This window comes from Bdellovibrio bacteriovorus, assembly GCF_001592745.1.
Taxonomy (GTDB): Bacteria; Bdellovibrionota; Bdellovibrionia; order Bdellovibrionales; family Bdellovibrionaceae; genus Bdellovibrio; species Bdellovibrio bacteriovorus_B.
On the sequence record NZ_LUKD01000001.1, the window covers coordinates 174,853 to 232,523 of the forward strand.

Here is a 57,671-nt window from a genome sequence, read left to right on the forward strand (position 1 = left end):
ACGCTACCATGGGCACAAACGATGCTTACAATCTTTCCTTTGAAACTGGCGGCACCACTCGCATGACAATTCAGAACTCAAATGGTTCTGTCGGTGTCGGAACAGCTACTCCAACACGGGTAATTGAAGCCAGTTTCAACTCAACCACCTCGAACGGTATAATGGCCACTAATACCAATGCTGAAGGAGCGGCCTCTTTGACTTCGGCTGTAGGCACGAATTCAGTTTACTTGGGCACATGGGGTACGTCCGCTCCAGCGGGCTCGGTGACTTATCTTGAAGCGAAGTCAGCAAATCCTTTTAGCATTAGCACCTTTAACGCTCAACCCATGGTCTTTTACACAAACAAAAGTTCCGGCGCGACGGCATCTGAAAGAATGCGAATCACTTCCACGGGTCTTATTGGTGTTGGTACCAACAACCCGACAGGGACCTTCCACATAGCTGGCAACCTGCTTACAGGTAATGCCACTACTCATAAAGTCATCGGTACGAATACGACATCCACTGCAACTACCAATATCAATAGCGCTGGATTTTTCCAATACATCGATTCTAGTACAGCGAATTCTAACTCGAACCAGGTTCTTCGTGTCGAGTACGTTAGAAATCCCGCAGCTACGGGCGTGCCGACTTCGTTTGACGCTTTGATCACGGCTGCAAACGCTAATATCAATGCGAACGCACCTTACAATCTACGCGGCGTGAATGTCGAGGGCCCCGTCGTTGGCACCGGTGTGACATTAAACACATGGCGAGGTATTTCTATCGGCGCGCCATCAGGTGCCGGAACTGTCACCAATAGATACGCTTTAGTCACAGATCCTGCAGCGGGCTTTGTAGGTTTAGGTACGGTCAATCCCCTTGCTCATCTTCATATTACCAGTGCAAATAGTTATGCCGCGATTATGTTAGGTAACGATGGCGGCTCTAATAACATTCACATGACCCATGAAGTGGATGGTACCTTTGCATTATTCAATGGCACAGTAGGAGCGGGCACCACTCTTCTCTCGATCACTTCCGCAGGAAATGGATGGCTCAAAGGAACTTTAACTCAAGCTTCCGATGTCAGATTGAAAAAAGACATCCAAACAATGCCCGAAGAATTGAATAAAATTCTTCAGATCCGTCCGGTGACCTATCACTGGAAAGAAGAAAGTCGCAGCAAAGACAAACAAATTGGTTTTATCGCTCAGGAAGTTGAAAAGATTTACCCCGAGCTTGTCCAAAACAACCGCGATGGCAATAAATCTGTCGCTTACTCAAATTTTGTCGCACCTATTATCAAGGCCCTGCAAGAGTTCTATGCTGAGTGGTCTAACCACAGCCAAAAAGTGGATCGCGAAATTGCTTCGATCAAAGAAGAAAATTTCCATCTAAGAACACAAGCCCAGCAAACACAGCACGAGCTTGAGCAAATGAAAAAAGAAAATTTGCAAAAAGAAAAAGAATTGCAGGAAATGAAAGCCCGCTTAGAAAGAATCGAAAAAAGTCTTTCTAAGTAGGCCCTTGGAAAAAATTAAATCTTGTAAACACGTGTTTCGTACGGGCGAAGATCGATCTGCTCAAAGTGGGCATGTTCTGCCACTTCGTAATTGGCAAGCAGCATATCTTTCGAATTCACAGCGATCCCCGGCTCTTTAAACTTCGCCGGTTTATCTGAAATATTACTGATCACAAGCATCTTTGCGCCCTCCAAAGTTCGTACGTAAGCGTACACTTGCGGATCTTTCTCCATAACCAGCTTATAGCTTCCATAGATAAAGACCTGGTGCTCGCGGCGAAGCTGGATCAATTTTTTATAGAAGTTAAAGATAGAATTAGAATCTTTGCGTTGATTTTCTACGTTGATTTCTTTGTAGTTTGGATTGACCTTCAACCAAGGCTTGCCCGTGGTAAAGCCCGCATTGGCTTCAGCACTCCACTGCATGGGCGTGCGTGCATTGTCGCGTGAAGCATTCGCGAGTTCAAGAGTGATCTCGGCATCCGAAGCCCCTTGTTTTCTGCGAATAGTGAAGTGATTTTTTGCAGAGACGTCGTTAAAATCCTCAGGTCCATTAAAAATCGTATTCGTCATACCGATTTCTTGCCCTTGATAGATAAGCGGGGTTCCTTGCATCAAAAAGTACATGGAAGCAATCGACGTCGCACTTTCGCGCCAGTAGTTCTTAGCATCCCCCCACTTTGAAATAATGCGAGGCACGTCGTGGTTTTCTACAAAAAGTGCATTCCAACCTTTATTATCAAGCTCGCGCTGCCAACGCCCGAAAACTTCTTTTACTTTTAGAAGATCAATGCGCTTTTCTGGATTCGGATCCCACAAACCGACATGTTCAAACTGAATAACCATGTTGAACTTCTTTTGAGATTCCCCGACCCACTCATCTGCGTTTTCAGCAGAAACACCGTTTGCCTCAGCAATCGTCATAATGTCGTAGTGAGAGAACGTATTCTTACAAAGATCCGTCAGGTATTCTTGGATGCCCTTCACATTCATGTGCTTATCGTAAGAAGGCACATACTCTAGACCTTGAGGATTTGGCATATCTGCCAAGCCCTCCTCTTTTTTGGCATGGCTGATGGCATCCACGCGAAAACCGTCAATGCCTTTATCAAGCCACCAACGAATCATCTTGTAGACTTCTTGGCGCATCCCTAGATTTTCCCAATTTAAATCCGGTTGTTTCGCAGAGAAAATATGCATGAAGTATTGATTCGTTAGTTCGTCATACTTCCATGCAGATCCACCAAAGATACTTTCCCAATTGTTGGGTTCTTTGCCGTTTTTACCGTCTCTCCAGATGTACCAGTCTCTTTTAGGATTGTCTTTAGAAGAACGAGATTCGATGAACCAGGGATGTTCATCGCTGGTGTGATTGATAACAAGATCAATCAGTAGCTTCATTCCACGATTATGAACTTCTTTAAGAAGTGTGTCGAAGTCCTGCATCGTGCCGAATTCAAAATGAATGTCTTGATAGTCGCTGATGTCATAACCGTTATCGTCTTGCGGGGACTTATACATCGGGCTCATCCAGATAACGTCGATACCAAGTTCTTTAAGATAATCTAGTTTAGAAATGACACCCTTGAGGTCTCCCATACCGTCGCCATTTGAATCCATGAAACTGCGCGGATAAACTTGATAGACGACAGATTCTTTCCACCACTTTTTAGAAGGAGCCATGTTCCCACCTTTATGAAGACTGATGGGGTGATCAAAACAAAAAAGCAGCAAGGTGTCACTTGCTGCCATGTCTTGTCAGAGCTTTTGTTGGCTATCTTAAGAAGAACTTAAAGGTGCAGGACCCTTTTCCACTATAGCAGACCTCGGTGGCTTTATAGGCAGGGACAATCCCTTCGTTGCCAGAAAAGAAGGCAATATTAAAGGCATCCGACGAGTTGTAATTGTCATTGGCATTTTGCCCCGCACACCCTGCTGTTCGACTGGTGTGACGTAGGTTTCCGGCACATTTTGTACTGTTGTAATTCCAGTTTCCACCAGCGAGGTCAATGATCGCGGCGCCACTGTTATATTGAGGCGAAATAAACATGGCATCCGTTGTATTCACTAGTGTCGAAAACTGTTCCGGATTCAAGGAGGCTTGAGTATTTGCAGCCGCGGGTTTTGCCACGCTGGCAAGGCTGTAAGTGTTGACCATAAAATCATTCGGAGTGGAAGCTGTCACGGTCCCATTAGAATGAGCCACCAACGTCCATCCTCCACCACTTGTCGTCATATCACAGTAAGCTTCGTAAGGCGCACCGGCACCTGCACCGTCTGGATCGATAGTATAAATTCCGTCACCTTTTGAGGCTCCGGCATTTAAGATTGCTTTGCATGATGCATACACTGGATGGGTGTCAGTTTCTTTCATCCAAAGATTCACTTCCGCAACCCCATGCGAGGCACCCAAATCATCAGACGCCGGAATGCCCGGGGGAGTTGTTCCCCACACGGCGAAAGCCCCGATAGCGTAGTACCAGTTCCCGTGATTGATCGAACCGTCTATATAAGATGAGGTGCTAGCCACGCCATGGGTTCCTCCAGAAAGCTCAAGACCGCCCCAGTAGTTGGAGTAGGCCTGAACAAACTCGGTCGTGTATCCTGCGACGTCCACATCGGCACGCGGACTTGTAGTCTGCCACCATAAGTTTTTAAAACTTTCTCCCGGCCAAGTCAGACGGAAGTGATAGCGATTTGTCGGAGTTTTGAAATAATCAATCTGATTTAAAATAGAATACATTCCGTTGTTGGGGTCGGATGTATTCTTAGAATCTGCGTCGGCATTGCTGGCAAAAAATCCGGAGGCGTGTTGATGCTTAAAAACGCGCGTCCATCCACCACCATCCGTCGTCATGTCACAGTAAACTGGATAGGGAGAGCTTCCCGAAGGATCGATGTGATAAATTCCATCGCCAGTCGAACCACCGTAACTTAAGATGTCCCAACAGGATTTACAGCTTTGAATAGTGACACTGGGAATAGTTGCTGATCGAAAGGAGGTCCACTCCGCTGCCGTTTTTGTAGCTACGAAATAATCGCTTGTGGCATGCGCATTCACGACCTTTTTGCAAACGCCATGAGCGTAAATGGCTTTTGTAGTTCCATGCACGACTTTGAAACCACTATCGACCGTGTCAATCCCCATCAGGGAAAGACCTAGAACCAAAAATAAAGATGATTTTAAAAAAAGACTGCTTTTACTTGCCATTGAGAAGTGCCTTTTCAAGTCTTTCAAGGCGCGCCTTCAATTCCTGATTCTCTTTTTCAAGCTGTTCGAATCTTTCTTCAGACTGCGCACTCACCGATGCAATACCTCTTTGACATTGAGCTTGGGCTTGAACACGTTGCTTGTGCTCTTCTTTCAATGCTTCTACCAACACGGCGACAATATTTCCGTACTGTACGGCTTTATATCCAGAATTTTTATCCGTTTTCACGAGCTCGGGATAAACCGCTTCAACTTCTTGAGCAATGAAACCCACTGTTTTTTCATTCGTATTTTTCCAAACGAAATTCACACCGCGAAGCTTTAACACTTTTTCTAAAGCTTCAGGCAAGGTGACCACATCTTTTTTCAAACGCGCATCAGATGTATATAGATAAGCCGTGGCTTTGACGTTGCCATTCACTTCTAAAGCTTCGCTGGGCGCTGTGGTATTCACACCCACATTACCTGAATTGAGAATTGTGATCTTCGCCGTATTACTTGCTCCGATTTGAAGAGAGCTTGCAACCGAGTTGGTAATACCGGAACCAATTGTCACCGAGTTCGAAGCGCTCACCGTGTTGTTTCGTCCGGCAATATAAGCATTGCCGGCATTGGACACCGTATTGCTTCTTCCAAACAAATCTAATCCATAAGAGAAATTGGACAGTGTGGTAGATATCGCATTGCTAGACCCTACGATATTCATACCGCTGGCATTTCCTCCGCCCGAATTTGTAATCGAGTTTGAGGCACCAAAGATCCAGTTTGAAGCGTTCGTAAAAGTGGAGTTGTTATTCCCTATGATAGCCGCTCCATTCACATGAAAGTTCGCTACAGGAGTGATCCCGATGCCGACTTCACCTGAAGATAAGATTGCAATGCGAGAGACGTTGTTGGTCTCAATATCCAAATTCGTCAATGTCGTAGTTCCCAAGGACGCCGCTACGCCAAAGTTATTTCCACCATTAACAAAAACGCCATCAGCACCTGTTTTCGGCAAATCTGCCGACGCTAACGTTCGGAAAGACGGAGCACCCGTTCCTGAAGTGGGTCCCGCAAATACCGTGTTCTGAGCTTGGTTGGCAAAGTTAGAAGCTCCCACGGAAATAGCCTGACAGATAAACGTGTCGGTCGCGGATTGATATGTGAGAGTCTGCGAAGATGTACACGCTGAGTTTGCAAAGACTCCACCAAAAGGAGTGATCGTGGCTTTAATATCATTCAAATTGACAGTACTTAAACGCGTCACCCAAGAAAGATTTCCAGAAGCATCCGTTCCTAAAACTTGATTGGCTGTTCCCACGGCTGTTGGCCACTTTAATACATAGGATGCAGTGACTGCCGTCGGCGCTTGAACCGTGACGGTGTTACTTCCAGAATCACGATACACGGAAGCGCCCACACTGACACTGCCGGCACTGAAATTTCCGGAGCCGTCGCGTTTAACTATTGTCGATGCTGTATTTAAGTTCGTCGCGGCATTTGCAGCGACTGTCGCCGTATTGATATTGGCCGCTGTAGATCCCCCGACTGAATTGACTGTCGCGGCGACAGATCCAGAACCGCTGGCACTGACATCTCCCGTCAGAGCGGTGATAGTTCCACCCGCGTTATTATCAGAGGAAGGAACCCACTTAGCGCCATCATACTTTAAGAATTGACCATTCGTGGGGGCCACTGAAAAGTCAACGGGCAAGCCTTTGATTTTATCAACGCTCGTAGCACCTTGAGTTCCTGACACGTCTCCAGCTAAACTTCCCGTGAAATTCGTCGCCGTTGTGGCTGTCGTTGCACTCGTTGCGGTTGTTGCCGTGGCGGCACTTCCGACCGTGAGACTTGAAGCATTCGTACATTGCCAACCCGTCGTCACATTCCAAGTTAACAACTGACCGGCAGCACAAGATAAAGGAGCCAACGTGTCGCCTGTCGAAGAGTCCGTCATCACAAGACGACTTACTCCCGGATTAGCGAATAATTTTGCCGTACTGATCGCCGCATCAGCAATATGGGCCGTTTGCACAGCTCCGTTAGCAATACCCGGATTAGGATAAGTTCCAGAAAGCGCGCCACCCGCGGCTCCATTGGGAGGACGAGAGTTAGTGAAACGTGCATCATTCCCCGCAGCCACCGTTCCGGCCACGGTTCCCACATTCAGCGTAATTTCAGGATTTACCGTATCTGCTGATACCGACAAATAAGGTGAGCTTCCGGCGGACGCTGTGACGGTTTGAACCGTGCCTCCGCTAGCACCAGAAACTCCAGCACAACCGAATTTTTTAGTTGTTGCGTCCCAAGTTAGGAAGTTCCCTGCAGAACAGTTAAGATTGTCGTTCACTTCTGTTTTTAAAACGAAATCAGTCGACACATGTGAACCCAGTGTTGCTGCCGAAGCAGCAAAACCAGAAAACGGAACGGAACGGATTTCATTGTCTGGCGAAATCGTCTGCCATTGAGCGCCGTCATGAAATTTCACTCTTAAAAAGCGACCGTCTGTCAAACCGGGATTGTACGGCGAGCCGCCATCACAAGTTAACGCAGCCCCATTGCTGAAAGCATCCAGGATTGTGAATGTCGGAGCCAAAGGATAGCTGTGAGAGGCGCCGATTTTCACATCGAACACACCGTTTGAGTTTGTCATATCGACGTGATTCAGTTGTTCTCGATAAAGGACACAAACTTTATTCGGAGCAAGAATCTCAAATTGAAACGCCACCGCGTTGTATTCTAAGGGAACTCCAGAACTCTTTACGATGCGTCCTTGATATGTGAGGGCCGCTGGAGCCGCGAATACGGATCCACCGTAAAAGAACAGAGCTAATACCAATAACGTTCCTGCCTGTTTCATACTTATCTTGTCGGAATCTTGATAAGGAAACCTTAGTTACAATATGGGAATACTTGGGTTCTTCGCTTTATAAATTGAATGTGAGATGGAAACTGCTGGAACCGGACTTCCCCTCTAAAAATTACCATTTTCAGAGGGGAAATCATACTAATGAATGGATTCCCTTTGCGAGGACGACCACTTTAAAAAAACAATATTGGCTAGCAGAACAGCTCCCAAAGAAGCATAGACGAGAAACTTGAAATCCTCCGAGCTAGGAAGCAAACTTCCTGCACCAAAAAGTATCAGGGTTGCCATCGTCGTTGTAAGATGACTGAAGGAGTTCAACTCTCCCCGTTTTCCCTCGGGAATCATTCTTTGTCGAAGTTCAAATTCTCCATTGGAAAAACCGTAAAGGCCAATACGCGAAAGAAGGATACAGGCCAAGAAGATGTAAATGCTCCACGAGGTCCCCAGGGAAAATGCAAAGATCCCGCAAATTAAAGTCAGCCCTTGAAATCCTAAATGAATTTTCGAACTTTCAATGAGTCCCGTTTTCCTAACGAGCCAAGGAAACGTCAAAGTCGAGATCAGACCGAAAATGGCGCCCAAACCTCTAAACAAACCAATCTCTGCTTCGGGTAATGACATTCGGTCTTTCAAGTATCCGGCAAGAAGAACGCCGTGAGGACTCAATACCGACAACCATAGCAACGCATAACTGAAGATCAGCCAGAAAATGGGGTTCGCTATAGATTCCTTGATGTTGAACTGAAAAAGTTCCTTCCAAGACTTTACTGAACTCACTTCCTTTAATTTCAGTCTTGATTTTTGAACAACCCCAATAAGAAGAATATACTCTGGAACGAAAGAAATAAGATTCCACAAAGCGATTAGCAAGAGTCCATAGTGATGGCTGTAAATGGAACTCAAAGTAAAAATAGCCCCCGCCAGAATAGGAGCCCCCACTTCCGTTCCCAAGTCAATTCGACGAAGCCAGCTATTGAAATCCGTCAGTTTTTCCGGAGGAACGATAGAAGGAGCCAAATCATTACCGACGGAAATATCTGTAATGACAGAACCTAGTGAAGCCATGATTCCAAAAGCCGAAAGCAGCGCGAAAAGAGGAATGGTAAGAGGGCTGTGAATTTGAATTGCAACCGCGCCGTGCACGACCTCGTCTAATACGAAAAAGGTCATCACTCCCCCCAAGACGGCGAAGAACTGAATCCACACTCCAGTCTTGATAATGCGCACTCTTTGATTGGCGTCGATCCATCGTCCTATCCAGGGAGTCAAAAGGAAGCTTCCGATTTTAATGATCAAATAATAAAGAGCGGCGATTTGAATCTTGCCCGGGAATACATGAAGAAGCGCAAAAGGCATTACAAAGTCCCACGCTTGATCACCAGATCTGGTTAATAAACGCCCTAACAAAAGTTGATTTTCAGTTTTTAAGATTTTTTTCATCAGTCTTGACATCCTATCCCCGGGGAGGGGATATTTAGCACATGTCACACAAAAAGCAACATACAAGTCACGAAGAAGTCTCTAAAAGATTGAAGCGAGCCAAAGGACATCTTGAAACCGTGATCAATATGATTGAAGACGAACGCGAGTGCATTGATGTCGCACGTCAGCTTCATGCCGTTGCTAAAGCCATTGCCGCCGCAAAAAGTGTTTACATCCATGATCACATCGAACACTGCTTAGATGGCAATCACAAAGACATAGACCTCGACGAAATCAAAGAAATCACGAAATACATCTAAGTGAATCATGGTCTTGAGCATTTTTGAGTGGTTGGCTCATACTCCAAAGAAATATCTATCCGCCCTCAACCCAATTTATTGGGCGAGCTTTGAAAAAAGCTTTATTCTTCAACTGAATCTTCTTCAATTTATCTGGGAATTCTGTACGAATTAACTCCTGATACTCCTGTATGGAGGTTGCCTCTGCTCCATCAAGGCTGACAGCCCCGGAGTAGATTAAAACAAGCTCAATGGCGGTCTCATTTCCCGCCCTTAACAAAGGCCGAAGTTTTTCATCAGTTGCGCTTCCGGTAGTGTAAGAGCAGTTCTCAAAACGTGTTTTTCTTCCGCAGAAATCCGCAGCGCCTTCGAACAAACTTATATTGCTCGTACTGATTGGGCGTTTCCGCTTTACGCTCAATTTTTTAATTCTTTCCGTAACAAGCTTTCCGTCCTTTGCTAAGCCCGACTTAAGATATTTCAGATAAAGACTTATTATTTCACGTTCTTCTTTATCATCTATGACTTCTAAATGATTTTGAACGTCGTCATAAAGTAGCATGAATTTTGATTCAGCCATTGCAACCTGGGAAGCAAACGATAGCGCCGTAAAAATAGTTATCTTTATAAAACTCATTTACCTACTGCCTTTGACAAGTATGTTTACCCGCGTTAGATCTTCACCATTGCGCGTTTTCCAAAACAAAATATCTCCGTCATCTTGTTCAAATGAAATCAACAATTGATACTGATCATCCGACACGAAAGGAAAATCCTCTTCTGCAACCTGTTGTCGCAGCTGTGATGGAAGCTCATCTGCACTTAAATAAAATACTGAGCGAAGTTTACCTTCTGGTTTAAATCCTAACTGCTCTCTGTCATTTGTGTACTTGGAATAGATGTTACGATACGCCTCTAAGGAGTAAGTCAAACTTTTAAGATTCGCCTGCATTTCTGAATAGCGGGCCTGCTGTATCTTTTCCTTTACAACGAACAAACCACCAACAATCAACGCTACCACAGAACATTTCAAAAAATAGTTTAAGATTTTATGAAAGACTGACATTCCTTTATTGTACGGACTCACATAGACTAAACAATGTTTATATTTAAATTTCTCATTAAATGAAAGCAGTGGCTTCTCGTGCACTTTTCGCCGATGTTTATCTCATTCTGATGTACGATTCTTATCTTTTTGATTCGGATTTGGCTTATCGGAAATCTTACTTGTTGAGCGAGGACCAGGACCGCTGTTCACGTGAACCTCTGGATGTCTTGCTGCTTCTTCTTGTTTTACGTCATCGGCGTCGCGAGATCTTTCTTTTGAGCTCATAAATCCTCCATGATGAATGCAATTCTCGCACAATGAATGACGACAAAAAACTTTTGATTCAGGGTCTTGTGACGTTGCACTGTTAGAAGGGCTCAAGAAAGCAAATCGTTTTTGATTATGACGAAGAACAAACGCATTAAGGTCGTTCCCGACCTTTTGTTAGTTACTCGAACTTCACGACTATATTTCTCTGCAGTCTACTATCCTCTGCTTTTACACCTGGAAGAAGTACCACGGCACCTTCTGACCACGAATGCACTCGAACGGTTTCAGCAACATAGTATTCTGTAGAAAGTGTGTTAATAGCACCTGTGCCTTTGATCGATCCTGCTTCAGTGATTTGCGCATATCCTACTTGCAGATCAGTCACTCCAACAGTTAAGTCCGAATTCATAAGATAGGTAAAAAAGCGAAGATTGTCGTTTTCATCAAAACTGATATCAGAATAGGTCGGAGATTTTCCTGGGAAAAGTGTTGTAGGAAGTTCGAGACCGCCGACGGAATTAAAGCTTGTATCTAGGACACCACTGTCATTAATTCTTGTAATATAAGTTCCTAGCGACGTCGGTGAAGTCAATATAAGGATCGGCATCACAACACGGTCCTTACTATCCATCTGGAAAGAGGTGGTCCCCATCAACGCCATAAAGTTCGGATCTAAAATTGAACTATTCCACTCCCCGTTCGTTCCGTATGTGGAATCCAAAACTCCAGCGGTTGTTAGTCGGAGCAACGTTATTGGAGGCAAAGATGACGTGAAGGGTCTCAATGGAAAAACACCGGCTACAACAGCTCTCCCTTTAGAATCGATAAAGAGATTGAATGGCAAGTACGATTGGTTGACCATGGCATCTAGTTGAACTGAAATAAATTTTCCATCCGTTCCATACGTCGTATCCAGAACTCCGGAGGAATTTAAACGAGCAACAGCGACACGTGGATACTCGACGTTAGAGATAATCTCTGCAATATAAAGTCCCACATAGATACTGCCGCTTCCATCTACTTTGACGTCAATGCTTTTAGTAATTTCAGCAGACTTCGTGGCTAGATACATGCGAGGCTGGTAAGTGTCAAAATCGACGTTGTTTGATCCGGCAAAAGAAGCGTCGGCAGATCCGCTAGATAAATAACGACGAACGATCAGTCGAGAAACGGCTCCCGTATCATAGACAGCCCCCACAACGACTATTCTTCCCTGTGAATCGATGTCAAAAGAACCATACACGACGTCTTGAATAGCCAAATGACCTTGATCCGCAAAGCTCGTATCTAATGAACCCGTTGTTTTGAAGCGGCTGATATAAGCAATGTTACCGTCCTCTAAGGCAGAGATCGTCTGCATCACGTAGATGCGGCCTTCTTTATCAATAGAGGTTTTTTGTATTAAACCAGGCAAAGGAGTTAACACGCGGAAATCAAAAACTTTGGTCCCCGTGGTGTTGAACGATGCATCCCACGATCCGTTAAGATTGAGCTTCTTCATCCAGGCTTCTGATCTGGGCAGCGTGGTTGTCGCGTCGTCGTAACTAAGCTCCGCATAGTCGATCACATAAATCGCACTAGCGTCTGCCACCGTGCTTGAACTGTATAAGTAATTGAGATTGAAGACGCCATCCCAAGAGAAAATCCCGGCTGTGCCAAAAGTCGCATCAAATGCGCCGCCTGAGGTAAGACGCCACAGAAGGCCTTTTTTAACTGAAGTTCCATAATTGCGACCGATTCCAGAGACATAAATATTATTGCTGGCATCGATCCACATTGTATCTGGAGTTTCATAAAAGTTTGCACCGAGCGACGCCGCTGTTCTAGAGCCCGAAGCTCCGAAAGTGGTATCCGCAGATCCTGCGGAGGTTCGTTTCCAAACGATAAAGTCGCCACTGCTGGAGGTGCCTGTATGTCCCGCGACTAGAATACTTCCATCTGCAAGAACCAAAACACTGCGTGCGTGCGATTCGGATCCTGAAAGAATGCTGATTCCATTTGTTCCGAAGGTGGCATCCAGGTTTCCGTTTAATTCAATTTTCCAAAGCTGGGCTTGATCGTTGGCACTCATCCCTGCAGCCGTTCCCCGGTAGCCCGCGATGAGCGCTCGCGTCCCCCCATCACTGAAGGCAAGATCATAGCCACCTGAAAATCCGGAGGTGACTCCACCACTCACTGTTCCCCCAAGGACCAGCTCTCCACTTCCCGCCAAAGAGGTATCTAGATCACCATCATCATTAAAACGCCACACCATCGCGCGAGTACTGCTTGTGCTTGTATCGACAATGCGCGAGCCGACGACCCAAATACGCTCTGACAAGTCCACGTGTATTTTTCGCGGCAGAACTTGGCCATCGTATTCGATAGAAGCCTTCCCTTGATCTGCGAAAGAGGTATCAAGAGCTCCGGTACTTAGAAAGCGATAGAGGTTTAAGTTTGTAACGTCTTGGGGACCCAATCCCGAACTGTTCGAAGCAAAAAGAATACGCCCCATTGAATCAAGAGCAAAAATATAACGAGCTCCCGGATAGAGGCTGTTACGCAGTCTTTCAATAGCAGGTACAACAACTCCACCGCTACCAAAGCTCGTAACCAAAGACCCGTCTTTATTAAATTTAGAAAAACTAAGAGAATCCCCGGAACGCGACACAAATAGAATTTTGCCATTACCGTCTTCGAAAGCAGCCAAGGGCTCTTCTTGCGCATTGAGGTTGTAAGCAATCTGTCCCGAAAGTTTTTCGTCGGGAGCATAGCTACTGTCTAAAACACCTTTGAATTCGTAAGGAGCTAGCGAATTTGCAGGAGAAAGTTGCACATCAAGACTGCAACCCAAAAGAATTGTCGAAAAAACCAATCCGAATACTCGCAAAAAAACGTGCCACTGGTACTTCATATAAAGTACTTATCGGCTTAAACCGTAAGATTCTCGATAATTAGACCTTGGTTTGTGCTCCAGAATGTTCGGTAAATCTCAATATGAGACACTCTAGAGAAATAACCTCGAGAGCGCCTAAATGCACCCCAAGAATGAGGGTGTTATGGGCGACTATTTATTTTTAAATCCCAAAATATCAACGTAAGTAACACCTTTGGCTACGGAAGAAGAAGGTGTGGCACGTTGTCCTTTGATAAGAATCTTTCCATCTTTGAAAAGTTCTTTGTACTGAGTGCGCGTGATTTCGCGAAGATTCAAATCTTCACTTTGCGCCTTGATGGCAGCAAGAAGAACAGCATCCAAACGCTTTTCAGATCTATTAAGCTCCAAAACAATGCGGAAGGATTTCGGTGGCTTTGGAGGAATAAAATCTTGCATGACAGTTCTTCTTTCTTTTAACGGTCCGAAGGTTGTAACGATTCCAGGGTAAAAAGGCAACCCCTGGGGGACCTAGACCTCCCCTTTTGAAGATTTTGCGAAGCCCGATCTTATGAGACGCTATCAGAGTCACCTGGGAGCAAGCTCATGAACGTGGAAGCCTATTTAGAACAACGAAAACGCCACACCGAAGCCCTGCCAAACTATCGTGAGCTTTGCACATCTTGCATCCAACCCAAATTTTCCTGCTACTGCCGTCACATTGAACGCTTCCATCCCAACATCGACTTCGTGATCCTAATCCACCCGATCGAAGTCCGCCGCCGCATCGCAACCGGTCGCATGTCCCATTTATGTTTAGAAGGCTCATTCTTAATTCGAGGCCAAGACTACACGAACGTAGATGAGGTGAACCAGATTCTGGCAGATGGAAGTCGCCAGTGTATGATCCTCTATCCAGGCAAAACATCGACGAATCTAACACCATTGAATGCTGAAGAAAGAAAAAATCTGTTCGATCCATCAAAGAAGTTAACCTTGTTCGTCATCGACGGCACATGGTTAACCGCAAAAAAGATGATGCGACAAAGTCAGAATTTACTGAACCTACCCCGCATCTGTTTCTCACCAGAAAAACCATCCAACTTCCGCGTGCGCAAGCAACCACATAGCGCCTGCTATTCGACCTTAGAAGCGATTCATCACACGATTGAGTTACTTGGCGACAGTCAGGGCTTTGATGTTTCTTCGCGAGTCCATGATAGACTACTGCATGTTTTCAATTCGATGGTGGAATTGCAGTTGAGTTTTATCAAGAAGGCGGATGAAATTGACAGTCCGAAGCGGTATCGAAAACCGCAACATCTGAAAAGAAACTCAGCTTAACACTTTAAAAACTAGCCTTTACCATACATAGATATCTGTTTACAGTTGCACATATGAGATCGTTTTTTTCATTTACAACAATTGTATTGTCGGCAACTCTAATTTCTTGCGCCAAAGACAGTTCGTCTAGCTCTGAAGCCAGCGTTTGTAGAACTCAAAGAAGCTCGCACACAGGATGCTGCTCATCTCATGGAGGGTACGGTGGCGGATGTGCTTCCGGCGAAGCGAGATACGGAGAAGACAGTGGTCGTCTCATCTGCAACGACGGCTCGTTCAGTCCATCCTGCGTTTACTCTTTAAAGCCAATAGAGATATTAAAAAGGGACTACGAAGCATCTTACAGTGAGTCCCCGTAGTCATAACTAGCGACGCTTTACAAACTGCTCAAAATTCTTTTTGTTTTCAAAATACAAAACATTACCAGCAGGATTCGCGGCAATGACAGCATTTGCTTTATCCACTGTTTTTCCCGTCAAAGCGTCTTTAGCTGTCCTTGCACTTTGGTTTTCACTTAAAGTCTTTTTACAGTTTTCGCAGCAGCCGTAATAAGTTTTGCCGCCAACAGGTACTGCGATTTGTGGCCTTGCGAAATGGGTTTCGTTGACCATGCAGACTTCTTTATTTGGAACGATCTTCCAGCTTGAAGCAAAACCTATTACCGAAAAAAGGAAGGTCATTGCAAAGGCGATAAGAAATTTCATTTCGATACTCCATTTTGTAGTGAGCAAACAGCTCCTACCCTAACATAGGAGCCTTCAGGAGCTTTTGTGACAAGATAATACTTTAACCTACGGGCTAGGAGCTTCCTCTTCGGAAGGACTTTGCTGTTCCGTTTCTTCTTCTTCCTCGTCATCTGGAGGAAGTTCAGCTTTATTCTTCTTTAGATTCTCATCAACAATAGCCGAAGGCGTTTTAGCCAAGACGGAATTACAAACCTCTTTGGATCGGAAGAAATGCTTCCACATCTCGTCATCTGTTTTTCCTTTTAGCTCTGGATCCTGCAACTCAGAACCCATATAGGAACTGTACTTTGAAAACTCTTTTTGGCGTTTTAGACGAGGCAGCTTGCGTTCGCCATCACACTCCCCTTGAGAAGCTTTTCCGCCCTCAGCAATAAAGCTATAAGCTTTGGGAGGAGTTCTTCTTTTCGCCAAAGCATAAGAGCCCGGGCTTAAGATAGGTTGAAGAAGCAAGACGCACGCAACAGTCATTATTTTTTTAAATCGAATATTCAACATATTCAAAAATGCTAGCAAGAAAATACCCCTAAGAGAAGTTTTCTTACTCATTCTTTATGCTCTAAAAGACTCACGCACCCAACCGCGTCGAAGCAAATTACATATTATTGCCCCTGATCATAGCGCGCGCATGCGCCTAGGTATATAATCCATGAATCGATAGGAGTTTTTGTGAAAGTATACGTCTTCAAATCTCTGCCACCGTTTCTATGGGGATACACACGCGACATCAGAGCAATGTGGGCCTTAGAAGAATGCGGAATCAAATACGAGACGGTCGGCTTAGATTGCGGACCCAACGGCCTTCAAGACGAAACATGGTTTGAAGAAGTCTCCCCTTTCAAACAAGTCCCAGCAATTGACGATAATGGCTACTTACTAACAGAGTCTGGCGCGATCTTACTGTATATCGCAGAAAAATCAGGAAAGTTGATTCCCTCAGATCTTCAAGGAAGAGCTCAAGTCTATCGTTGGTTAATCACTTCATTAAACAACATCGAACCCTTCGCACTCCCCATTTTCTTCGCAGATCTACAAGGTGATTCAAATCCTCATTTAAAAGCGTTACGTCCGTGGTACGTCGAAATCCTAGAAAGATTCTTCCCTACCATCGATGCCATGTTAAAAAATCAACCCTACATAACAGGATCTGATTTCACCGTAGCCGACATCGCGTTCACCTGCGTTTTAAGAGAACTCAGAAAAAATGAAGTTCTAAAAAAATATCCACAAATAGAAGCCTACCGCCAAAATTGCGAGTCCCGCCCCGCATTTAAGAAAGTACTAAGCAACTACGAAGAACGCCTCAATATCCCAAAGGAAAGCGCAAAGTAATCGCATGCTCAAAGCGTCTCATTTTCGGCCTCTACAGCCCAATAATCAGTGAGATATTGACAAAATATCTATCTCGGACAATAATTATCCGAGATAGATAGGAGTTAACATGCAAAGACTTAATTATTTCGCTCTTGCCATGCCCGCATTTCAGCACTTAGGAGCTATCGACCAATATTGCAAAAGGAGCTCGGTCGACCAGTCCATCATGCGACTCGTTCAAATTTATGCGTCCCAGTTAAATGGTTGCGCGTTTTGCGTAGACATTCACTGCAAGGAAGCTAAGATTGCAGGAGAACGCGAGCTTAGAATTTACCATGTGCCCGTCTGGGAGGAATCCCCACTTTTTACGGAAAAGGAAAAGGTTGCTTTCGCGTGGACGAAAGCCGTCACTTTGATAAACCAGGGGCCTGTATCTGATGAGTTATTTCAAAAGATGCAACAACACTTTAGCGATCAAGAGATTGTAGATCTTAATATGCAAATCGCATTTATTAATTTGTTCAATCGCTTCGCGGCAACATTTAAATCAGTCCCAGGCGATCGAGATAAAGTGTTAGGCCTGGAGAAAGCGAATCTCTCGTGATTTTAGGCAACCAGGTTGAGTGGGCACTTCACTGCGTGATGATCTTGGCTTTTGCTCCAGAGGGAAAGCTATTAAACTCAAGAGCATTAGCAGAGTTCCATGGCGTACCAAAGGAGTATCTTTCTAAGTGCCTTCAACTGCTGTCACAAGCTGGACTGGTAAAAACAACCTCAGGTCCTTATGGTGGCTACAGTTTAGCAAAAGCACCAGATAAGATCTCTTTTCTGGAGGTCGTGGAAGCTGTGGAAGGCACAACTAAGACATTTAAATGCAACGAAATCCGCAGAAACAACCCGTGTCTTGCAAAGTCAGATCGAAAGTTTTCTGGTCTGTGCGATATCGCGGCTGTCATGCATGAAGCAGACGAAGCATGGAGACAGTCTCTTCGCAGAAGAAAAATTTCCGATATCACAAATTATCTTACCGATGGAGTAAGCAAGGAAACTGTTAAAAACTTCGAAGGGTGGCTGAACGAAAACTAATAGCAACATTGAAGGCGGCAGAAGTACTTTGGAAGCCCCAATTTTGTCCAATAGCCATCAAAGAAACTCGGTAGTGAGAGGCACTGCGAGCGCGTTGGACGCCAGAGGCGTCTAACGTGACGCAGGCGGGAGTCCGCCGAAGCGCCTTGCGCGTAGAAGGACGGACCGCATAGGTTTTGCCGGCTCGAAGCCGGCAAAACCGCGTCCGCCTCTAAGACGAACAGGGTTTGAAACAAAAAAAAAGGCAGCACAACGGCCGCCTTTTCAAAAAATTGGTAGTGGGAGGCGGGTTCACCACTACCTGCAGTAAGTATCTAATAACATTGCGAAACACATAAAATCAATAACTAGAAACTCCGTGACCTCACATCATAACCTACCTACGCACATGGTCACCCACGTCACCTGATGGCATTCTGATGGCAAGATCACGTGACACCCTGATTCAATATTGTGGTTGTTGACCTGCATATCGCCATTTTAGATAAACTACTGATGGAGGGAACATGCCATTCTCGAGTTTAATGAACAATACTGTCACTTTAATTAAAAACGACTCCTCTCGTATTCCTAATATAAAAGCGAGCGTCCAAAAGAATAAAATTTTTATAGATGGCGATCACATATTAATTGAATCCGGCGACCATATTGAGCACAAAATGTCCAATGGTGCCACGGATGTTTACAGGGTGATTGACCCTGGTTTCCATGAGAAATTTTCAGGAATGGCTGCGCATTATCAGATAGACGTCGAGAAACTTGGCGTGGCAGAACGCTCTCGATTTGTTCAGCACATAACGAATTATAATCTTTCGGACAACGCACGGATTAATAATTCCTCAATAGATAATTCGACGAATATTATTGGGTCTAAAGATCTTCAGAAGCAAATTCTGATGTTGCGAGATGCTCTTGAAACAGCAAATTTAAATCCCGAACAGAAAAGATCCTCTCTGGAAGTAGTTGAAGCAATTCAACAGCAAGCCATATCGCCGAAGCCAAGCAAGGCTGTAGTTAAGGTATTGCTAGATGCACTTCCTAAAATTGAATCCATCGCTGTCATTGCAACTTCAATTGCAGGTTTATTAAGTTAAAAATTTTACGGTCTAAAAATTGCGGCACTTTTTGGACCGTATTGGATACTAATCTTAAGGTCACTTATTCTCGGGCTTTGAAATCGTCAACAGGAAGTCTGCTTAAGGAATCTAAGATAAGAATGCACCTTGTAGACGCATATGGATCGGTAAAGTAGTTCAAATCTTGCCCGTGAACCACCGCGTGCCGATTGGGAAAGTCGCCTTCAGGGTCCATATCTATTTGGCTCAAAATTTCATCAATTACTATCTGCAAAACATGTCCAGTAAATGCGAATGGTAAATCTGCGGCAAGGCCGACATTTTTCTTTGCGATAATTTGCCTGGCAATCTTCTTTTTATCTTCGTATCTCTTCTTTGCATTTTTTCCTGAAAAAAGCCCCGCAAAGATCGCCTCAATGTGAATTAAAAAAATTGGTATCGATAGTTCAAAATGAGAGTCAATATGTGCCTTTAATGCTTTAGTTAAGATTAACATTCTATCTGAAAGGACTTTCGATTTACCCCACCTATCAATCATCTTTGGAATTTGAGCTTGTTCTCGGATCAAAACATCGACACACGAAATCAATGACCCATTTTTCAAGTATTCCGAGTGAATCTTAGATATATCGCCGCACAAATTTTGAAGAGAAAGGTAATCAATTTTTTCATTTAAGGCAGCCGCTAAGACAGTACATTGCATTTGAAAAATCTCGACCGATTCTTTCATTCCTGGTGAATCTTCTGATATGGGAATGGCTCTAAAAAATTCGGCGGTCTTTAAAAGATTTACCTTCATTGGTTCCGTAAGGTCTTCGTCCGAAGACTTACATACCTCTTCCAGGCATATAGCCACAAAATTTAGCATTCCTCCAAAAAAATCTGGAAGGTTTTCCTTTTGCAATAATACTTCGTACTCTCCATTGGCATCATGTTTTACAACGCGAAAAGCCTTCTTTAAAATCTTAGTAAATGTTTCTTCTGCAACTTTTTCTAAATCCGCCATAAAACCTATCCTTTGAGAACACTTGTCCAGGCGGCGACATTTTTCTGATCGGGTACGGCAATAACTAATAGTCGCTTTGGACGTGTAATCGCAACGTAGACATTCCGAAGCTCTTCATTTTGGTATACTGTAGTTTTCTCGGCAATTAGTTTTATGTACGACTTTCCGACGCCTTTGCCTTTCAAAAGAACTAACGCAGCATCAAAAGTCTCGCCTTTAACTTTGTGTATGGTGCTGACGCGACACCCTTTGTAATCCGATGGTGCCTCATCATCTTTAAGTAAATTACCTAATGCCAAATCTTTAAATTTTCTTTTGCAAGAGACATCAATATCCAGCTCTTTTTTTACCGTGCTCTCAATTCCTTTACACCAATCACCGACAGAAATTTCTTTTATGCCTGGTATTTCTCTTAGTAAGGTCAGTATCTTTTTATATAACGCTGCCTTGCCAAAATCATCTATAGCTTCGTGAAGTTGTTCCTTAGAAAGATTATCTTCTTTTGTAATTCTTCGAGCGTACAAAAATGCCAGCTTTAGAACAGCTTTCTGAATTTGGCCATTATCAAATAGATACTTAGCCTTTGCAATGTCCATTAGATCTCTGTTTTCGGTCCATTCTACTTGTTCTGAGTCGGAATAGTCACTGTCCAACTCTGCATAAAAACTTTTACTGCGAAAAAGTATTCCTATTTTATGGGTATCAGGCTGAATCCCATTTTGACGGCATTTTTCAATAAACTGATCCGAGATTTGTACGGCGGTCATGCCGTCTAAAGAAATTATTTCTGGCTCAATATCGCAGTCTTTTACTTCCTCACTAACAGCATTAGGGATTGTCTCGAGAGAAGATAATTTAAAAACAAAGTTGCAGATGGCTTGAGAACTCCTCCTGGACTCATCTAGAATATAGGAGGCCTCACGCCATTCATTAAATTTTGCCACAAAAAGCTCAGGCTTGGAGTTTCGCCACTCGTAAATAGCCTGATCAGGATCGCCCACTAACATCAATTGTTTTAAACCCGCAGCAATTAGGAGGTCGATGATTTCCATCTGTATATCAGAAGTATCTTGAGCTTCGTCCATGATAAAATAGGGAAATCTCGTAACAATAGACTTAGCAAGCCAAGGATACTTTCTTAATAGTATCAGACTGAAATAATTTGCATCAGATTGGGTCGCGAACCCTGCCTTAATTAATGATTTCTTTTGACTCAAGGTCGCTGCGACCATGCTTTTATTTGGCCTTAGCTGTTGACTAGTAAAATATAATTCTCCGCCTTTACTATAGGTAATCTTGTCGAAAAATGAGTCTTTATAATAACGCCCGCGCCATGGTCCGTGGGGCTCACCAACAAGCTTAGGCCGCCCTTGGCAATTCATAACCTTGTTACCAAAAGGAAGAAATATAAACTTATTGATGAAACTATCTATTGTTCCTAGGAAATGTGGGTAACCTAGATCAGAAATTCCAAAATCACTCTTTAACGTGGATGCAATTTCCAACCACGCGGTGTTTGTGAATGAAATTATCGCAATGCCTTTTCCTTTTTCTTTCCAAGAATCCAATATATGAGAAATCTTAGCCGCGACGGTATATGTTTTTCCACTTCCTGCAGCAGCACGTACTACAAATAATCCAGCACCATTAAGTACAATTTCTCTTTGCTTATCAGATAGCTTTTCAAGGCTAACCATTGCAAACCCATTTAATAGCATTTTCAATGTAGGTTGGCACCGTGAAGGAAGACAAGTTTTCAGGCTTCTCTTCGAGTCTCTTTAAAAGAGCATACGCTAGTTCAGATTTAGCTTTATTAGACTCGACCTTCTTAAGAAAATTATCTGCATAAACATGGACGTCATCGTTAGCATCAACTTTCGATTTCGGATGAAGCTTTTTCCAAATATCCAGGAATATATCCTTATTTGATCCGGCAGCGAATAGTGCAACCTCAAAGGTCTTTTCGGCAAGGTTAACCGAAAGATTTCCTGATTCAAGCTCTTTAGCTATTTTTGCACGAGACGAAATTTCTTCGCTTTCGGAGGACCGATCGTCATCTGTCAAAATGCTACATTTTGCATTCATTCTTAATTTTTCGTCGGTGGACCTATATAGGTTGGCAAAATGATCAAAGGCAACTCCATTTATATTAACCACTTCGATGCCCATTTTATTAAGATCAAATCCAAGCCTCTTCGCAAAGATTGGAATAAGTAGCGCCTCAGATATGCCCTCAACTAAAATAGTACCATTGGAAAAAAATAGTTGAGACTTTGTGGTGTCCAAAAACTTATGTAAAAACTCTTGATTTTCTGGAGATAATACACCTGCTGGAGTGAAGCATTTTACCTTTTCATCTCTCTTTTTTATACATCTTAAGGCAGCGAGTGGTGACTTCGCGGTAATTGTAGGAGAGTGCGATGTAATGAAGATCTGGAACTTCGATTTTTCGCTTAGCTCAGAAAGGTATTTAAAAAAGAGATTCTGCTGCTGCGGGTGCAAGTGAGCTTCTGGCTCTTCAATTAAGAGAGCAGCAAGCGATGACTTCTCTTGCTGCTTAAATGTTTCGATGTCACTTAATATGACTGAAGAATATAAGAGATTATTTAGGCCTAAGCCATTTTGTGCAATATCAAATGAAACGACTTCTCCATTCAAAAGCGTAGATTTCATTCCAATTACTAAAGAATCTACAATCTTTTTATATTCCGCTGGTAAAAAATTAAGATCAAGTCCTAGGCTATCGCTCTTAAGACTTATGCTTGCAAGATGCGCGGCAATCGCTGTGTTACCTTTGTCGATTAAATTATTCCAATTGGTGCTCTGGTCTAGCGATGCCTTTACCTCGTCCGCTAATTTTTTCTGATTGTCGGAGTCCGGTTCTAACTTCAGAAAGAAATCGCCTAGCTTATTCGTACGTCCTGGTCGAAGTTGAGAACCTGCATCTCGTAAAGCATCCAAATACACTGAAAAGATATGCTCATTGAACTCGTCAGCAGAAATGGGATTTCCTTCATTTAGTCCACCCCAAGTCTTTACTTTTATCTTATAAACACCATTCTTTTCAACGAGGCTATACTTAAAATGTGCATTCAGGGTTTCTTTACCGTCATCGTTAACTCCAAGCAAAGAATGAAAGTGCCCCAGATCTTCCTCATCCTCCTTGGCAAACTCGAAGTGAAACTCAATAGGATCCGGAGGGCGTGATGATGACAAGCGAAAATCAGATTTTTTAATATAGAAATCATTCTGATTCTTACCGTAGCTTAAGCAAATTCTCAAAGCATCAATGATCGAGCTCTTTCCAGAATTGTTTTCACCTATCAGCACATTAAAACGGCTTTCAAAATTGACGACCAAATTCTCAATTCCGCGAAAGTTAATAATATTGATGCTTTTGATATACATATTGAGTCTTGCCTCTTTGCTGTAAAACAAGAGTAAGTATACAAATTCTATCGACATCCTACAGCAACTAGATAAATTGCTTTTTATATACTAGACATAAGTTTGACCATTGTCTCACCATCAATGCAACTGCATTCTCACTGGAAAATTCAGAGTTTTCTGCACGGTGCTTTTCAGCTTCCAAGCACGAATACGACCTTCTCTTGGGAATGAAATAATATGAAAATATGTATGCGAAAAATACCGAATATCGGCTGGTGATGGGTGTTTCAAAATCCGAGTCTTTCACAGCTGAACTAGATTCAGCTCAAGAAAAGACCACATTGAAAGATGTGATTGATCTTTGGAAGGATTCAAGTGGCACCAATACCCTTGGAACACACATCTATTACGATAAGCAGGTCAGCCTGCTGAGTCCACTTTTCGCAATTCCCATGCACGAATTGTCTGCAACACATATTGATGGCTTGATTGAAGAATGGAAGAAGAGAACTGCAAGCAAAAACAGAGTGTCTTACGACCGCGAACTGGAAACACTCGGCTTTTTAATTCGCTGGCACATTAACAACTATGACGATGCGGTTCCTCTTGCTCCAATCAAGTCACGTCATTAGAGAGCAAGCCAGCTCAACAAGGAGAAAAAATTCAAGCGGTCCTACATGGAGAATACGCATTGTTCTTAGCCGCACTCAAGGAGATCGGTGGTCCGATGTGGTATACACTTGGTCTTACTCAAGGGCTCCACTTTATGAGAATATCAGAGGCAGCAGCTATGAAGTGGGAAAACTTGAACTCCTTCAAGAAAACCTACCTTGTCTGCGAACATGCCATCTGGCCTCGAAACAAGAAAGATCCATTCGTAATCAAGCCAGGCAAGAAAATCAGAGCGCCCATGAACCATTCACGATTGCTTTATTTACGAACGTAGCCGAAGCGTTGAGTGAATTAAAAGGCGAAGTTAAGAGTGATCTGATCTTTACAGAAGATGGAAGTTTGCTTGCATACAGAAGAATCCAGCACATGTACGATTCGACATTCAAAAAGGCTGGTCTACCGTTCTCAGGGACACACATTCTGAGACATACTGGCGCGACACTTTTCCAACACTACAGCGAAGGCGACAAACTCGCATTGCAAGCATTAGGTGGATGGAAAACGTCTCGGCAGCCAGAACACTATGCAAAGATTCTCTCAAGTGTAGGCAGAACAGCCATCGACAAGATCGAAAGCAAAGGCAAACTTGTACTGCTTAAAACAAAGAAATGATCCGCTACCTGATGGCATTTGATGGCAAATCGCCAATCTTAGATTTCAAATGACCGACCTAAAATTCGTAAGTCATTGAATTTTGAGCAAAAAAAAAAAAAAAAAAAGCCGTCCGAAGACAGCTTTTATAAAATTGGTAGTGAGAGGCGGACTTGAACCGCCGACCTACGGATTATGATTCCGTTGCTCTAACCAGCTGAGCTACCCCACCACACGAATCACACAAAGGTTTCCCCATGCGTGAGGCACGATTTTTAATTGTTAGAGTGCACTAAGTCAATAATGGGCTTTGCGTTATAACGCGAATTTTAAATATTCCTATCTTTCCTCGCCTTAGGTCTTGACCCAGCCGGAATCTCACACTGCAATGACAGGTGTAGTAAGAAAACCACGGAGGGGGATATACTATGAAAAAACTAATGATGGCACTTGCCGTGCCGGCCGTCCTTATTGGCTGTTCAAAGGATAATAAGCCTAAAAAACCGACATCCGACAACGTTACTAGCCTATTTTGGATGCAAGAAGCCCAAGTCATCACGATCACGACTGTTGATGGCAACCCAATTCAAAATGCTCAAATCTTAATCGGCGACGCTTTGGATGCTCCATTTTCGGGCAATTTCTTGACGACAGATGCAAATGGCCAAGTGGCGATTCCAGCAGCTTGGACAACGGTAGAATCTGTAACAGTGGCAGCTCCCGGCTATGTTCGTGCGACATATTTCGCACAAGAGCCAGGTCCAATCAGCTTCAAACTTCGCGCGCAGCCAACAAAAACTCAATATGAAGTTAAAGGGATCTCTTCCGGTCTTCCGATCCAAGATAAAGATGGATTTGTGGACTTTGCACTGGTGATGCCGGCTTTCACAAAACTCGATATGCTGGCGTTCGACATTAATAATGTGATCAGCCCGCAAACAGATCGTATTTCAGCGATGGGACAAGATATTGATGTACCAGCGAACATCTCGCTTCCAAAACAAAGCGAAAAATATTCTTTGTTCACAATCACTTTGGATAAACCAAACTATCGTATTTACTACGGCCAACAAGGTGTGAACCGCGTTTTCGCGGCTCGCGGACGCTTCCCGTTCAAATCTACTGTGGATGCTCTTCGCGACGGCGCTGAGTTCTATGAACTGATCAACGATTTCAAAATCACTGGCGGAGCCGTTCGTGATATCGAAATCAAATCAGGTCAAACAAAACTCGACATGCCAACTCGTGAATTGAATTTCACAGAGACAAAAGCAATCACGGCGCCGCAATACCGCGCGGATGAAATGTTTATCGCTGTTGGTATCGCAAACCAATCTGGTTACATGATCCCTACAGACGTTAAAAAAATCGCGCAAGGAAAGTCGGCGAACCTCAATGCACTGACAGGTTCAGATCAAAAAGTTTTGGGTGTGCTTAAAAGAACAGCAGAAATGAAAAGCGGAAACGATCGCATGAGTGCGACTCTTTTGCCATTCACTGCTGGAGCGAAACCAGAAATGCTTCCTTTGATCGCTGATCCAACAATTGCGGCCGATGGAGAAATCTTGATGCCGAAATTCAATACGGTTGCGGGAGTAAATCCGATTGCAACTTACTCTGTTCTTTCAAAAGAAGAGGAAGTTCAGCAAGGTGGCGCCAAAGTTAAAATCCTTCAGCCACAATGGGAAGTTTATTCTCAAAACTGGCTTGAGCGCATGAAACTGCCCCAATGGCCTAACGATCAGGCTATTGCAGGTAAAAAACGTTGGGAAGTAAACTTTGTTGGCTCCCAAACTGCTTCCCAAGCGCCTGTCGGTCCTGCTATGATTGAAGCCGCAACACATGTCACACACAGTTCGGTCTCTTTCTAAGAAAATTCTCGTATTACTTGTGATTCTCACAGGCTGCACTCTATTTGGTTGCAGCCTGTTTGATAAAAAGCCTTCAGCCCATCAGCGCATGGGACAAATCAACAAGCAAAAAGTTTTCTATGCCTCTTACGATTCCGTATGGAGAGCCGCGCACGCCGTTTTGAAATACCCTATCGCCCAAGAAAACCAAGACACCGGCGTTATTGAAACTGAATACATCAAAGGCCTGGATGGTTGGTTGCCACCCAATGAACAACGCCCACCCTCCAGCGGCATTCGTTATAAATTGATCATGACCTTTGCTAAAGGCACGACTCAAGGACGCGAATCCACACGCGTGACAATCGATAAAAGAATGGAAATTTTAAGAGATTTCTTTTCCGAACCAGAACCAATGGAATCCGATGGTCTTGAAGAAAAGATCATCTTCTATCGCATCGAGCGCGAGCTTGTTATTAACGAAGCTCTGAAGCGCGCAAACTAAAGAGCGATCTTTTCTTTCTTAAGATAATTCTTCCAAAGGCCTACTAAGGCGTCCGTCGATACAACAGACTTATTAAGCTTTACGCCCGTCAGTTTTTCCAAACCACGAACTGCTGGCAATTGGACACGTTGATCTTTGTCCGAAAGAAGGCCTGCAAAAATCTTAAGCTCATGATCCACGGGTTTTTTTGCCAAAACTTCGACGATCTGATGACGAATCCAAAGACTTTGCGTGTTTTTGAAATTGTATTTTTGATTAAGCTCTTCCCACAAAAGATCGCGGTTTTCTGAACTCAGGTTGTTTTCCAGCGCACTCACCGCCGCCGAGCGAACCACCAAGGCTTTATCTTTAAGAAGCTTTGTCGCTAGCTTTTGACCTTGGATAGGGTTTACTTCGGCCAAAGCTACCAGAGCCGCATTTCGCATGTACCACTGTTTGTGAGATCCGGCTTTTAATAAATCTGGCGTCGCCTTTTCGCCGCGAGCTTCCGCTGCCGCCATTAAAGCGCGCCAACGAAGACTCATGGGTTGAGCTTCATTGAAAGCCACAGAAATAAATTGAGAGTAGTGCTTATCGCCCTGGCTTTGAATTGCCATGCGACGGTTTTCACCGGGAAGTTTAAGAACTTCCATCGCCGAAGTTAAAGTACTAGATGAAGGTTTAGCTGCGACTGCGAAAGTACTTGAAGAAAGTCCAGCAAACAATACAGAGGCCACAAGAATTTTATTCATCGCTTAGCTCTTTTTAGAAACGAAGTTTTCGAATTCATTCATAAGCTTGTCAGTTTCATCGGTGGTTGCTGCGGCCTTCTGGCTGCCATCACCGGCTTTGTCCGCCGCTTTATCCAAGGCCTTTTGACCTTCAACGGCTGCTGCAAACTCTTTCATCAACTCATCATCAATCAAATCAGCTGCACCCGTGGCTGCCGGTTCAGCCGGAGCATCTGGTGTTGCGGCATCGGCTTGAACAGGAGGCTCCACAGAAACGGGCTCGCTGGGAGTTGGTTCTGGCTCAGGTTCTGGAGTTGCTTCAACAACAGGTTCAACTGCCGGAGCCGCAGGAGTCGCCGCTGGCTGCGCTCCACCCGCCTTCAAGGCCTCAAGTTCTTTTTTCAAGTTGTCATTTTCTTCGCGATACCGAGAAAGATCGGCGATGTCTTCACTGATGATTTCGTATTCAGCCAGACGAGCTTCAAGATCCCGAAGCTTTCCGTTCATCTCTTCTTTTTCAGCAGCACTCATGCCACCAGCATCACCACCGCCCGCTGCTGCCGGAGCGGCTGATGCAGCTTCCGCTGCCTGCAAAGCATCTTTCAACTGAGCTTGAAGAGCTTCTACTTTTTTTGCGCTTTCGCTTAAAGAAGAGCGAAGTTGCACGACTTCAGCCGCTGATTCCGCAGAACCACCTTCACTAGCACCCGCGTTAGAAAGAGAGGATTGCTCCATGGCATCCAAATCAACATCGGTACTAAGATCTTCAGCATGCGCAGAGCGAGAGGCTTTACCGCCGCCACCCGATTGTTGGTTCTCTAAAATTTTCTGAAGAGTTTTTTCAAGTTGAGCCGCATCTAAACCATTGCCAGCGTCAACACTGTCCCCTTTGGATTTCTTCGCAAAAAAACTGCGATAAGCCAGGATAAGAGAGAGAAGAATCACAAGAGCAACTAGGCCCTCGATGATGCGCGTATTATAATGATCCCAAAAGGAGAGGAATTTATCCATTGTCACAGTCAAAATTGTCCCTTATCCCACCCCCTCCGTCAACCAATGTACGTCGATGAAGTCTACTGGACCTTTGAATGAAGGTAATGTTAGGGTAGCCCTATCGAGGTGATACATGTCTCAACGTCCCTTTGACTTACTTATCCAAGGCGGAACTTGCCTTCTTCCCCACTCAACTTCAACGGGTTTGATCGAACAGCAGGCCGACATCGGCATCATTGATGGCCGCATTGAAAAAATCGCGACCTCTCTTCAAGGCCCTGCCTTAAAAACTATCAAAGCGACGGGCCTGCATGTGCTTCCAGGAGTTATCGATAGCCAGGTTCACTTCCGCGAACCTGGACTGACTCACAAAGAGGATCTTGAAAGCGGAACACGCGCCGCCATCCTCGGTGGAGTCACAAGCATCTTCGAAATGCCAAACACCAACCCCGGCACAACGACGGCCGAAGCCTTTCAAGATAAACTCAATCGCGCCAAAGATCGCGCACACTGCAATTATGCTTTTTTCATCGGCGGAGCTCATGACAATGTAACGAACATCGCCGAACTGGAACTTCTGCCTCATTGCTCGGGTGTGAAAATCTTTATGGGAAGCTCCACGGGAACTTTGCTGGTCGAAGATGATGAAACATTAGAAAAAATCTTAAGACAAGGTCACCGCCGCGTGATCTTCCACTCAGAAGATGAAATGCGTCTGAGAGAAAGAAAGCACATTGCGACAGAAATGGCCGACCCGCACTATCATCCGGTGTGGAGAGACGTTGAAACAGCCGTGAACTCTACGACTCGTCTTTTAAAGCTGGCCCGAAAAACCGGAAGAAAGATCCACGTTCTGCATGTTTCCACCGGTGAAGAAATGGATTTATTAAAAGACCAAAAAGACATTGCGACAGTGGAAGTACTTCCGCAGCACTTAACTTTGTACGCTCCCGACTGTTACGACAAATTGGGAACATATGCACAGCAGAATCCTCCTATTCGCGAAAAGCGACATATGGATCGCATTTGGAAGGCCGTACTTGATGGAACTGTGGATGTGATCGGTTCCGATCATGCGCCCCATACCAAAGAGGAAAAGGACCGACCTTATCCATCAAGTCCTTCCGGAGTTCCAGGTGTGCAAACACTGGTTCCTATCATGTTAAACCATGTGAATGAAGGCCGTTTAAGTTTAATTAGATTTGTCGAAATGGTGACAGCAAACCAAGCACGCGTCTTCGGCATTGTTAACAAAGGATATCTTCGCCCAGGATTTGACGCTGATGTCACGATTGTCGATCTAAAAAAACAAAAGACCATCGACAATTCTTGGATTGCAAGTAAGTGCGGATGGACTCCGTTTCATGGAATGCAGGTCAAAGGTTGGATGACCCACACCATTGTGGGCGGAAAACTTGTGATGGAAAATGACGAAGTCATTCTGCCGTCGCAAGGTCAGCCAGTGAACTTTAAGGGCACGCGTTCATGAATCCTGCCGGCAATCCGAAAGCGCAAGCGGCCAGCCTTTTCTTTGCTGGCCTTCTTCCTGTCGTCGCCTTTACTTTAATCGAAGAATACTACGGAACCATGGCCGGTTTGATTGCGGGCATGGTTTTCGGTGTGGGTGAAATTTCTTACGAGCTTTATAAATATAAAAAAGTATCAAAGATCACCTGGTTCGGAAACGGAATGCTTTTGGTTCTGGGAGGAATCTCTTTGATCTCTTCTGAAGGTTTGTGGTTTAAGCTGCAACCTGCGATCATGGAAGGCGTCTTCGCGCTCGCCTTATGGGGCTCCATAGTTATTGGAAAGCCGCTGCTAGTTTATCTCGCTGAACAACAAGGTCATCAGTTTCCCGATTTTATAAAAGAAAAAATGAAGGGCATTACATTTCGTTCCGGTCTTTTCTTTGCCATTCACACAGGTCTTGCGATTTGGGCCGCTTTGGCATGGAGCACATCCGCTTGGGCTCTATTAAAGGGATTAGGGGTCACGATTAGTTTTGTGCTGTATCTCATCATGGAGGGTGTTCTTTTACGCCGAGCCGTTTTAAAACAAAGATAGTATGAAATATTTAATTCTTCTGTCTTTCCTAATTCTTTCTTCAGCCTGCAGTCGTTCTGGCGTTATGGTGCGCATGTTTGATGATCTGGCGGTTTCAAAAGCCGATGATTATTTTGAGCTGACCAGCAAACAGCGCGAAGAACTTAAGAAAGATCTGCAAAAAGATGTCGATGTCGCTCGTAAAGAGCTTCTGCCTCAGATCGCGAAAAGTCTTCGCTCGATGGAACCCCACATCAACAAAGACAAACTGGATTCGGAAACCATCACCACCCAGATGATGGAGTTTCAAAACTACTTTAAAAAACTATCAGGCTATTTTGGCGAGACTGCGGTTAAAACCTCGTTGTCGCTGGAGCCTTCGCAAGTCTTTCACTTCGCCAAAGAGGTCCGTGAAGACATTGAAGATGATTCAGAATCTGACGCCAAAGAAAAAGTTGAAAAGCGTTATAAAAAATCTGTCGAGTTTTGGATTGGCGGCATTTCGTCCGCGCAAAAAGAAAAGATACAAAAATTCTTAAAAGAAAACCCTTTTCCCTCAAAACTTCAGAACGAGAATAAGGAATACGTTCTAAATCAGTTTCTGGAAGCTAAGAAGAATCCAGAAGCTTTAAAAAAATTCGTTAAGGACTTCTTTAATGATTATGAATCCGTTCGTCTTCCCGCTTACACCGAGGCTTTAAACAATCATAAAAAAGCCTTTCAGAAATTCTTGATTGAAGAATTCTGGAGCACGGTCAGTAAAAATCAAAAAGAGACACTAAAAGAAAATATCACAAGCCGCGCCGAGGACTTAGAAAAAATCGCTCAGTACAACTAGGTCCCAGAAAACTCGGGCGTCTTTTTATCTTTCATAGCTTGAAGAGCGGTAAAGTGGTCCGTCGTTCTTTGCGTAATGCCCTGATAAGCCGCCGACAAGTCTAAGATCGTATGAAGATCATTTAAGTAGGCCATCTTCATCGCCTTCTTCGTCATCTGCACTGCGACCGGAGCATTATTGGCAATCTTTTCTGCGAGCTTTCGCGTTTCAACCTCGAGCTGAGATTCGTCGGTAAAATAATTAAGAAGTCCCCAACGTTGTGCTTCTTCCCCCGCAATCAAGTCCCCGGTTAAAGACATCTGCATAGCTTTAGAAAAACCAATCACGCGCTGAAGAAAGAAAGTTCCACCATCGCCCGGCACCAATCCCAACTTCACAAAAGTTTCGCCAAATTTGGACTTCGCCGTTCCCACGCGAAGATCACACATCATAGCTAGATCACAACCCGCTCCAATCGCTGGGCCATTGACCATGGCAATTAAAGGCTTCGAAAGCTCTTCAATGCATTTAGGAATTTGCTGAATACCGTGAATATAGCGCATGCGAAGCTCATTGCTTTCTCCGGCGAACATTCCCGTTTTATTTTGCATGGCCTTCACATCACCACCGGCACAGAACGTGGACCCTTCACCTTTAATCACGATCACTCGGACTTGCGGATCAAAATCGGCATGCCTTAATACACGCGTTAAAGAGTCCACCATTTCTAAAGAAATCGCGTTGCTTTGATCAACATTATCCAGCGTCAACCAAAGAATATGACCAGAAAGCTGAGTTTTAAGATGCGTGAACTTTTCAGAATAGAAATCCATAGTGAGCTCCTGACTCGATTGAATCAGAAGAGCTCACCGTCATCAAGGAATGAAATATTCAATCACGGCAGGCAGACCATTTTGTTTTGCCATCATGACTAAGCGCTTAGGTTTTGCCCCTGACGCGGCCTTAACTAAAATGCGACGTCCTTCACACGTGATGCTATCTATCGGCATTGCAAGCTCTGTCAGAGTGTAATGCGTGTTTTCTACAAGCGGCCAGTTTGCCGTCGATGTTAAATCCGCAGGGTTTGTGATTGCCGCTTTATAGACTTTTCCGGCAGAACAGAAATAGATATTTCCGGAATCATAAGCAAATCCACCGGGCGCTTTGGACAGGGTTAACATCTTTCGCACATTGCCACCATAAACTACATGCATGTCTCCAGCATAAGCCGAGTCACGCACTGGATTTAAAAGCCAACCTGAAAGAGGCGCGAAATAAACGGGCGTTCCCTTATAGTGCATTCCACGCGGTCCTAAATGACAGTTGCTAGAACTTCCATCTGGACACGCATCACCCGACTGATCTTGAACGGTGACACCTGCAATATAGTTGGAAGTTGTTGGAGTTAAAAGTCGCAAGTGACTGTTGTTATGAGCTGTTCCATTCCAATGGAAATGATTCATTAAAATATTACCACTGCGATAGGCGACGATCTCTGGAGAATATCCGGTAATTAAAAGATCCGACAACGGTATTGTGGTTTGCGTGAAGCTTGCGGTTGTTCCCTCGCCATCAAGCAGGCTTTCCCAAAGACCTGTAGCTCTATTCAAACGACAGACCTTATGATACGAGACAGCAGAGTCGACATCAATCTGCACTCTGTTTTCATAACAGTTCATGTAAACGTCGCCGTTAGCAGGATTTGTCGCAAAGGGATTTGGATTCCACCAGTTCCCTAAGCGAATCAACTGAGCGTTCGCTGCGGTGGCAAAATTGATATTGCCGTTTTGCCCGTTACCTGCCACCAAACGAACTTCAGGAGAAGCTCCCGGCACGATCTCACGCATTTTATTTTCTTGGTGATCCAAAATAATGACGCTATCGCCGGCTCCGTGATCTAAATAGTGAACCATTGCTAAGCGCATGTCGGTCGCAGAGCCACCGTCACCCGCATCTTTACGTTGACCAAAAAGTGTATAGACATTGCCATTGACGACAGTCTTAATAATTCCACGAGTCGAAAAATAAATTCTTCCGTAACGATCGACAAAGGCATCATCCAGGGCCACTGCGCACGAAGTCGCCGGCGTTCCATCTGTACAAGATCCCAAGGCTCCCGTCCCTAAAACACGCGACCATGTGCCGTCATCATTAAGTTTAGAAATTGAATGTTCTGTGGCGCGATTTGAGCGATAAACTCTGCCATCCAAGGATTGAACTTCATAGTAGTTCAAACTTGAATTGGCGTAGGGATGATTCGGATGAACTCCGTTCGCGACCCAGGTGGTAATATCAAGCTCCGTCATATTCCCATAAGAATTTCCTGGGACGGGATTTGTCGCACCGACATAGGCTTTTAAGATCTCGCTTGTTTGTGGATTGTAGCGCAAGCTAAAAAAAGACCAATCTTTGACGTTCAAATCCCATGTCGGCAAATCTTTGACACCTGTTCCTGAAAAACGGAAAGCTTCCACACGAGGAACCGCTAACGATCCTTTATAAACACGGATGCGCCCTCCATTGTCTTTACCTTTATTGGGGTTGTCTGAAATAAAATAAATATCACCATTAGGCAGGGCCATAAATGGCGCGCGCTTACGAATAGCCCAGGTTTGATCATTCGTGAGATTGATTTTCACGTCACGTGGATCTGCGACGGTGTCGGCGGTGTTAGTTCCGAGATTTCCTGCCGGGTCCGCACCGATGATTGTTTCAATCGTCATGGGCTCGACGCTTGTGTCAATTCGACGAATCATGTTGCGGTCATAGACTAAAATACGATTTTGATAATCTAAAGTGGTTCTTAAAATCGCTTTAGCCCGGGCTTGCTCTACGGGAATGCCATCACCATAAGAGTCCTCGGTGCTTTTAGCTAAGCGAAGAATTAATTTCGAGTTGTTCGTCTTCGGATCAATATACATCAAACCATAAGACGAATCGTTAAAGAAAATCTTTCCGTCGGTCGTCACTAACAATGTACCCGGAGCGGTGTCATTGCCGACTGCGGTATTAAACACGGTCTGCTTCGCGTTTCCATTGTGACCGGGGTCTTGATTTCCCGCGAGCAGATTTAATAGACCACTGTTTAAAGGTGGACTTGTCACTTGCGCCGTCTGACCGTAATTGTCAGTCACACGCACTTGCAACTTGAAGAATGTGTCGTTAGGGAAGGTCGAATTCCAAACAAAGCATCCCGTGTGAGGAGCGGAATAACTGCAACTTGATCCATTCGTAGAGTTATTTGCTAAAGAATCATCAATCAAAGTATAAGAACTTCCATCTAATGAGGAATAAAGTTCCACTTTCGTGATGCTGCCATTATCTGAAGCCTTCCACTTAATATAAACCGGCGCATTGTTGGCAAAATTCATGTCGCCATTAATAGGCGGCGTATTCGGAGTCGCAGAGTTCACAGTCAGGATATCCGACACTATTGGAGAAGGGTCATTGATATATTCAATAGTGTTATAATCTTTTTTAAGCGTCGCCGAATTCGTGCTGATATTGCCAGCCACATCGCGCACCCATGCATAGATGTTATAAGAGCCAAAATTAATCCCTAAGAAGAAATCAAAATCGACAAGTATCAAATCCGGCAATTCTTCCAAACCTGGTTTCGGAGCTTTAACTCCCACCCAACAAGAATCATTCGCGGCTGGAACAGAGCTGGACGTCTTTAAACAGAAATCCTTCACAGCCGTTTCTGCATCATGCGCTTGTAAGCTCACCGTGACATAGGATCGTACAGTATCATCTGGAGTAAGTGAGCCATTGATTTTTAATTGATTAGCCGTGATCGTCGGCGGAGTCACATCCAGAACCACATCAAAAGTATTTGAAACACCATAGCCGATATTGCCATAGTCATCCGTTAAAACGGCGCGCACTTTCAAACCGGTATAAAAACTTGTCGGTGTCCACGAGATCTCAAAGGACTTATTATTCATGGGCCCGGCAAGTCCCAAAGTACGACTGGTCGCCGCCGTCCACGTCGTGCCATCCGTTGAGTATTGCAAACTTAAAGTGGCTGCCGCAGAAACTGTGGCTTCGGTGACTCTGACGACAAAAGGATACGCCACATTTTTTGCTAACGTAGGAACCGCATCCAAAGTCATGATCGGAGCTTTACTGTCATAAGTGATCGTAAAAACTGTCGCGGTGGAAATATTTCCCGCCTCATCACGAGCGTAAAAACGAATATTGCGCAGTCCCTGCTGATCTGAAACGCTTAAGTCATATTGATAATTCTGAGACGCCGTTGAACAACTGATCCAGCCCGCATCTCCAAGAGCTGGCGGCGCATTAACCTCTTTCATTAAAATCATCGTGTGATCCGAACAATCATTCACCGTGAATTTAGCTACCGGCACACTCGTTGTCGCTGAAGTATTTAAAGTCACGTTCGGTGGAACAATCTGCGTATCCTTGATCACACCATGATTTAATACTGATGAGCCATTTCCCGCCGCATCTGAAGAAGTGACAGAAATATTCTTAGCACCATCCACGGCTGACAAAGTCAGGTTGATTGAATAAGAGCCACCGGCAGAACAAGTTTGCACTGAAGGAGAGGGAGTAAAATTACCGTTTGCGGTCACCGTGAGTCCTGCCTCACAAGTTCCTGATAACGTAAAGGTCGAATGGATTTTCTGCCCCGCAACGGGGCTTGCAATCGTTAGCACCGGCGCCGTTTTGTCAATCACGACCGCCGCACTTTCAAAAACGCCGGATGAGGAAGCCCAGTTGTTCGCTTGATCTCCGGCTAAAACACAAAGACGATAAGAGCCGTCTCCACTAAAGCTCAATGGAATATCCGTCCCCGCCGCCACAGGAGTGGTCGCCATTAAAGCACTATACTGGCTGGAACAATCGGCATCTTTGACAATCACGTAGCGATATTGGGTGCCACCATCACTAGGCAAAGTTACAGACACGAACCGTGTTGAATCGTTATTACTAAGTGCACTCCCTAAAGATCCCAAACTTGGAAGAAGCAAAGGCGCAATCGTATCTTTATTAAAACTAACGCTTGTCGCAGTTCCAACGTTCTTAGCTACGTCAGACTGTTTAACAGTAAAAACGTTGGAACCTTCGAGCAACCCATCACCAACAACCGTCGTTGCAAAGGTGCCATCACTTTGACAGGAGATCGTCGAAAGCACGACACTTCCCGAAAGAATCTGCACATCACCATCAGCACTTTCGCAAGTTCCCGCTAACGGAATCGAAGAAATAGAATCGAGCCCCAAGTGCGCGGGCAACACAGAAGTAAAAGAAACCACCGGCGCAACGACGTCCTTTAAAACCGAAGACTCGGTACTTGAAGGCACACCCGTTTTTGATTTGATTGAAAGAACCACTTTGTAAGCAGTGTCAGTCCAATCTTGAGTATCGATCTGCAATTCAAACTTACTATTGGTACAAAGTGTTGAGTACTGATGAGTCTCATGCAAAGCCAACGAAGAGTTCTCAGGAACAAACGAGATCTGAATATTCTGATTCTCGTAATAACACTCCCCTTGAACACTCACATTATTTACATCAGAGGATTTATTGATAACAAAAGACTCAAGACGCTCCCCTGAAGAATCCGTCAAAACAGGAGGAGTCAGAGCATTAAAATCCAAAAGATTGCCACTGAGCGTACACCCAGCAATAACGTACATTCCAAACAGGATTCCAGCGACGTTCCTCATATTATATTCATCGGAACGCCGAAACCGATTCTAAATACTACAAATCATATTCAAGTTCACTATCTCAAGCAGAGACATGACGAATGTTCCACCAACATCCGAACACTCCAACTATTTAATTTTCACATCGAATAATTGTTCTAAGACCAAAATCCCCCTCTGAAAAAACCAAAAAAACCCGGTGCTCTTCCTAAAAATCCCGCAATAATCTAGCCCCCGAATTTCCCCAACGGCGCAGCCCCAAAAAAAACGAATAATACCGCTCTTCTGCCAACACAACAGCGGACAAAAACTCCCACGCAAACATTTTATTTTATGAAGATGGCTTTGAGTTCTAGCAGAATTTGCTTTGGGGAAAGCCCCTTAGGATGCCCGTCCGAAGGAAGGCCTTTGCCGGCGCAGGATGCGCGAACCGCCGGAACGGCGGCGGCAACCGAGCCCGGAAGGCGTGCCGACCGAAGCGACGGGAAGCCTAAGGGGCTTTCCCCAAAGCAAATCCCTCGTAAGAAACCAAAACTCAAACCCCAAAAACGAAAAAAGGCCCCCGTAAGGGAGCCTTTCGAAACCGCCAAGATTACTGTTGGCAGAATGGTAGATCTGGTTGCAGTTGGCAGATAATCTGACAAATCATAGGATCGCCCAATGGGCATTCACCCGGCTCACCTGGGTTGCCTGGATCAGGAAGACCGCCACCGTTGTCTGGAGGATTTGGATTTGTACCACCAGATTTAGCACCTACATTGATGTTCAATGTAGAAGCCGTTTTACCGTCAGCATCTGTCACAGTCACAGTAGTTGAACCGTTAGCAACCGCAGTCAAAGTACCGCTGTTGTCTACAGTCGCAACTGAAGCGTTTGAAGAAGCGAACTTGAATGGAGCTTTACCGTGAAGAACGGAAAGTGCCAATGTAGAAGAAGGTTGGATAGTTGCTGCCGCAGGAACTACAACCATTTTCTTAGACATAACTGCTTCAACAGCTTCGTAAGCGTCAACGCGGCAGTTACATGCAGTTTCGATAGAAACTTTAGCACCTGTCGTTTGAAGAATCGCACGAACTTGAGCACCAGTTAGTGAAGGATCTTGAGCTTTCATCAAAGCTACTAGGCCAGATACAAGCGGAGTTGCCATTGAAGTACCAGAAAGGTTTCCGTACTTATTGTTTGGCAATGTGCTCATGATGTTTTCACCAGGAGCTGCTACGTGAACAGTCGCTGTACCGTAGTTAGACCAAGATGGTTTTGCATCAGATGCGCCAGAAGCTGCAACTGTGATTGAGTTCGGGAAACCGTTGTTTGCCGGATACATCTCAGTTTTATCGTTGTTTTTACCATCGTTAGCTGCGGCTGCGATGAAGATAACACCTTTATCGTCAGCACGTTTGATCGCCTCAAGAAGAGGAGCTGCTGTAGAACGTGGAACCGCCGCACCCCAAGATGCAGAGATAATGTGCGCGCCTTTTTCTACCGCGTAATCGATAGCTTTGATCGCATTGTTCAAGTCACCAGAACCGTCTTCACCCAAGAAGCGAAGTGGCATCATAGAAACTTCTGGAGCCAAACCGATGATACCACCGTCAACCAAACCAGTTGCACCTACTGCGCCCGCGCAGTGAGTACCGTGACCTGGATTTTGGAAGCCTGTTTTATCCATTGGATCTGCATCGTTTTCTTTGAAGTCATAACCTTGGATCATGTTTGGAGCCAAAGCTGGATGGCGGTAGTCAACGCCTGTATCGATAACAGCTACGATCACGTTGCGGTTTCCTTTGTTACCCGCACGTTGCCAAGCTTTTTCAGCTTGAACTTTCGCGATCGCCCATTGCTCTTTTAATGCCGCGGCATCAACTGGAGCTGTGAAAGCTTTCAATTTGAAGTTTGGAACTACGTACTCAACGCCTGGTTGAGAAAGAAGGCTCGCCAAAGCTTGTGCTTCGTGGCTCTTTACGATGTTCACTTTCACAAGACTTGCTGTTGCGTTGTGATCAGTCATTTGAACAGTCGCAACTTTAGACATTGTCATTGTGTTAAGCATGTTGAGCGCGCTTGTGTTCTTATATTTCACCAAGTATTCGCCAGCGAACGCCTGAGAACCGAACAACAACGCACCTAATAATAATGCACGTTTCATTTTTACCCCCTCCGTGGTGAAAAAATCATATTCAGATTTCAGCCACAAATGTTAGGAAAATCTTAAATAAATCTTAAATTTTTTGACACATTCCATCGAATATTGAACCCACCGGGGCAATTCTGAAGAATGAAGCGCACTGATTTCCAACAGCCAACCAAGGGAACTTCCGAATGAATTATCTGCATGCGATCATCCTGGGTATTGTCGAAGGCATCACTGAATTTCTACCGATCTCCTCTACCGGTCACATGGTTATTGCCAGCTCCGTGATGGGGATTCATGACGATCAGTTTGTTAAAAACTTTGAAGTCATCATCCAATTCGGTGCGATTTTGTCAGTGCTCGTTTTGTACTGGAAACGCTTCCTTCCCGACTGGAACTTCTACAAAAAACTTTTCGTTGCCTTCCTGCCAACTGGCATTATCGGTTTCTTCGTGAAAGACATCGTCGATCAACTTTTAGGAAGCGTGCAGGTCGTTGCGTGGGCATTGATCATCGGCGGAGCCATCCTAGTATGGTCCGACCGGGTTTTTGCGCACCTGACGGCTATGGGGCGCAAAACCGACGATCTTTCTTACGGGGATTCCGTGAAACTTGGATTGTTTCAAGCGATCGCGATGATTCCGGGAGTTTCTCGGTCCGCAGCCACCATCATGGGCGGCTTGACGCTTGGCATGAATAAAAAAGAAGCAGCCGAATTTTCATTCTTCTTAGCCGTTCCAACCATGGCCGCAGCGACCGGTTATAAATTGTTGAAAGTCTATAAGTCGATAGAGCCTGGACAAATCGGCGTGCTGGCTGTCGGTTGTGTTGTCGCATTTATCGTAGCGATGTTGGCGATTAAGTTTTTCATTAATATCGTCGCTCGTTATGGCTTTAGAGGTTTTGGTTATTATCGCATCGTCCTTGGCATCATCATCCTTATTATGCTTTATACCGGACACAACCTGCAGCTGACTTAAGATTTCATCTTTAAAGGTACGACATGGAAAAGTTTCTTTTTGAACAGACCGAACTCTTCTCTCACGATCTCACGGTGGCATTGAAGTCCACCGTCTTTGTTATTCCAAACTGGAAATGGGGCGCTTTGGCTGTGGCTCTGCTTCTCGGTTTTTTACTTCGCCCGGTGTTTCAGTTCATTCTAAAAGAATTTAAAAAACACAACCCTTTCATCAAAAAATTCCCGAACACCTTTACGGCCTACTTCTTATCGATGCCGTTAGAGCGTCCGGTCGCTTGGCTCTTAGTGATCTTTTTCTGGTTCGCCGTCGGGGATGCTATCGAACTTTCCGGAAAATTTGGCACTTACTATGACCATATTTTAAGAGGCTTGGTCGCACTTTATCTGATTCGCGTGATTTATTACGCGGTCGACGCTATCACGCGCGTCTTTATGGATGTAGCGGCAAAAACAGAAAGCACCTATGACGATCAACTTGTTCCTTTCGCTTCACGTGCGATGAAAGTCGTTGTTGTCGTTCTTGGTGTTCTGATCGCCCTGCAAAGTTTTGGTCTAAACGTTATGTCATTGCTTGCCGGTCTGGGACTGGGAGGTTTGGCCTTAGCCCTAGCAGCTCAAGATACAGCCGCAAATCTTTTTGGTTCGATCACTATTTTGGTCGACCATCCTTTTAAAATCGGCGACTGGGTGAAAGTGAAGGACATGGAAGGAACTGTTGAAGAAATCGGCTTTCGTTCCACTCGCATTCGCACGTTTTACAACTCTGTGATTACTATTCCCAATGCCATGATGGCCAAAGAGACGATCGATAATATGGGAGTTCGCCCGGCAAGACGAATTCGTCAGATTCTGGGACTGGCATACGAAACTCCTCCAGAAAAAATCGAGCAGTTCTGCGATCAAGTTCGCTATCTTCTGACTCAACATAAAGAAGTAAATCCTGACACGGTCACCGTGGCGTTTAACAATTATAATGCTTCTTCCTTAGATGTGTTGGTCAACTTTCACATCAATGTTGCGACCGGCGCAGATGAGCTCAAGCTCCAGCAGCAGATCTTCATTGAGATTCTAAAAATTGCAGCACAAATCAAAGTTGATTTCGCATACCCGACCCAAACAGTTTACTACAAGAATCCTGAAATCACTTCGTCTCCTTCCTAGGAGTCGAAGTGTGAAGGCACACATTTGCTAACGCACCGTTTCGATGCGCAGTGATGTGCGCCTCTTGCAAAATGCTGCTACTAAAGATGGATGCGTCCATCCGATATTCTTCATCACGAACACGTTAAAAAAGCTCAGAGTAAAATCTTCTTCAATCTTCCCTTTTGGGTGGCAGCAGGAATCGCTGCCGTCATCTCTGTTCTTTACAATATGCTTTTTAAAATCTGCGAAGAATGGGCGCTTCATAACTCCCACTCCCCCATTCTATTGATCACAGCCCCTTTAGCCATCTTGGTTTCTTTTCTTATTGGGCATTTCATTTCCAAAGAAGCTTTGGGAAGTGGTATTCCGCAGGTTTTAGCAGCCGCTGAAATGGCACCGTCAAATCATCCCTTCTTGCAAAAGCTTTTAAGCATTCGCATGCTCTTTGCAAAAATCATCGGTTCATCTCTTTGTGTGCTTGGCGGGGGCGTCACGGGGCGCGAAGGCCCGACATTGCAAGTATCTGCAGCCGTATTTTATCAGCTATCTAAACTTTGGCCTCAGCGTTTTCCGAAGCCGCAACTGCCTTCGATGATCTTAGCGGGAGGTGCTGCGGGTTTAGCATCTGCTTTTAATACGCCCCTAGGGGGAATTGTTTTTGCCATTGAAGAGATGTCAAAAACTCATGTCAGTGTCATTCGCACGGCGGTCTTTCAAGCGGTCATTATCGCGGGCATCTTGGCGCAACTGTTTTTAGGAAATTATTTATACTTAGGCGACGCCCGTTTTCAAACCTACACCTGGCACGCCCTTTATCAGACAGTGGCCATTGCGGGTATCATCGGTGTCGCCGGAAGCTTTTTTGCTGAAAGTCTTTTTCGCGTCACCTCGTGGAGAAATAAGAAATCTTTTTGGATCAAAGTTCTTTTGACGCTGATTTTTGGTGTTCTCCTGAGTCTCACCATTTATCTTTGCGGTCCGTCAACAGTAGGTGCAGGAAAAACCGTGATGGTTTCTTTGCTTGAACATCCGACGGCGCCGTCTGATATTTCCGTTCCGGCGGGACGTATCTTTGGAAATTTCTTTACCTATATTGGCGGAGTGATCGGAGGCGTTTTTGCCCCTGCTTTAGCTAGCGGAGCCACCTTGGGGCAATTCCTGGCGCAAAGTTTTGGTTTTGAATACGTGAAGCTTATGATCATGGTAGGAATGGTGGCGTTCTTAACCGGCATCACGCGCACACCCTTTACCTCTTTTGTTCTGGTCCTTGAAATGAGTGACTCTCATGAGATCATTCTTTATTTAATGCTCTCTTCAATCGTGGCCAACGTAACAGCGCGACTTGTGAATTCCAAATCGTTTTACGAACAAGTGGCTCACGGCATTCTACAACAGAATGCCCCGGAACTTTTAGAAAAGAAGCACTGATTATTTTTTGCAAACACGGGTCCACTGGCCTGTCAGTTTCAAAGTCGCTTGCGAAGGAATCACATTATAAGTTCCTTCTGCTTCTCCGTTTAAATCATAACTTCTAGGCGTCACTCTGCCGCGCAAAGTGCCCTTGGCATTGAGCTCACTCTTTTTACAACTTAACGAGGCTTGAAGTTTTTCACCCTTTAAGTTCCAGTTGTCTAACTTACAGTCGTTCTTCTTTAATTCTTTGATGATCGTTTCTTTGACGTTTTTTGTTTGAGAAGCAGAAATACACTCTTCCGCTTCAGCTGGAGGAAGTGGCAATCCATTCAGGACTAAAACACTTTTCGTTTTCCAAAGACCCGGTTCTAGTTTTTGAGCAAAAGCGACTGAAGATAAAAGAAGTAACAGGATGATGGTGCTTTTCATAAGTCCTCCCAAGTCTTAACTGTACCAGGAAGGACGCATTTTTAGCAAATTTATGAGATTTTAAATGTGCTAGGGCAAACTATCTGTTGCCGGAAGCGGCATTGCCAGCGGCAGAAGAACCACCTTGCGCGCTCGGACTGCCAAAATCAGCCGAGGCACTTGCACAAGTTTCAAGTGCGGCGTTCAAGGCGCGAATCCCTTCCATCGAGCTGGAAAAATTCTGAGCTGTCTTATCAAGAGCGGAAGCCGAATTTGCAGAATTCAAATCTGTGATGTTCCAAAGCTTATTACCTGTTGCTTCTTTAATCTGGGCTCTCAAGCGATCGGCATCCTGGTCGATCACTTCCTTTTGACGCTTTTCAAGTTGAGAAGATTGATTTCCGAATGCGACGGCCATCTTGGCATAGCTATCAAGGAAACCAGCACATTGCTCTGCGGTCTTTTGTGTTTCTTTAAGTCCACCTGACTTTGTCGAGATCATGCTATTTTTGTCGGCTTCTTTGAAATAAGAATCCATCAAACGATCGCAAGCACGACGAGTTGCGGTCACACATTTCAATTCATTTTTAGAAGGATTTGCTAAAGAACCTTCCGAAGCATAGCCATAACAAATCGTCGAAGCGCGCAGTTTATCTTTGTAAAAACTTGAAGTACGAGCGTAAAGAGAAGACTTACCTTTCTCTTTGGAGTTGGTCACCAGAGTTTCAGAAACCGTCAAAACTTCAGATCCTTCGACATCTTCAGTGCCCCACTTCATGCTGTACTGATTGTTTCCTTCTTTGCTCTTCACCCATTTTTCGGCATTATTAAAGCTGGTACCGGCAGAATTACCGCGAATTTTTGAACCATCAAAGTTGAAGTCTCCCCAGTAATACTTTTTTAACATCGAGGGATTATCAAAAGCGTGAGCAGCAGAAGACAAACAAACGATCGAAAGAAGAGTCAAAAATTTCACAGGGAACTCCGGTTATATGTTCAGGATTCTTTGATCTTATCATCAAAGTGCCTTCTGACACTAAAGAGCTTAATTTCACCGGACCTAGGATGAGTCCAGGACATGACGAACTGTTTTGAAAGGGCTGGCGGTAAAAGTGAATCACTGCCAGCCTCTTGGATCTACATTCCCAAAGACGTTCTGCAGGAAGGCGTTAGGCTTTCTTTATTTTTAGCCAAGCACATTTTCAACGCTTCCATCTCTGTGTACTTGTCACAATGTTTAACTTTATCTTCCTTACAAGCCGTCATCACCTCTTGAGCCTTAGATTTTCCTTGCGCCATCAGCTTTGAACTTTGCGACTTTAATGAATCAGTTTCGGCGGCCCCCGCACTTAAAACGAAAAACAAAATAGATGTAAATAAGATGCTCTTCATAAGTCCTCCATTGTCCCGATGCTAACGAGAGCTCTTATCGAACACAAGTTATTGTCTAAACAGCAAACAATAGACAATGAAAGGTTCCCATAAATTCTGGAAGAAAAATATTTCCGGCGCAAAAGCGATCAGGATTACACTTAAGCAAGCCCGTAATATATTTCCCCGTTTTGAAGCGATTGCGTTTAGGATGCGCGACATGCGGTACGTTTTCGGAACTATTCTCTCTTTACTGCTTTTCCCTGTTTGGGGAAAAGCCAACTCGCCTATTGCTGTTAAGGCTGTGGTCATAGAAGACGTTCTGGAAGACTACAAAAAATTTCTGAATGGCAGAAATCCTCTGGATATAAAAGACTTCAGCGGCCCCTACTCTCGACGGGACGTAATTGAACTGGTTTTATTTCAGCAAGCGTTGGTTGCAGGTGGACTGAATACACCTGTGATCTTAGTGCCCATGCCCACTTACCAGCGCAGCATCGCCGAACTCGAGAAGGGTTTTGTCGATGCCACAGCAAATCCCATTTGGGAAACGGATTTGTCAGAAACTTCAACATGGAAATCGATTTCCACCGTAGACCCCGGTCAGTTTGTCGCTGGAATTTATGGTAAGCCCAAAAAAATCGCTGAACTTTCAAACTTATCCATCAGCCAACTAAAAAACAGAAGTATCACGACCAGCTTCGCCTGGGTAAGCGACGTCCAGGCTCTCAAAAAAGCGGGCTTTACCAACATCGTCGATGGCGGGAATTGGGATCGCATGATTCGCATGGTAAAATATGACAGAGTCGATTTTCTACTCTCATCGTTCCGTGCCGAAAAAGATCTTTCATTTCAGGTTCAAGACACAAAATACATCCCTTTAACGGGATACAAAGTCATCCTTGAGGGCCGACGCGTCTGGGGAGTTTCTAAAATTTCAAGAAAATCAAAACCTGTGATCGCGGCTCTTAATAAAGGCGTTCCTTTACTAAAACAAAAAGGCATCATCGAAAAAGCCTATCGTCAGTCCGGATTTTTTAATCCACAGGTCGATCGTTGGAAAATCATCGGCGCCGAGAAGTAAAATCACTTTCGTTCCTCGGCTTAGAAATAAAAAAACCGCAGAATCAATCTGCGGTTTTTTATTTCTAAATCTAAATTCAATCTATTTCTTTTTCTTCTTCGTCGTCAAACCCGCGTCCGCACGAATCTTAGAAGCTTCCAATTTCATTTTTTCCGCTTCGGCTTCGGCTTTCCCTGTGTCTAACTTAATCTTCGCTTCTTCCGCTTTGTTTTGAGCAATTTCCATTTGTTGCTCAAGCTTTTCGCGTTCCGTCTTCGCTTTTTCTGCTTCCTCACGCAGACGCTTTAATTCCGCGTCGGCGCGCAGACTTTCAGCTTCGCTTTCGGCAATCACTTTTTTAGCACGAGCAATTTCAAGACTTGCGGCCGCTTGTTCTTTCTTCAAGTTGTTCCGGTTGCCTTCAAGCTCTTGACGGGCTTTAGCCGCCGCTTGTTTGGCTTTTTCTTCCTGCGATTTTATTTCGCTTACTTTTTTGCGCTCAGAATCAGCCTGTTGAACAGCTTCTTTAGAGGCCGCAAGAGCGGACTTCAACTCGCCATCCACTTTCTCAATCATTGCCTTTGACTGTTCTTCTTGAACTTTCAAACGAGCGATCTCCGCTTCGGCTTTCGCTTTATCGGCTTCAGCTCTGGCAATCTCTTGCTTTGCTTTAGCTTCGCGTGCTTTGGATTCGGCCACAGCTTTCTGAGTCAGCAAGCGAGCCTTGGAAAGATTTTGCTCTGCTTTATTGGCATCAATTTTAGCCTCTTCAGCTTCTTTGCTGGCCTGTTGTCCCGCTTCTGTCGCGGATTGCGCCTGCTTTTCTTGATCTTTCGCCTGATCTCTTAAGTCATCGGCTTTGTCTTCAGCTTGCTTTCTTTTTGCTAACGCTTCGTCGCGAACTTGAATGGCTTTTTTAGTTTTTTCTTGAGCAGCTTTAATACGGGACTCAGCCGCAGCCTGCTCTTTTTCCGCATTGGCTTTTTGCCGTTCGTGGTCCGCAGTTTCTGCTTTCAGTTTTGCAGACTCTCTTTCTGATTCAGCTTGTTCTTTCTTAGATTCGTTTTCTAAAGAACGAGCCTTATTGATCGCGGATTGCGCTTCAGAGCGCGCTTTATCGCGGCGACGGCGGTCTTCTTCCGCACGTTTTTTAGCTTCATTGGCTTCGGCCTTCGCGGCTTCAGCGTCTGCTGTAGCTTCTTCGGCTTCGATCTGTGAACTATCAGCTTGTGCGAACGCATGTTGCGGTAAGCCTTGAGTCATCAACGCTGCCAAAAGAAGTAGACCAAGAGGTTTCAACTGCATGGGAGTCTCCTTACGATGTTTAACAGCAATAAGGATATAGAAATTTTGGGCAAAAAAAAAGCGACCAGGATTGGGGGGGGAGGGTCCTGGCCGCCATGGGGGGTTGACTTGTACTAAAGCAACGGCGGTGCCACGACCAATGTTTCGTCAAAACCAATCAAATGCGCTTTTGTGTATCCCGAGCTGACTAGTCTTTAGACGATAACTGACAATTGCGGGCCTTAGATTGAGACCTTTTCTCCTGTTTGGCTCCTGAAAAAATATTTTGAGAATCCCCGGCTTTTTGTCTCGCTCTAATGCGGTTGTCTCATTCTGAAATACAATTTTCTGTAATCCTTCGAGGTTTTTAGCGGAATCACTCACATTATTTAATTATCCCTCCGATATAAAGGTATGGTCACACTTCGGTACGTCCTTTTTATTGTGCTGCCCATAACTGTTGCGCTATTTGATAGCTTGGCTTTGGCATCTCCCCAGAGTCTGAGTTATCAAGGGCGTATTCTTAAATCTGACGGTTCCCCCCTGGAATACAACAACGTCAGCTTTCTTTTTGAAATCACTTCGGCTGATGGAAGCTGTGTCTTGTATCGCGAACAAAAAGACGGCGTAAATATGCAAAGTTCAAACGGAGTCTTTGATGTCCCGATTGGAACGGGCACACGCCTTTATCCCACGGCACCCGTCTTTGAACTTTCTGAAGTTTTCGTAAATGGAAAGTCTCATAGTTGTTATGGAAGTGGTAGTTGGTCCGCCAGCAACACCTCGGAACGTCAGTTGAAAGTTCAATTCCACGACGGAAACGGCTGGAAGGTCATTTCGCCAGCCAATATCATTCGCTCTGTGCCCTTTGCTTATACTTCTTTTAGCGCGCAAAAAATTGCAGATAAAACCGTCAACGACCTTTTACTAAAAACCGCCGCACCGGCAACGACATGTCTATCAGGTGAAGTGCTAAGCTGGAATGGAGCTCAGTTTGTATGCGTCACTGATGCTGGCGGCTCCGGGGTGATTTCCGATATAATCGCCGGAACTGGAATTTCTGTTTCAGGAACAACAACGAAAACCATCAACCTAGCAAACACCAGTGTCGCTGCTGGCAGCTATGGTTCCGCCACTCAAGTACCGACCTTCACCGTCGATGCCCAAGGCCGATTGACAACGGCAAGTTCAGTGACAATCACCGGTGTTTCACCCGGGGGCAGTGCTGGCGGAGATCTATTGGGATCTTACCCAAACCCTACTGTAGCAAAATTAGCTGGAAAGAATTTGGCAGTCACATCACCTAGTGGCGGGCAGTTTTTGAAGTACGATGGCAGCGAGTGGGAAAATGCATCGCTGTCCTCTGCCGATTTAACGGATGCGGGCTCACTTCTAAAATCTTCGCAAATGCCTGCGACGTGTGCCGTGAACCAAACACTCACCTTCGTTTCACCGACGGGCGCATGGACATGTTCAAATATCGGGTTGAATTGGTCTCAAATCACAGCGGGAAAACCGACAACACTGATCGGCTATGGCATCACAGATAAAGTCATTAATAATGCTGGTACGGACGCGGGAACAGATATCACTTCCCTTCAATCAGGTTTAAATTCTTCAAAGCCTGCGGCGGGAGTTGCGGGAAGAATCTATATCTCCACGGACACCAAAGAAATTTATCGGGACAATGGCAGCACCTGGATTCGTGTCGCCACGGAATCTGGAACCAGCACCGCGACATTAACAGGAGTCACCGCGGGCACAGGACTTTCTGGTGGAGGAACTTCTGGCAACGTCACTCTTAATCTTGCCAACACATCGGTGACGGCGGGTTCTTATGGATCCAGCACACAAGTACCCACATTCACTGTCGACGCTCAAGGCCGTTTGAGTTCGGCTTCGCAAGTCACAATTTCTGGAGTGGCCCCCGGAGGAACTGCGGGCGGAGATCTTTCAGGAAGCTTTCCAAATCCCACGGTCGCAAAAATTCAGTCGACCAATGTGTCTGCGACCGGGCCATCTATCGTGGGACAAACACTTCGCTATCAATCGAGTCAGTGGACACCGGCGTTTTTAAATATGGCGGATATTCGCTCAACGATAACTCCGTTTGGTGGAGTTTTTGCTGCGACAGCGTGTGGCGCCGACCAATCTATGTATTACGAATCCTCGTCGGACACTTTTAAATGTCAAAATATCACTCTGGCAGCTTCGCAAATCACGAGCGGTCAAATCGCCTCGGCACGATTGCCTGCAAGTGCGAACTATTGGCAAGATGGAGGCTCAGGTAAAATCGTCTATAGCGGTGGTGCCATTTCCGCAGCAGGTCTGATTGAATCGACCAGTGGTGGTTTTAAATTCCCCGATGGCAGCACCCTGACTTCTGCCAATGGAATCAGTGCTGCCGGAAGTGCATTTATCGGAGCCGCAAGAACTGTCGCTACAGCCAACTGCAGTTGGGGTCTTGATAGCACAACGTTTGCGACACTCAATACGGCCAATGCAAACTGTGCTTTACCGACATTGGAAGGGTCTGCCCTTGTGCCGAGTGAAGGTAAAATCCCTGCCGTGCGTTTTGCGAATTTGAAAGCGGGTCGATATTTAGTTTATGCCTATGGTGCCTTCTATTCAAATACCGGCAGTTGCTTCTTTCGCATTACTGATGGCACTCAAACCTCTGAAGCGACAAACACTCATTCCGCGACTACGGATCGAACAAGTCTGATCGTTGGCGAGTTCAATTACACTGCAGACCAACCTACAATCACTTATAAAATTGAAATACGCAGGTGGACGGGCTCGGGTTCTTGTAACATCAGCAATGCCGTCGATTATGGCGCCGGACAAACTTTTAAAATGAGTCTGTACCGAGTCGAAAAACCCGCAGAAGCTTCTGATAATTTAGGTAATCACGTCGCTACAAACAATCTGGTTTTAGGTAATCACTACTTATCCGGTGATGGTTCTAACTCTGGAATTGGAATCACGGCTTCAGGCAATGTGGGCGTGGGCACCAACGCACCTGTCACAACCTTAGATGCTCGCGGCGAGGTTCGTATCGGTAACACAGGCGCAAGTTGCAGCGGCGCGATTGAAGGCGCTACTCGCTATAATAGCACGTCAAAGAAATTAGAATTCTGTGACGGCAGTACTTGGCGCCCCGTCACTTCGACCACAAGAAGAACCGTGTGCACCTATGATAACGCCGCCTACAGCACACAGGTGAACGGACAAAATCTAATAAACTGGGGAGCCGGTCATTGTGACAACGGTTACCCTAGCAGTGGTTGTGTAGGTTATCTTTCTAAGGCTGTGGCCTGTGGAAGTGATAGCGATTGGGCCGCTCTGGGCCCGAATGAAACGCCTTACAATGGAGGCGTGGCCGTGGGTGCCAATGGCGGGATTTCATGGTCGATGGCGACTCCATGTAACGGAGTCTGGGTGCGCGCTGTATACGAATGTTCTAACTAAGAAAGGCAGAGCACGTGGTTATGAAGACCTTTATGTACGTTTTTAGAATAGCGATGCTCTTCTTCATCATCACTTATTCTCTTGTGGCGAATGCTTCGCCGCAAAGCTTAAGCTATCAAGGCCGAATTCTAAAATCAGACGGCACACCATTAGAGTTCAACAACGTCAGTTTTCTTTTTGAGATCACGTCTGCTGATGGAAACTGTGTTTTGTATCGAGAACAAAAAGATGCCGTGAACATGCAAAACTCCAATGGCGTCTTTGACGTGCCTATCGGATTGGGCACACGTCTTTTTCCAACAGGCCCGGTGTTTTCTCTTTCTGATGTTTTTGTGAATGGCATCACGTACACCTGTGCCGGCAGCGGTTCTTGGATTGCCAGCAACTCGGCGGAAAGACTTTTGAAAGTTCAGTTCCATGACGGTTTAGGTTGGAAAGTGATTTCTCCGGCGAATATTATTCGCTCTGTGCCGTTTGCGTATACATCCTATAGTGCGCAAAAAATTGCAGATAAATCCTTGAATGATCTTGTGCTGAAATCCACCATCCCGGTTGCATCTTGTACTGCGGGGCAAGTCATTACTTGGGATGGAGGAATTTTTAAATGTGTGACCGATGCCGGAGGATCCGGCGTTGTTGCTGACGTCCTTGCAGGAACAGGAATTAACGTCACGGGAACAACCTCGAAGACCGTGGCTTTAGATAACACAGCCGTCACGCCGGGCTCTTATGGGTCTTCAAATCAAGTTGCGACTTTCACTGTTGATGCCCAAGGTCGATTGACCTCGGCTTCGAACGTCACCATTGCGGGGACAACGCCTGGTGGATCGGCCGGCGGTGATTTAAGTGGCAATTATCCAAATCCTTCCGTCGCTAAAATCCAAGGAACAACGGTGTCAAGCTCTTCACCCTCAGGAGTCGGTCAGGTATTACGTTATCAATCCAGTCAATGGACCCCCGCCTTTTTAAGTGTCGCGGACATTCGCTCAACGATCACTCCCTTTGGTGGGTCTTTCGCCAGTGCTAGTTGCACTGCCGATCAGTCGATGTACTATGAATCTTCGACGGACACATTTAAGTGTCAGAACATTGGAATCTCTGCGACGCAGATTACGAGCGGTCAAATCGATGTGTCGCGACTGCCTTCCGCTGCCACTCTTTGGCAGGAAAATGGCGTCGGCACTGTCTACTACAATGGAAACAAGGTCGGCATCGGTACGAACACTCCCCGAGTGTCTTTGGATATTGGAAGTAAAACGGATGCCTTGGCCGTGCCGGTCGGAACATCGGCGCAACAGCCTGCTTCTCCTACTGCAGGTTTCATTCGCTTCAACACGACCTTAGCAGCCCTGGAAGTTTTCGATGGCTCAGCATGGGTGGCATTAGACAACAGCAATAATTATGTCAGTCCGGCAGGACTTATCACGGCGTTTTCTAGTAACAGCTGTCCTACCGGGTGGCTAGAAGCCAACGGAGCTGCGATTTCACGTTCAACCTATGCCGCCCTTTATACTGCTATCGGAACAACTTTTGGAAGTGGCGACGGAAGCACAACTTTTAATCTTCCAGATCTACGCGGAGAATTCATTCGCGGATTTGATAATGGAAAAGGGGTCGATGCAGGCCGCGTGTTGGGTTCAAAACAAAAAGGCTCTCTTCTTGTGGGTGACGATGGCAACGGTGTGAACTCGGTTTCATTCTCTGGCACTTTTGCCGTCACCACTCAATCCGATCCTATTATAGCTTCTGACTATCCGGGTGTGGCGGCTTCAACTGCGAACGCAGACTTCACTAACTTTTACACTAGCGCTGCAAATCCAGGCTATTTTGGCGCTGCAAGACCTCGCAATATCGCGCTCATCTATTGTGTGAGTACAGCGAACAGTTCGCAAAAAACAGTCGCCAGTGCGGGTACCGGAACAACAAATACCGTTCCCGTTTGGACAAGTTCTACAGCACTAGCCGACAGCCCCATCGTTGTTTCTGGAGGAAATGTCGGTATCGGCACCCCAACACCTTCCGCGAATTTAGAAGTAAATGGATCGATTAAGTTCGGAGGACAGAAGATCGCGCGAGTCACGACTTGTAAACGCGCCGGAAGTGCTTCGGCATTTAACGCAAACTGCTTTTACTGGAAGTGGGCCGCGGGTGAGTGTGACAACGGTCTGCCCTCAGGTAATTGCACAGGATTTATGGTGAAGGCTGCTCACGGCGGCGAAGACCAAGATTGGGAAGTATGGGTGCCCGGCGAGACGATGACTCCCGCGACCTGCGGCCCTAACACAACGACCGCCCCCAACGGTGGCATGACGTGGTGGTGCACGGGATGTGCAAACTCAGGACTGCGCGTATCGGCCACGTACATGTGCGATCAATAGTTCTCTGAGAATTAATTTTGACCGCAATTCTGACAAAGCACCAGCCCTTGGTCGGTTACGGACTCGACAGGGTTCGAGGGCTTTTCTATTCTAAAAAAATGAATCTACTTAAAACCAAAAAGCTCTTGGCGCTGGGACTTCTTTCTTGGAGTCTTCCCGCCTCTGCCTTGCACATCATGATCGATCCCGGTCATGGCGGTGTTGATACCGGCGCCGTGCATGGAGCCGCGAAAGAAGCGGATTTGGTTTTAAAAGTCGCTCAACGTCTAAAAACTATTTTAGAAAAGAACACCGACTTCAAGGTTAGCATCACGCGCACGACGGATCGCAATCTAGGACTTCCTTCACGCGTGAAAATGGCAGAAGATGCAAAAGCTGATTTGTTCGTCAGCCTTCACGCCAACGCCGCTTCCGATCAGCGCGCAAAAGGTGTTGAATTCTTTTTTCAGAACAATCTTCCCCCTGATGAAGAAAGTTTATTTTTAGCCAGCCAGGAAAATCAGATGGTTCTGAACAGCAAAGAACTTCACGATATTTCCGGAGGCGATGAGCTTTCGAAAAAGGGCGACGTCGCGGCGATCGTAGAAGACCTGCGCCGTCAAAACCGTATGGAGAGCAGCTTGCACTTATCCAAAACTCTGACGCAAGTTTGGAATGCGGATAGCACAGCGACTCATGCCACGATTAAACAAGCTCCCTTCTATGTCATTTCAAAAACGTCAATGCCGTCAGTGCTTATTGAAATTGGCTTTCTGACGAATCCTCGTGAAGCCAAAAGGCTTTTAACGACGGAATACCAGAGTGATCTTGCTCAAAAAATCTACAGCGCCCTGCTCTCTTACAAAGAAAAGATGGACAACCGCACAGCGAAGACATTAGATTAGCCCCATTCCCACCTGGAGGTTATTCATGCGCGCCGACGGCCGTCTTTTTGATCAATTAAGACAAGTAAAAATCACTCCTCACGTTTCTGAATATGCCGAAGGCTCTTGCATCGTTGAGTTTGGTAAAACCAAAGTTCTTTGCACAGCCACTTACGAATCCAAAGCGCCACAATGGTTGATGGGAACAGGTGCAGGCTGGGTGACGGCGGAATACGGCATGCTTCCTCGCTCGACTCACACACGCATCAAACGTGAAAAATCAATGACCGGTGGACGCACGCAAGAGATCTCACGCTTGATTGGTCGCTCTCTTCGCGCGGCCGTGGATTTAAAACTTCTTGGTGAAAAACAAATCATCGTCGACTGTGATGTTCTTAATGCTGACGGCGGAACTCGCACGGCTTCTGTGACGGGCGGCTTTGTTGCCTTGGCATTAGCATGTAAAAAACTTGTTGATGTCAGCGAAATCAAAGCCTTCCCTTTGATCAACTATGTTTCTGCGATCAGCGTCGGTCTTCATAATAACAATGTTCTTTTAGATCTAAACTACGACGAAGATTCTGCTATCGGAACAGACATGAACTTCGTGATGACCGATAAAGGTCATTTCGTGGAAGTACAAGGCACTGCCGAACACACGCCGTTTTCTCGTGAACAACTTTTCACAATGATGGATGTCGCAGAAAAAGGCTGCCGTGAACTTTTCATTCACCAGGCTTCTGTCGTAAATGAAATCTATCGTTTGGCGGGAAGATAAGATGGAACTTTGGATTGCCACTGGGAACAAAGGCAAGCTGACTGAATACAAGCAGCTTTTGCGCGAAATCGCGGAACTAAAAATTTTCTCTCAAAGCGATATTCCGTCTTTCACTCCCCGTCCTGAGGATGGAAAAACTTTCGAAGACAATGCTCGTATCAAAGCCAAAACTTTGCGCGCGGTGAAAAACAATGTGTGGGTTTTAGGTGAAGATTCCGGCCTCGTGGTTGAAGGCCTGAATGGTCTTCCTGGAATTCACTCGGCAAGATACGCTGGCCCTAAGGCTTCGGACAGTGAAAACGTGGCGAAGCTTTTAAAGATGATCACATTAAAACCAATGCCGAACAAGAACGCGAAGTTTGTGTGTTCAACGGTGGTTTACACTCCGACTGGAGAAGAATGGGTTTTCACGGGCGAGATGAAGGGCACGATTGCTCCAAAACCAGCCGGCCTTCATGGCTTTGGCTATGATCCTGTGTTCATCCCTGAAGGACAAACTCAGACTTTGGCGGAATTGGGAGCTGGTTATAAGAGCCAACACTCTCACCGTTCTCAAGCTGTGAAAGCGTTCTTAGAGCGCCTTCAAAAAATGTAGTTCTATGCGCCCTTGGCTCCTTCAAAGGTTTACTTCCACGGTGGAAGTAAACCCCTCCTCGTGACGGTTGCCGGGCTGTTTCCCTCTTGAAGTGGGACCCCTTTAACTTCAATTTTTACCTTAGAGCCCTCCCCACTTCGTAATTTTTTCCATCTTGCCCTCGTTAAAAGTTAATGCCGTTTTTATCAGCATTACTAAACGCGTTTTCAGAGGGAAAATCCTTTTACCTTCTGCGAAAAAGTGGACAAGCCCCCTCCCCTTTGTTACCGTTCTGAAAACCATTTAACACTCAGGAGACTACGAGTGATGAAGGGCCTAAAAATCTTTACCGCCAATGCCAATCCGACCCTGGCTAAAAAGGTGGCCGAAGCTGCTGGAGTAGAGCTCGGTTACTGTGAAGTCAGCACCTTTGCCGATGGGGAAATCCAAGTCGAAATTCACGAAAGCGTACGGGGACAACATGTATTCGTTGTTCAAAGTACCTGCCCTCCCGTGAATCAGAATTACATGGAGCTTTTTGTGATGCTCGATGCTTTACGCCGAGCCTCCGCTGCCTCCATCACAGCCGTCATCCCGTATTACGGGTATGCCCGCCAAGATCGTAAGGTCGCTCCGCGCGCACCGATTTCGGCAAAACTTATGGCCGACTTGATCACGACGGCGGGTGCCGACCGTGTGGTTTCCGTGGATTTGCATGCCGCTCAGATTCAAGGCTTCTTTAACGTTCCTGTGGACCACTTATTCGCAATTCCGACTTTGGCTCGCGCTTGGCGTGAGGCCTATGGCCAAGGCACTGAGTTTGTCGCAGTGAGTCCAGACGCTGGTGGGGTTGAAAGAACCCGCGCCTTTGCTAAACGCATCGAGTCCTCAATGGCGATCATCGATAAGCGACGTTCTGGCCCAAATGAGGCCAAAGCCCTGCACCTGATCGGGGATGTTACGGGTAAAACCGCTGTTATCGTTGACGATATGATTGATACGGCTGGAACTCTTACACAAGCAGTTGACAGCCTTCTGAAAAATGGGGCAAAACGTGTGTTCGCCGTTGCTACACATCCCGTTTTATCGGGTCCTGCGATCAATCGTTTGAAAGAAAGCCCTATCGAAAAAGTATGGGTCACTGACACGATCCCGCTATCTGAAGCGGCGAAAAACTGTGGAAAAATTGAAGTGGTTTCTGTGTCGCCGGTTTTGGCTGAAGCGATTAAGAGAATTCACGGAAACGATTCTGTCAGTTCTTTGTTTGACTAAATTTAAACCGCTCTCTGCCAAGGGAGCTTATTATTAACATCCTCTATTGGACTAGAAGGAAGATAAAATGAAAAACAGAATCGAACTATCTGTTGGAACTCGCGAAACTGGTAAACACAACAGCCGCGCACTTCGCAACTCTCGTAACGTACCTGCAGTTATCTACGGAGCTGTAGAGCCTATCAACGTATCCGTTGGTGAAAAAGAAATCGTGAAATACAACACTCGTGCTTACGAGAATGCTCTTTTCACTTTGAAATCTGAAGACAAAAAAGCAAACGGTATCGTTGTGCTTGTTAAATCAGTAGACGTTCACCCACTTTCTCGCCGTCCTCAACACGTAGACTTCTTCGCTTTGGATCTTAAGAAAGCGGTTCGCGTTAACGTTGAAGTTCGTCTTGAAGGCAGACCTTTGGGTCTTTCTGAAGGCGGTTTGTTGAACGTTGTTCTTCGTTCTGTTGAGGTTGAAGTATTGCCTACAGACATCCCAGAGTTCATCACTGCTGACATCTCTAACTTGGGCGTAGGTGACGCTCTTCACGTTTCTGACTTGCAAGTTTCTGGTTCTGTTAAAGTTATCACTGGTGCAGAACAAACTATCGCGGTTGTTAACGCTCAAGAAGAAGAAGTTGCTGCGACTCCAGCTGCTGCTCCTGCGGCTGCTCCTGCTGCTGCGGCACCAGCTGCTGCAAAAGCTCCTGCTGCGAAAAAATAATTCGCTTCGGGTCAAGTATGCATTTTCAAAGGCAGCTCTCATCGAGCTGCCTTTTTTATTTGAGGAAGAACTATGTGGTTGATTGTTGGTCTTGGTAACCCTGGCGGAGAATACAAACTCACTCGTCATAACATCGGCTTTATGGCCGTTGATTATTTCCTGCAAGGCCTGGGCAATCCTCCGATTAAGAATCAATTCAAGGCCGAAGTAGCGCAAGTGAAGTGGAAAGAACATCAGCTTCTTTTCTGCAAACCTCAAACTTATATGAATCTTTCTGGTGAGTCGGTTCAGCCTTTGATGGGCTTTTATAAAATTCCGCTGGATCACCTGATCGTGATTCACGATGAAATCGACATTCCTTTCAACGCCATTCGCATTCATAAAAATCGCGGGCATGGCGGTCACAACGGAATTAAAAGTGTCTCAGGTTTATTGGGATCTGCCGATTACGTTCGTCTGAAAATGGGCGTGGGACGCCCGGAAAACCCGCACATCCCGGTCCCTGACCATGTGCTAGGGAAGTTCTCAAAAGACGAATTCGACAAACT

At 45.4% G+C, this 57,671-nt stretch carries 49 protein-coding genes and 1 tRNA gene (2 of these 50 only partly in view); 26 read left to right on the top strand and 24 right to left on the bottom strand.

Translation table 11 applies throughout. The annotated features are described in order from the left end of the window. Window positions 1-1,508 carry the 3' portion of a tail fiber domain-containing protein gene (locus tag AZI87_RS00820; RefSeq protein WP_063204559.1) on the top strand. 2,539 nt of this gene lie to the left of the window's left edge, so the window shows 1,508 of its 4,047 coding nt (coding positions 2,540-4,047); its start codon lies beyond the left edge, outside the window; the stop codon is at window positions 1,506-1,508. 14 nt (window positions 1,509-1,522) lie between these two features. On the opposite strand, the gene AZI87_RS00825 is transcribed toward AZI87_RS00820, so the two are convergent. The 4 genes from AZI87_RS00825 to AZI87_RS00840 all read right to left on the bottom strand — a co-directional run bounded on the left by AZI87_RS00825 (window position 1,523) and on the right by AZI87_RS00840 (window position 9,012). Further along, a complete protein-coding gene (locus AZI87_RS00825) occupies window positions 1,523-3,190 on the bottom strand; it encodes a glycoside hydrolase family 13 protein (RefSeq protein WP_063206505.1) in 1,668 nt (555 codons plus the stop codon). Window positions 3,191-3,281: 91 nt separating this feature from the next. Then, window positions 3,282-4,718, bottom strand: a complete 1,437-nt coding sequence (locus AZI87_RS00830; protein WP_063204560.1) for a fibrinogen-like YCDxxxxGGGW domain-containing protein — start codon at window positions 4,716-4,718, stop codon at window positions 3,282-3,284. After that, a complete protein-coding gene (locus AZI87_RS00835; protein ID WP_063204561.1) occupies window positions 4,708-7,563 on the bottom strand; it encodes a tail fiber domain-containing protein in 2,856 nt (951 codons plus the stop codon). Before AZI87_RS00835 ends, AZI87_RS00830 begins: the two co-directional genes overlap by 11 nt. Window positions 7,564-7,710: 147 nt before the next feature. Then, window positions 7,711-9,012 (bottom strand): ABC transporter substrate-binding protein, encoded by a 1,302-nt coding sequence (locus tag AZI87_RS00840; protein ID WP_063206506.1) that lies wholly within the window; start codon window positions 9,010-9,012, stop codon window positions 7,711-7,713. Between the two features lie 41 nt (window positions 9,013-9,053). On the opposite strand from AZI87_RS00840, the gene AZI87_RS00845 reads away from it, so the two are divergent. Beyond that, window positions 9,054-9,314 (top strand): metal-sensing transcriptional repressor, encoded by a 261-nt coding sequence (locus AZI87_RS00845; RefSeq protein ID WP_063204562.1) that lies wholly within the window; start codon window positions 9,054-9,056, stop codon window positions 9,312-9,314. A 55-nt stretch (window positions 9,315-9,369) separates the two neighbouring features. Here the strand turns inward: AZI87_RS00845 and AZI87_RS00850 are convergent, their stop codons facing one another. The 5 genes from AZI87_RS00850 to AZI87_RS00865 all read right to left on the bottom strand — a co-directional run bounded on the left by AZI87_RS00850 (window position 9,370) and on the right by AZI87_RS00865 (window position 13,924). After that, window positions 9,370-9,930 (bottom strand): hypothetical protein, encoded by a 561-nt coding sequence (locus tag AZI87_RS00850; protein ID WP_063204563.1) that lies wholly within the window; start codon window positions 9,928-9,930, stop codon window positions 9,370-9,372. Further along, window positions 9,931-10,359, bottom strand: a complete 429-nt coding sequence (locus tag AZI87_RS00855; RefSeq protein WP_063204564.1) for a hypothetical protein — start codon at window positions 10,357-10,359, stop codon at window positions 9,931-9,933. A gap of 102 nt (window positions 10,360-10,461) precedes the next feature. Continuing rightward, a complete protein-coding gene (locus AZI87_RS18065; RefSeq protein WP_155722471.1) occupies window positions 10,462-10,626 on the bottom strand; it encodes a hypothetical protein in 165 nt (54 codons plus the stop codon). 163 nt (window positions 10,627-10,789) lie between these two features. Beyond that, window positions 10,790-13,504, bottom strand: coding sequence for a delta-60 repeat domain-containing protein (locus AZI87_RS00860; protein ID WP_063204565.1), 2,715 nt, complete (start codon window positions 13,502-13,504; stop codon window positions 10,790-10,792). A gap of 153 nt (window positions 13,505-13,657) precedes the next feature. Next, the gene (locus AZI87_RS00865; RefSeq protein ID WP_063204566.1) at window positions 13,658-13,924 is read right to left on the bottom strand and encodes a hypothetical protein; all 267 of its coding nucleotides are present in this window, start codon (window positions 13,922-13,924) and stop codon (window positions 13,658-13,660) included. 147 nt (window positions 13,925-14,071) lie between these two features. On the opposite strand from AZI87_RS00865, the gene AZI87_RS00870 reads away from it, so the two are divergent. Then, window positions 14,072-14,809: a tRNA-uridine aminocarboxypropyltransferase gene (locus tag AZI87_RS00870; RefSeq protein WP_063204567.1), complete on the top strand. Its 738-nt coding sequence runs from the start codon at window positions 14,072-14,074 to the stop codon at window positions 14,807-14,809. A gap of 362 nt (window positions 14,810-15,171) precedes the next feature. Here the strand turns inward: AZI87_RS00870 and AZI87_RS00875 are convergent, their stop codons facing one another. Continuing rightward, window positions 15,172-15,510 (bottom strand): TRASH domain-containing protein, encoded by a 339-nt coding sequence (locus AZI87_RS00875; protein ID WP_253696293.1) that lies wholly within the window; start codon window positions 15,508-15,510, stop codon window positions 15,172-15,174. A gap of 87 nt (window positions 15,511-15,597) precedes the next feature. Next, the gene (locus AZI87_RS00880) at window positions 15,598-16,020 is read right to left on the bottom strand and encodes a hypothetical protein (protein WP_253696295.1); all 423 of its coding nucleotides are present in this window, start codon (window positions 16,018-16,020) and stop codon (window positions 15,598-15,600) included. 198 nt (window positions 16,021-16,218) lie between these two features. On the opposite strand from AZI87_RS00880, the gene AZI87_RS00885 reads away from it, so the two are divergent. The 4 genes from AZI87_RS00885 (at window position 16,219) to AZI87_RS00900 (ending at window position 19,043) form a co-directional block, all read left to right on the top strand. Continuing rightward, window positions 16,219-16,881 (top strand): glutathione S-transferase family protein, encoded by a 663-nt coding sequence (locus AZI87_RS00885; RefSeq protein WP_155722472.1) that lies wholly within the window; start codon window positions 16,219-16,221, stop codon window positions 16,879-16,881. A 109-nt stretch (window positions 16,882-16,990) separates the two neighbouring features. Further along, complete coding sequence (locus AZI87_RS00890) at window positions 16,991-17,467, top strand: carboxymuconolactone decarboxylase family protein (RefSeq protein ID WP_063204569.1); 477 nt, start codon at window positions 16,991-16,993, stop codon at window positions 17,465-17,467. Further along, complete coding sequence (locus AZI87_RS00895) at window positions 17,464-17,949, top strand: RrF2 family transcriptional regulator (protein ID WP_063204570.1); 486 nt, start codon at window positions 17,464-17,466, stop codon at window positions 17,947-17,949. The genes AZI87_RS00890 and AZI87_RS00895 overlap by 4 nt, the downstream gene beginning before the upstream one ends. Window positions 17,950-18,455: 506 nt before the next feature. Then, the gene (locus AZI87_RS00900; RefSeq protein WP_216635242.1) at window positions 18,456-19,043 is read left to right on the top strand and encodes a hypothetical protein; all 588 of its coding nucleotides are present in this window, start codon (window positions 18,456-18,458) and stop codon (window positions 19,041-19,043) included. A gap of 64 nt (window positions 19,044-19,107) precedes the next feature. Here AZI87_RS00900 and AZI87_RS00905 read toward each other — a convergent pair whose 3' ends face one another. From AZI87_RS00905 to AZI87_RS00915, 3 genes are read right to left on the bottom strand one after another with little or no spacing between them, the layout of a single operon-like run. Further along, on the bottom strand, window positions 19,108-20,031 hold the full coding sequence (locus tag AZI87_RS00905) for a hypothetical protein (RefSeq protein WP_063204571.1): 924 nt from the start codon (window positions 20,029-20,031) through the stop codon (window positions 19,108-19,110). A 5-nt stretch (window positions 20,032-20,036) separates the two neighbouring features. After that, the gene (locus AZI87_RS00910) at window positions 20,037-21,728 is read right to left on the bottom strand and encodes a UvrD-helicase domain-containing protein (protein WP_063204572.1); all 1,692 of its coding nucleotides are present in this window, start codon (window positions 21,726-21,728) and stop codon (window positions 20,037-20,039) included. Further along, the gene (locus AZI87_RS00915) at window positions 21,721-23,439 is read right to left on the bottom strand and encodes an ATP-dependent nuclease (protein ID WP_063204573.1); all 1,719 of its coding nucleotides are present in this window, start codon (window positions 23,437-23,439) and stop codon (window positions 21,721-21,723) included. Before AZI87_RS00915 ends, AZI87_RS00910 begins: the two co-directional genes overlap by 8 nt. Window positions 23,440-23,666: 227 nt before the next feature. Here AZI87_RS00915 and AZI87_RS00920 point away from each other — a divergent pair, with 227 nt between their 5' ends. Further along, window positions 23,667-24,053, top strand: a complete 387-nt coding sequence (locus tag AZI87_RS00920) for a hypothetical protein (RefSeq protein WP_063204574.1) — start codon at window positions 23,667-23,669, stop codon at window positions 24,051-24,053. A gap of 163 nt (window positions 24,054-24,216) precedes the next feature. Beyond that, complete coding sequence (locus AZI87_RS00925; RefSeq protein ID WP_063204575.1) at window positions 24,217-24,705, top strand: site-specific integrase; 489 nt, start codon at window positions 24,217-24,219, stop codon at window positions 24,703-24,705. 134 nt (window positions 24,706-24,839) lie between these two features. Here the strand turns inward: AZI87_RS00925 and AZI87_RS00930 are convergent. Beyond that, window positions 24,840-24,916 (bottom strand) — tRNA-Met (locus AZI87_RS00930). Window positions 24,917-25,112: 196 nt separating this feature from the next. On the opposite strand from AZI87_RS00930, the gene AZI87_RS00935 reads away from it, so the two are divergent. Further along, window positions 25,113-26,555, top strand: coding sequence for a carboxypeptidase-like regulatory domain-containing protein (locus tag AZI87_RS00935; protein ID WP_063204576.1), 1,443 nt, complete (start codon window positions 25,113-25,115; stop codon window positions 26,553-26,555). Continuing rightward, on the top strand, window positions 26,527-27,039 hold the full coding sequence (locus tag AZI87_RS00940; RefSeq protein WP_063204577.1) for a hypothetical protein: 513 nt from the start codon (window positions 26,527-26,529) through the stop codon (window positions 27,037-27,039). The genes AZI87_RS00935 and AZI87_RS00940 overlap by 29 nt, the downstream gene beginning before the upstream one ends. Here the strand turns inward: AZI87_RS00940 and AZI87_RS00945 are convergent. After that, entirely contained in the window at window positions 27,036-27,770 is a 735-nt protein-coding gene (locus AZI87_RS00945) for a HEAT repeat domain-containing protein (RefSeq protein WP_063204578.1), read from the bottom strand. The genes AZI87_RS00940 and AZI87_RS00945 overlap by 4 nt on opposite strands. 3 nt (window positions 27,771-27,773) lie before the next feature. Beyond that, window positions 27,774-28,760, bottom strand: a complete 987-nt coding sequence (locus AZI87_RS00950) for a hypothetical protein (RefSeq protein ID WP_253696297.1) — start codon at window positions 28,758-28,760, stop codon at window positions 27,774-27,776. Between the two features lie 115 nt (window positions 28,761-28,875). On the opposite strand from AZI87_RS00950, the gene AZI87_RS00955 reads away from it, so the two are divergent. The 3 genes from AZI87_RS00955 to AZI87_RS00965 are packed head-to-tail and all read left to right on the top strand — an operon-like array spanning window position 28,876 to window position 31,623. After that, the gene (locus AZI87_RS00955; RefSeq protein ID WP_063204579.1) at window positions 28,876-30,231 is read left to right on the top strand and encodes a dihydroorotase; all 1,356 of its coding nucleotides are present in this window, start codon (window positions 28,876-28,878) and stop codon (window positions 30,229-30,231) included. Continuing rightward, the gene (locus AZI87_RS00960; RefSeq protein WP_063204580.1) at window positions 30,228-30,806 is read left to right on the top strand and encodes an inner membrane-spanning protein YciB; all 579 of its coding nucleotides are present in this window, start codon (window positions 30,228-30,230) and stop codon (window positions 30,804-30,806) included. The genes AZI87_RS00955 and AZI87_RS00960 overlap by 4 nt, the downstream gene beginning before the upstream one ends. Before the next feature lies 1 nt (window position 30,807). Beyond that, window positions 30,808-31,623, top strand: coding sequence for a DUF6279 family lipoprotein (locus AZI87_RS00965; RefSeq protein WP_063204581.1), 816 nt, complete (start codon window positions 30,808-30,810; stop codon window positions 31,621-31,623). Here AZI87_RS00965 and AZI87_RS00970 read toward each other — a convergent pair. From AZI87_RS00970 to AZI87_RS00985, 3 genes are all read right to left on the bottom strand, one after another. Further along, window positions 31,620-32,435, bottom strand: a complete 816-nt coding sequence (locus AZI87_RS00970) for an enoyl-CoA hydratase-related protein (protein ID WP_063204582.1) — start codon at window positions 32,433-32,435, stop codon at window positions 31,620-31,622. The two genes, AZI87_RS00965 and AZI87_RS00970, sit on opposite strands and share 4 nt — an antisense overlap. A 42-nt stretch (window positions 32,436-32,477) precedes the next feature. After that, window positions 32,478-37,298, bottom strand: coding sequence for a hypothetical protein (locus AZI87_RS00975; protein WP_063204583.1), 4,821 nt, complete (start codon window positions 37,296-37,298; stop codon window positions 32,478-32,480). Between the two features lie 574 nt (window positions 37,299-37,872). Then, complete coding sequence (locus AZI87_RS00985) at window positions 37,873-39,426, bottom strand: S8 family serine peptidase (protein WP_063204585.1); 1,554 nt, start codon at window positions 39,424-39,426, stop codon at window positions 37,873-37,875. A 173-nt stretch (window positions 39,427-39,599) separates the two neighbouring features. Here AZI87_RS00985 and AZI87_RS00990 point away from each other — a divergent pair, with 173 nt between their 5' ends. The 3 genes from AZI87_RS00990 (at window position 39,600) to AZI87_RS01000 (ending at window position 42,961) form a co-directional block, all read left to right on the top strand. Beyond that, window positions 39,600-40,391, top strand: a complete 792-nt coding sequence (locus AZI87_RS00990) for an undecaprenyl-diphosphate phosphatase (RefSeq protein WP_063204586.1) — start codon at window positions 39,600-39,602, stop codon at window positions 40,389-40,391. Window positions 40,392-40,414: 23 nt separating this feature from the next. After that, entirely contained in the window at window positions 40,415-41,551 is a 1,137-nt protein-coding gene (locus AZI87_RS00995) for a mechanosensitive ion channel family protein (RefSeq protein WP_063204587.1), read from the top strand. Window positions 41,552-41,641: 90 nt separating this feature from the next. Further along, window positions 41,642-42,961, top strand: a complete 1,320-nt coding sequence (locus tag AZI87_RS01000; RefSeq protein WP_063204588.1) for a chloride channel protein — start codon at window positions 41,642-41,644, stop codon at window positions 42,959-42,961. Here the strand turns inward: AZI87_RS01000 and AZI87_RS01005 are convergent, their stop codons facing one another. The 3 genes from AZI87_RS01005 to AZI87_RS01015 form a co-directional block, all read right to left on the bottom strand. Further along, complete coding sequence (locus tag AZI87_RS01005) at window positions 42,962-43,375, bottom strand: DUF3617 domain-containing protein (RefSeq protein ID WP_063204589.1); 414 nt, start codon at window positions 43,373-43,375, stop codon at window positions 42,962-42,964. Between the two features lie 79 nt (window positions 43,376-43,454). After that, the gene (locus tag AZI87_RS01010; protein ID WP_063204590.1) at window positions 43,455-44,330 is read right to left on the bottom strand and encodes a hypothetical protein; all 876 of its coding nucleotides are present in this window, start codon (window positions 44,328-44,330) and stop codon (window positions 43,455-43,457) included. Between the two features lie 161 nt (window positions 44,331-44,491). Then, the gene (locus tag AZI87_RS01015) at window positions 44,492-44,746 is read right to left on the bottom strand and encodes a hypothetical protein (RefSeq protein ID WP_063204591.1); all 255 of its coding nucleotides are present in this window, start codon (window positions 44,744-44,746) and stop codon (window positions 44,492-44,494) included. A 199-nt stretch (window positions 44,747-44,945) separates the two neighbouring features. Here AZI87_RS01015 and AZI87_RS01020 point away from each other — a divergent pair, with 199 nt between their 5' ends. After that, entirely contained in the window at window positions 44,946-45,809 is an 864-nt protein-coding gene (locus tag AZI87_RS01020) for a hypothetical protein (RefSeq protein WP_155722474.1), read from the top strand. A gap of 81 nt (window positions 45,810-45,890) precedes the next feature. Here the strand turns inward: AZI87_RS01020 and AZI87_RS01025 are convergent, their stop codons facing one another. Then, window positions 45,891-47,093 carry a hypothetical protein gene (locus AZI87_RS01025; protein ID WP_063204593.1) on the bottom strand — a complete coding sequence of 401 codons (1,203 nt, stop codon included), beginning with the start codon at window positions 47,091-47,093 and terminating at the stop codon, window positions 45,891-45,893. 393 nt (window positions 47,094-47,486) lie between these two features. On the opposite strand from AZI87_RS01025, the gene AZI87_RS01035 reads away from it, so the two are divergent. From AZI87_RS01035 to pth, 8 genes are all read left to right on the top strand, one after another. Next, window positions 47,487-50,543, top strand: a complete 3,057-nt coding sequence (locus AZI87_RS01035) for a hypothetical protein (RefSeq protein ID WP_063204595.1) — start codon at window positions 47,487-47,489, stop codon at window positions 50,541-50,543. 32 nt (window positions 50,544-50,575) lie between these two features. Next, window positions 50,576-52,921 carry a phage tail protein gene (locus tag AZI87_RS01040; RefSeq protein ID WP_063204596.1) on the top strand — a complete coding sequence of 782 codons (2,346 nt, stop codon included), beginning with the start codon at window positions 50,576-50,578 and terminating at the stop codon, window positions 52,919-52,921. A gap of 98 nt (window positions 52,922-53,019) precedes the next feature. Then, complete coding sequence (locus AZI87_RS01045; protein WP_063204597.1) at window positions 53,020-53,805, top strand: N-acetylmuramoyl-L-alanine amidase family protein; 786 nt, start codon at window positions 53,020-53,022, stop codon at window positions 53,803-53,805. 25 nt (window positions 53,806-53,830) lie between these two features. After that, entirely contained in the window at window positions 53,831-54,562 is a 732-nt protein-coding gene (rph, locus tag AZI87_RS01050; RefSeq protein ID WP_063204598.1) for a ribonuclease PH, read from the top strand. A gap of 1 nt (window position 54,563) precedes the next feature. Next, complete coding sequence (rdgB, locus tag AZI87_RS01055; RefSeq protein ID WP_063204599.1) at window positions 54,564-55,157, top strand: RdgB/HAM1 family non-canonical purine NTP pyrophosphatase; 594 nt, start codon at window positions 54,564-54,566, stop codon at window positions 55,155-55,157. 306 nt (window positions 55,158-55,463) lie between these two features. Further along, on the top strand, window positions 55,464-56,408 hold the full coding sequence (locus AZI87_RS01060) for a ribose-phosphate diphosphokinase (RefSeq protein WP_172795332.1): 945 nt from the start codon (window positions 55,464-55,466) through the stop codon (window positions 56,406-56,408). A 67-nt stretch (window positions 56,409-56,475) separates the two neighbouring features. Continuing rightward, window positions 56,476-57,123, top strand: a complete 648-nt coding sequence (locus AZI87_RS01065) for a 50S ribosomal protein L25 (RefSeq protein WP_063204601.1) — start codon at window positions 56,476-56,478, stop codon at window positions 57,121-57,123. Window positions 57,124-57,195: 72 nt separating this feature from the next. Continuing rightward, window positions 57,196-57,671, top strand: partial view of an aminoacyl-tRNA hydrolase gene (gene pth, locus AZI87_RS01070; protein ID WP_063204602.1) — the 5' portion only. 88 nt of this gene lie beyond the right edge of the window; the window shows 476 of its 564 coding nt (coding positions 1-476); the start codon lies at window positions 57,196-57,198; its stop codon lies beyond the right edge, outside the window.

What these genes read in the sequence shown, in the direction of transcription:
- AZI87_RS00825 (WP_063206505.1), bottom strand. Translation starts at nt 3,190, where the DNA reads ATGGCTCCTTCTAAAAAGTGGTGGAAAGAATCTGTCGTCTATCAAGTT.
- AZI87_RS00830 (WP_063204560.1), bottom strand. Translation starts at nt 4,718, where the DNA reads ATGGCAAGTAAAAGCAGTCTTTTTTTAAAATCATCTTTATTTTTGGTT.
- AZI87_RS00835 (WP_063204561.1), bottom strand. Translation starts at nt 7,563, where the DNA reads ATGAAACAGGCAGGAACGTTATTGGTATTAGCTCTGTTCTTTTACGGT.
- AZI87_RS00840 (WP_063206506.1), bottom strand. Translation starts at nt 9,012, where the DNA reads ATGAAAAAAATCTTAAAAACTGAAAATCAACTTTTGTTAGGGCGTTTA.
- AZI87_RS00845 (WP_063204562.1), top strand. Translation starts at nt 9,054, where the DNA reads ATGTCACACAAAAAGCAACATACAAGTCACGAAGAAGTCTCTAAAAGA.
- AZI87_RS00850 (WP_063204563.1), bottom strand. Translation starts at nt 9,930, where the DNA reads ATGAGTTTTATAAAGATAACTATTTTTACGGCGCTATCGTTTGCTTCC.
- AZI87_RS00855 (WP_063204564.1), bottom strand. Translation starts at nt 10,359, where the DNA reads ATGTCAGTCTTTCATAAAATCTTAAACTATTTTTTGAAATGTTCTGTG.
- AZI87_RS18065 (WP_155722471.1), bottom strand. Translation starts at nt 10,626, where the DNA reads ATGAGCTCAAAAGAAAGATCTCGCGACGCCGATGACGTAAAACAAGAA.
- AZI87_RS00860 (WP_063204565.1), bottom strand. Translation starts at nt 13,504, where the DNA reads ATGAAGTACCAGTGGCACGTTTTTTTGCGAGTATTCGGATTGGTTTTT.
- AZI87_RS00865 (WP_063204566.1), bottom strand. Translation starts at nt 13,924, where the DNA reads ATGCAAGATTTTATTCCTCCAAAGCCACCGAAATCCTTCCGCATTGTT.
- AZI87_RS00870 (WP_063204567.1), top strand. Translation starts at nt 14,072, where the DNA reads ATGAACGTGGAAGCCTATTTAGAACAACGAAAACGCCACACCGAAGCC.
- AZI87_RS00875 (WP_253696293.1), bottom strand. Translation starts at nt 15,510, where the DNA reads ATGAAATTTCTTATCGCCTTTGCAATGACCTTCCTTTTTTCGGTAATA.
- AZI87_RS00880 (WP_253696295.1), bottom strand. Translation starts at nt 16,020, where the DNA reads ATGACTGTTGCGTGCGTCTTGCTTCTTCAACCTATCTTAAGCCCGGGC.
- AZI87_RS00890 (WP_063204569.1), top strand. Translation starts at nt 16,991, where the DNA reads ATGCAAAGACTTAATTATTTCGCTCTTGCCATGCCCGCATTTCAGCAC.
- AZI87_RS00900 (WP_216635242.1), top strand. Translation starts at nt 18,456, where the DNA reads ATGCCATTCTCGAGTTTAATGAACAATACTGTCACTTTAATTAAAAAC.
- AZI87_RS00905 (WP_063204571.1), bottom strand. Translation starts at nt 20,031, where the DNA reads ATGGCGGATTTAGAAAAAGTTGCAGAAGAAACATTTACTAAGATTTTA.
- AZI87_RS00910 (WP_063204572.1), bottom strand. Translation starts at nt 21,728, where the DNA reads ATGGTTAGCCTTGAAAAGCTATCTGATAAGCAAAGAGAAATTGTACTT.
- AZI87_RS00915 (WP_063204573.1), bottom strand. Translation starts at nt 23,439, where the DNA reads ATGTATATCAAAAGCATCAATATTATTAACTTTCGCGGAATTGAGAAT.
- AZI87_RS00920 (WP_063204574.1), top strand. Translation starts at nt 23,667, where the DNA reads ATGTATGCGAAAAATACCGAATATCGGCTGGTGATGGGTGTTTCAAAA.
- AZI87_RS00935 (WP_063204576.1), top strand. Translation starts at nt 25,113, where the DNA reads ATGAAAAAACTAATGATGGCACTTGCCGTGCCGGCCGTCCTTATTGGC.
- AZI87_RS00940 (WP_063204577.1), top strand. Translation starts at nt 26,527, where the DNA reads ATGTCACACACAGTTCGGTCTCTTTCTAAGAAAATTCTCGTATTACTT.
- AZI87_RS00945 (WP_063204578.1), bottom strand. Translation starts at nt 27,770, where the DNA reads ATGAATAAAATTCTTGTGGCCTCTGTATTGTTTGCTGGACTTTCTTCA.
- AZI87_RS00950 (WP_253696297.1), bottom strand. Translation starts at nt 28,760, where the DNA reads ATGGATAAATTCCTCTCCTTTTGGGATCATTATAATACGCGCATCATC.
- AZI87_RS00955 (WP_063204579.1), top strand. Translation starts at nt 28,876, where the DNA reads ATGTCTCAACGTCCCTTTGACTTACTTATCCAAGGCGGAACTTGCCTT.
- AZI87_RS00960 (WP_063204580.1), top strand. Translation starts at nt 30,228, where the DNA reads ATGAATCCTGCCGGCAATCCGAAAGCGCAAGCGGCCAGCCTTTTCTTT.
- AZI87_RS00965 (WP_063204581.1), top strand. Translation starts at nt 30,808, where the DNA reads ATGAAATATTTAATTCTTCTGTCTTTCCTAATTCTTTCTTCAGCCTGC.
- AZI87_RS00970 (WP_063204582.1), bottom strand. Translation starts at nt 32,435, where the DNA reads ATGGATTTCTATTCTGAAAAGTTCACGCATCTTAAAACTCAGCTTTCT.
- AZI87_RS00975 (WP_063204583.1), bottom strand. Translation starts at nt 37,298, where the DNA reads ATGAGGAACGTCGCTGGAATCCTGTTTGGAATGTACGTTATTGCTGGG.
- AZI87_RS00985 (WP_063204585.1), bottom strand. Translation starts at nt 39,426, where the DNA reads ATGAAACGTGCATTATTATTAGGTGCGTTGTTGTTCGGTTCTCAGGCG.
- AZI87_RS00990 (WP_063204586.1), top strand. Translation starts at nt 39,600, where the DNA reads ATGAATTATCTGCATGCGATCATCCTGGGTATTGTCGAAGGCATCACT.
- AZI87_RS00995 (WP_063204587.1), top strand. Translation starts at nt 40,415, where the DNA reads ATGGAAAAGTTTCTTTTTGAACAGACCGAACTCTTCTCTCACGATCTC.
- AZI87_RS01000 (WP_063204588.1), top strand. Translation starts at nt 41,642, where the DNA reads ATGCGTCCATCCGATATTCTTCATCACGAACACGTTAAAAAAGCTCAG.
- AZI87_RS01005 (WP_063204589.1), bottom strand. Translation starts at nt 43,375, where the DNA reads ATGAAAAGCACCATCATCCTGTTACTTCTTTTATCTTCAGTCGCTTTT.
- AZI87_RS01015 (WP_063204591.1), bottom strand. Translation starts at nt 44,746, where the DNA reads ATGAAGAGCATCTTATTTACATCTATTTTGTTTTTCGTTTTAAGTGCG.
- AZI87_RS01020 (WP_155722474.1), top strand. Translation starts at nt 44,946, where the DNA reads ATGCGGTACGTTTTCGGAACTATTCTCTCTTTACTGCTTTTCCCTGTT.
- AZI87_RS01025 (WP_063204593.1), bottom strand. Translation starts at nt 47,093, where the DNA reads ATGCAGTTGAAACCTCTTGGTCTACTTCTTTTGGCAGCGTTGATGACT.
- AZI87_RS01035 (WP_063204595.1), top strand. Translation starts at nt 47,487, where the DNA reads ATGGTCACACTTCGGTACGTCCTTTTTATTGTGCTGCCCATAACTGTT.
- AZI87_RS01040 (WP_063204596.1), top strand. Translation starts at nt 50,576, where the DNA reads ATGTACGTTTTTAGAATAGCGATGCTCTTCTTCATCATCACTTATTCT.
- AZI87_RS01045 (WP_063204597.1), top strand. Translation starts at nt 53,020, where the DNA reads ATGAATCTACTTAAAACCAAAAAGCTCTTGGCGCTGGGACTTCTTTCT.
- rph (WP_063204598.1), top strand. Translation starts at nt 53,831, where the DNA reads ATGCGCGCCGACGGCCGTCTTTTTGATCAATTAAGACAAGTAAAAATC.
- rdgB (WP_063204599.1), top strand. Translation starts at nt 54,564, where the DNA reads ATGGAACTTTGGATTGCCACTGGGAACAAAGGCAAGCTGACTGAATAC.
- AZI87_RS01060 (WP_172795332.1), top strand. Translation starts at nt 55,464, where the DNA reads ATGAAGGGCCTAAAAATCTTTACCGCCAATGCCAATCCGACCCTGGCT.
- AZI87_RS01065 (WP_063204601.1), top strand. Translation starts at nt 56,476, where the DNA reads ATGAAAAACAGAATCGAACTATCTGTTGGAACTCGCGAAACTGGTAAA.